57 protein-coding genes, 1 tRNA gene and 2 pseudogenes (1 of these 60 cut by a window edge) are annotated in these 55,924 nt (G+C 74.0%); 15 read left to right on the top strand and 45 right to left on the bottom strand.

Annotation, left to right across the window (positions count from 1 at the left end):
• Positions 1 to 266: 266 nt before the first annotated feature.
• Positions 267 to 611 carry a non-heme iron oxygenase ferredoxin subunit gene (locus RB146_02910; GenBank protein MDQ7827931.1) on the top strand — a complete coding sequence of 115 codons (345 nt, stop codon included), beginning with the start codon at positions 267 to 269 and terminating at the stop codon, positions 609 to 611.
• Positions 612 to 632: 21 nt separating this feature from the next.
• Here the strand turns inward: RB146_02910 and RB146_02915 are convergent, their stop codons facing one another.
• The 10 genes and pseudogenes from RB146_02915 to RB146_02960 all read right to left on the bottom strand — a co-directional run bounded on the left by RB146_02915 (position 633) and on the right by RB146_02960 (position 9,159).
• Positions 633 to 1,088 (bottom strand): arginine repressor, encoded by a 456-nt coding sequence (locus tag RB146_02915; GenBank protein MDQ7827932.1) that lies wholly within the window; start codon positions 1,086 to 1,088, stop codon positions 633 to 635.
• Between the two features lie 150 nt (positions 1,089 to 1,238).
• A pseudogene (locus tag RB146_02920) lies at positions 1,239 to 2,462 on the bottom strand (argininosuccinate synthase).
• Complete coding sequence (locus RB146_02925) at positions 2,462 to 3,688, bottom strand: acetylornithine transaminase (GenBank protein MDQ7827933.1); 1,227 nt, start codon at positions 3,686 to 3,688, stop codon at positions 2,462 to 2,464. Before RB146_02925 ends, RB146_02920 begins: the two are co-directional and overlap by 1 nt.
• Complete coding sequence (gene argB / locus RB146_02930) at positions 3,685 to 4,590, bottom strand: acetylglutamate kinase (GenBank protein ID MDQ7827934.1); 906 nt, start codon at positions 4,588 to 4,590, stop codon at positions 3,685 to 3,687. The genes RB146_02925 and argB overlap by 4 nt, the downstream gene beginning before the upstream one ends.
• The gene (argJ, locus tag RB146_02935; protein MDQ7827935.1) at positions 4,587 to 5,807 is read right to left on the bottom strand and encodes a bifunctional glutamate N-acetyltransferase/amino-acid acetyltransferase ArgJ; all 1,221 of its coding nucleotides are present in this window, start codon (positions 5,805 to 5,807) and stop codon (positions 4,587 to 4,589) included. The genes argB and argJ overlap by 4 nt, the downstream gene beginning before the upstream one ends.
• A 26-nt stretch (positions 5,808 to 5,833) precedes the next feature.
• A complete protein-coding gene (argC, locus tag RB146_02940) occupies positions 5,834 to 6,874 on the bottom strand; it encodes an N-acetyl-gamma-glutamyl-phosphate reductase (GenBank protein ID MDQ7827936.1) in 1,041 nt (346 codons plus the stop codon).
• Between the two features lie 144 nt (positions 6,875 to 7,018).
• The gene (locus RB146_02945; GenBank protein MDQ7827937.1) at positions 7,019 to 8,044 is read right to left on the bottom strand and encodes a hypothetical protein; all 1,026 of its coding nucleotides are present in this window, start codon (positions 8,042 to 8,044) and stop codon (positions 7,019 to 7,021) included.
• 2 nt (positions 8,045 to 8,046) lie between these two features.
• Positions 8,047 to 8,379 carry a PqqD family protein gene (locus RB146_02950; protein ID MDQ7827938.1) on the bottom strand — a complete coding sequence of 111 codons (333 nt, stop codon included), beginning with the start codon at positions 8,377 to 8,379 and terminating at the stop codon, positions 8,047 to 8,049.
• 10 nt (positions 8,380 to 8,389) lie between these two features.
• Entirely contained in the window at positions 8,390 to 9,019 is a 630-nt protein-coding gene (locus RB146_02955) for a class E sortase (protein MDQ7827939.1), read from the bottom strand.
• Positions 9,016 to 9,159, bottom strand: coding sequence for a hypothetical protein (locus RB146_02960; protein ID MDQ7827940.1), 144 nt, complete (start codon positions 9,157 to 9,159; stop codon positions 9,016 to 9,018). The genes RB146_02955 and RB146_02960 overlap by 4 nt, the downstream gene beginning before the upstream one ends.
• A 759-nt stretch (positions 9,160 to 9,918) precedes the next feature.
• Here RB146_02960 and RB146_02965 point away from each other — a divergent pair.
• Genes RB146_02965 through RB146_02975 form a run of 3 tightly spaced genes read left to right on the top strand, consistent with a single transcriptional unit; the run spans position 9,919 to position 12,612 of the window.
• Positions 9,919 to 10,704: an ABC transporter ATP-binding protein gene (locus RB146_02965; protein MDQ7827941.1), complete on the top strand. Its 786-nt coding sequence runs from the start codon at positions 9,919 to 9,921 to the stop codon at positions 10,702 to 10,704.
• Positions 10,664 to 11,470, top strand: a complete 807-nt coding sequence (locus RB146_02970) for an ABC transporter permease (protein ID MDQ7827942.1) — start codon at positions 10,664 to 10,666, stop codon at positions 11,468 to 11,470. The genes RB146_02965 and RB146_02970 overlap by 41 nt, the downstream gene beginning before the upstream one ends.
• Positions 11,467 to 12,612 (top strand): nucleotidyltransferase family protein, encoded by a 1,146-nt coding sequence (locus RB146_02975; protein ID MDQ7827943.1) that lies wholly within the window; start codon positions 11,467 to 11,469, stop codon positions 12,610 to 12,612. The genes RB146_02970 and RB146_02975 overlap by 4 nt, the downstream gene beginning before the upstream one ends.
• Here the strand turns inward: RB146_02975 and RB146_02980 are convergent.
• From RB146_02980 to murJ, 6 genes are all read right to left on the bottom strand, one after another.
• Entirely contained in the window at positions 12,584 to 13,039 is a 456-nt protein-coding gene (locus tag RB146_02980; protein ID MDQ7827944.1) for a hypothetical protein, read from the bottom strand. The two genes, RB146_02975 and RB146_02980, sit on opposite strands and share 29 nt — an antisense overlap.
• A gap of 79 nt (positions 13,040 to 13,118) precedes the next feature.
• Positions 13,119 to 13,892: an RsmE family RNA methyltransferase gene (locus RB146_02985; protein MDQ7827945.1), complete on the bottom strand. Its 774-nt coding sequence runs from the start codon at positions 13,890 to 13,892 to the stop codon at positions 13,119 to 13,121.
• Positions 13,862 to 14,776 (bottom strand): 50S ribosomal protein L11 methyltransferase, encoded by a 915-nt coding sequence (gene prmA, locus RB146_02990; GenBank protein MDQ7827946.1) that lies wholly within the window; start codon positions 14,774 to 14,776, stop codon positions 13,862 to 13,864. Before prmA ends, RB146_02985 begins: the two co-directional genes overlap by 31 nt.
• 59 nt (positions 14,777 to 14,835) lie before the next feature.
• Positions 14,836 to 15,960, bottom strand: coding sequence for a molecular chaperone DnaJ (gene dnaJ, locus RB146_02995; GenBank protein ID MDQ7827947.1), 1,125 nt, complete (start codon positions 15,958 to 15,960; stop codon positions 14,836 to 14,838).
• Positions 15,961 to 16,012: 52 nt separating this feature from the next.
• Complete coding sequence (hrcA, locus tag RB146_03000) at positions 16,013 to 17,047, bottom strand: heat-inducible transcriptional repressor HrcA (protein ID MDQ7827948.1); 1,035 nt, start codon at positions 17,045 to 17,047, stop codon at positions 16,013 to 16,015.
• A 41-nt stretch (positions 17,048 to 17,088) separates the two neighbouring features.
• Positions 17,089 to 18,735 carry a murein biosynthesis integral membrane protein MurJ gene (murJ, locus tag RB146_03005; GenBank protein ID MDQ7827949.1) on the bottom strand — a complete coding sequence of 549 codons (1,647 nt, stop codon included), beginning with the start codon at positions 18,733 to 18,735 and terminating at the stop codon, positions 17,089 to 17,091.
• A gap of 111 nt (positions 18,736 to 18,846) precedes the next feature.
• On the opposite strand from murJ, the gene rpsT reads away from it, so the two are divergent.
• Positions 18,847 to 19,116, top strand: coding sequence for a 30S ribosomal protein S20 (gene rpsT, locus RB146_03010; GenBank protein ID MDQ7827950.1), 270 nt, complete (start codon positions 18,847 to 18,849; stop codon positions 19,114 to 19,116).
• 48 nt (positions 19,117 to 19,164) lie between these two features.
• On the opposite strand, the gene holA is transcribed toward rpsT, so the two are convergent.
• The 19 genes from holA to RB146_03105 form a co-directional block, all read right to left on the bottom strand.
• Positions 19,165 to 20,178 carry a DNA polymerase III subunit delta gene (gene holA / locus RB146_03015; protein MDQ7827951.1) on the bottom strand — a complete coding sequence of 338 codons (1,014 nt, stop codon included), beginning with the start codon at positions 20,176 to 20,178 and terminating at the stop codon, positions 19,165 to 19,167.
• Complete coding sequence (locus tag RB146_03020) at positions 20,175 to 20,342, bottom strand: hypothetical protein (protein ID MDQ7827952.1); 168 nt, start codon at positions 20,340 to 20,342, stop codon at positions 20,175 to 20,177. Before RB146_03020 ends, holA begins: the two co-directional genes overlap by 4 nt.
• Positions 20,339 to 22,888, bottom strand: coding sequence for a DNA internalization-related competence protein ComEC/Rec2 (locus RB146_03025; GenBank protein MDQ7827953.1), 2,550 nt, complete (start codon positions 22,886 to 22,888; stop codon positions 20,339 to 20,341). Before RB146_03025 ends, RB146_03020 begins: the two co-directional genes overlap by 4 nt.
• 208 nt (positions 22,889 to 23,096) lie before the next feature.
• Positions 23,097 to 25,025: a threonine--tRNA ligase gene (gene thrS / locus RB146_03030; GenBank protein MDQ7827954.1), complete on the bottom strand. Its 1,929-nt coding sequence runs from the start codon at positions 25,023 to 25,025 to the stop codon at positions 23,097 to 23,099.
• Between the two features lie 396 nt (positions 25,026 to 25,421).
• Positions 25,422 to 26,360, bottom strand: a complete 939-nt coding sequence (locus RB146_03035) for a dienelactone hydrolase family protein (GenBank protein ID MDQ7827955.1) — start codon at positions 26,358 to 26,360, stop codon at positions 25,422 to 25,424.
• 152 nt (positions 26,361 to 26,512) lie between these two features.
• The gene (locus RB146_03040) at positions 26,513 to 26,950 is read right to left on the bottom strand and encodes a serine protease (protein ID MDQ7827956.1); all 438 of its coding nucleotides are present in this window, start codon (positions 26,948 to 26,950) and stop codon (positions 26,513 to 26,515) included.
• A gap of 22 nt (positions 26,951 to 26,972) precedes the next feature.
• Positions 26,973 to 27,638: a YceI family protein gene (locus tag RB146_03045; protein ID MDQ7827957.1), complete on the bottom strand. Its 666-nt coding sequence runs from the start codon at positions 27,636 to 27,638 to the stop codon at positions 26,973 to 26,975.
• 82 nt (positions 27,639 to 27,720) lie between these two features.
• Positions 27,721 to 28,590 carry an aldo/keto reductase gene (locus RB146_03050; GenBank protein ID MDQ7827958.1) on the bottom strand — a complete coding sequence of 290 codons (870 nt, stop codon included), beginning with the start codon at positions 28,588 to 28,590 and terminating at the stop codon, positions 27,721 to 27,723.
• A complete protein-coding gene (locus RB146_03055) occupies positions 28,587 to 28,892 on the bottom strand; it encodes a hypothetical protein (GenBank protein MDQ7827959.1) in 306 nt (101 codons plus the stop codon). The genes RB146_03050 and RB146_03055 overlap by 4 nt, the downstream gene beginning before the upstream one ends.
• Positions 28,889 to 29,866, bottom strand: coding sequence for a ring-cleaving dioxygenase (locus RB146_03060; GenBank protein MDQ7827960.1), 978 nt, complete (start codon positions 29,864 to 29,866; stop codon positions 28,889 to 28,891). Before RB146_03060 ends, RB146_03055 begins: the two co-directional genes overlap by 4 nt.
• 387 nt (positions 29,867 to 30,253) lie before the next feature.
• The gene (locus RB146_03065) at positions 30,254 to 31,381 is read right to left on the bottom strand and encodes an ABC transporter permease (protein MDQ7827961.1); all 1,128 of its coding nucleotides are present in this window, start codon (positions 31,379 to 31,381) and stop codon (positions 30,254 to 30,256) included.
• Positions 31,378 to 32,316 (bottom strand): ABC transporter ATP-binding protein, encoded by a 939-nt coding sequence (locus RB146_03070; protein MDQ7827962.1) that lies wholly within the window; start codon positions 32,314 to 32,316, stop codon positions 31,378 to 31,380. The genes RB146_03065 and RB146_03070 overlap by 4 nt, the downstream gene beginning before the upstream one ends.
• A 1-nt stretch (position 32,317) precedes the next feature.
• A complete protein-coding gene (locus RB146_03075) occupies positions 32,318 to 33,289 on the bottom strand; it encodes an ABC transporter ATP-binding protein (GenBank protein MDQ7827963.1) in 972 nt (323 codons plus the stop codon).
• A gap of 3 nt (positions 33,290 to 33,292) precedes the next feature.
• Positions 33,293 to 34,633 (bottom strand): efflux RND transporter periplasmic adaptor subunit, encoded by a 1,341-nt coding sequence (locus RB146_03080; GenBank protein MDQ7827964.1) that lies wholly within the window; start codon positions 34,631 to 34,633, stop codon positions 33,293 to 33,295.
• Positions 34,630 to 35,319, bottom strand: a complete 690-nt coding sequence (locus RB146_03085) for a TetR/AcrR family transcriptional regulator (GenBank protein MDQ7827965.1) — start codon at positions 35,317 to 35,319, stop codon at positions 34,630 to 34,632. Before RB146_03085 ends, RB146_03080 begins: the two co-directional genes overlap by 4 nt.
• A 44-nt stretch (positions 35,320 to 35,363) precedes the next feature.
• Entirely contained in the window at positions 35,364 to 36,644 is a 1,281-nt protein-coding gene (locus RB146_03090) for a TolC family protein (GenBank protein MDQ7827966.1), read from the bottom strand.
• Between the two features lie 392 nt (positions 36,645 to 37,036).
• Positions 37,037 to 37,690 (bottom strand): hypothetical protein, encoded by a 654-nt coding sequence (locus RB146_03095; protein MDQ7827967.1) that lies wholly within the window; start codon positions 37,688 to 37,690, stop codon positions 37,037 to 37,039.
• Positions 37,691 to 37,915: 225 nt separating this feature from the next.
• On the bottom strand, positions 37,916 to 38,335 hold the full coding sequence (locus tag RB146_03100) for a DoxX family protein (protein MDQ7827968.1): 420 nt from the start codon (positions 38,333 to 38,335) through the stop codon (positions 37,916 to 37,918).
• Between the two features lie 49 nt (positions 38,336 to 38,384).
• Entirely contained in the window at positions 38,385 to 39,557 is a 1,173-nt protein-coding gene (locus tag RB146_03105; GenBank protein MDQ7827969.1) for a PQQ-dependent sugar dehydrogenase, read from the bottom strand.
• 124 nt (positions 39,558 to 39,681) lie between these two features.
• Here RB146_03105 and RB146_03110 point away from each other — a divergent pair, with 124 nt between their 5' ends.
• The gene (locus tag RB146_03110) at positions 39,682 to 40,707 is read left to right on the top strand and encodes a CapA family protein (protein MDQ7827970.1); all 1,026 of its coding nucleotides are present in this window, start codon (positions 39,682 to 39,684) and stop codon (positions 40,705 to 40,707) included.
• Here the strand turns inward: RB146_03110 and RB146_03115 are convergent.
• Positions 40,688 to 41,314 carry a nitroreductase family protein gene (locus RB146_03115; GenBank protein ID MDQ7827971.1) on the bottom strand — a complete coding sequence of 209 codons (627 nt, stop codon included), beginning with the start codon at positions 41,312 to 41,314 and terminating at the stop codon, positions 40,688 to 40,690. The two genes, RB146_03110 and RB146_03115, sit on opposite strands and share 20 nt — an antisense overlap.
• Positions 41,315 to 41,596: 282 nt before the next feature.
• Here RB146_03115 and RB146_03120 point away from each other — a divergent pair, with 282 nt between their 5' ends.
• The 3 genes from RB146_03120 (at position 41,597) to RB146_03130 (ending at position 42,725) form a co-directional block, all read left to right on the top strand.
• Positions 41,597 to 41,959, top strand: coding sequence for an STAS domain-containing protein (locus RB146_03120; GenBank protein MDQ7827972.1), 363 nt, complete (start codon positions 41,597 to 41,599; stop codon positions 41,957 to 41,959).
• 24 nt (positions 41,960 to 41,983) lie between these two features.
• A complete protein-coding gene (locus RB146_03125) occupies positions 41,984 to 42,442 on the top strand; it encodes an ATP-binding protein (protein MDQ7827973.1) in 459 nt (152 codons plus the stop codon).
• A 130-nt stretch (positions 42,443 to 42,572) separates the two neighbouring features.
• Positions 42,573 to 42,725 (top strand): hypothetical protein, encoded by a 153-nt coding sequence (locus RB146_03130; protein ID MDQ7827974.1) that lies wholly within the window; start codon positions 42,573 to 42,575, stop codon positions 42,723 to 42,725.
• Positions 42,726 to 42,908: 183 nt separating this feature from the next.
• On the opposite strand, the gene RB146_03135 is transcribed toward RB146_03130, so the two are convergent.
• Together RB146_03135 and RB146_03140 are read right to left on the bottom strand one after the other, a co-directional pair.
• A tRNA-Val gene (locus tag RB146_03135) sits at positions 42,909 to 42,983 on the bottom strand.
• A gap of 78 nt (positions 42,984 to 43,061) precedes the next feature.
• A complete protein-coding gene (locus tag RB146_03140) occupies positions 43,062 to 43,577 on the bottom strand; it encodes an ECF transporter S component (protein ID MDQ7827975.1) in 516 nt (171 codons plus the stop codon).
• 161 nt (positions 43,578 to 43,738) lie between these two features.
• On the opposite strand from RB146_03140, the gene RB146_03145 reads away from it, so the two are divergent.
• The 5 genes from RB146_03145 to RB146_03165 all read left to right on the top strand — a co-directional run bounded on the left by RB146_03145 (position 43,739) and on the right by RB146_03165 (position 49,002).
• Positions 43,739 to 44,569 (top strand): basic amino acid ABC transporter substrate-binding protein, encoded by an 831-nt coding sequence (locus RB146_03145; protein MDQ7827976.1) that lies wholly within the window; start codon positions 43,739 to 43,741, stop codon positions 44,567 to 44,569.
• A 61-nt stretch (positions 44,570 to 44,630) separates the two neighbouring features.
• Entirely contained in the window at positions 44,631 to 45,449 is an 819-nt protein-coding gene (locus RB146_03150) for an amino acid ABC transporter permease (GenBank protein ID MDQ7827977.1), read from the top strand.
• A 3-nt stretch (positions 45,450 to 45,452) separates the two neighbouring features.
• On the top strand, positions 45,453 to 46,463 hold the full coding sequence (locus RB146_03155) for an ABC transporter permease (GenBank protein MDQ7827978.1): 1,011 nt from the start codon (positions 45,453 to 45,455) through the stop codon (positions 46,461 to 46,463).
• Complete coding sequence (locus tag RB146_03160; GenBank protein MDQ7827979.1) at positions 46,463 to 47,338, top strand: ABC transporter permease; 876 nt, start codon at positions 46,463 to 46,465, stop codon at positions 47,336 to 47,338. Before RB146_03155 ends, RB146_03160 begins: the two co-directional genes overlap by 1 nt.
• Positions 47,339 to 47,418: 80 nt before the next feature.
• Entirely contained in the window at positions 47,419 to 49,002 is a 1,584-nt protein-coding gene (locus RB146_03165) for an ABC transporter substrate-binding protein (GenBank protein ID MDQ7827980.1), read from the top strand.
• A 149-nt stretch (positions 49,003 to 49,151) separates the two neighbouring features.
• On the opposite strand, the gene RB146_03170 is transcribed toward RB146_03165, so the two are convergent.
• Both RB146_03170 and RB146_03175 read right to left on the bottom strand, forming a co-directional pair.
• Entirely contained in the window at positions 49,152 to 50,159 is a 1,008-nt protein-coding gene (locus tag RB146_03170; GenBank protein ID MDQ7827981.1) for a hypothetical protein, read from the bottom strand.
• Between the two features lie 4 nt (positions 50,160 to 50,163).
• Positions 50,164 to 51,150, bottom strand: coding sequence for a D-glycerate dehydrogenase (locus RB146_03175; GenBank protein ID MDQ7827982.1), 987 nt, complete (start codon positions 51,148 to 51,150; stop codon positions 50,164 to 50,166).
• Between the two features lie 197 nt (positions 51,151 to 51,347).
• On the opposite strand from RB146_03175, the pseudogene RB146_03180 reads away from it, so the two are divergent.
• Positions 51,348 to 51,497 (top strand): annotated as a pseudogene (locus RB146_03180) (helix-turn-helix domain-containing protein).
• Between the two features lie 30 nt (positions 51,498 to 51,527).
• Here the strand turns inward: RB146_03180 and RB146_03185 are convergent.
• The 5 genes from RB146_03185 to RB146_03205 form a co-directional block, all read right to left on the bottom strand.
• The gene (locus tag RB146_03185; protein ID MDQ7827983.1) at positions 51,528 to 52,133 is read right to left on the bottom strand and encodes an ABC transporter permease subunit; all 606 of its coding nucleotides are present in this window, start codon (positions 52,131 to 52,133) and stop codon (positions 51,528 to 51,530) included.
• 410 nt (positions 52,134 to 52,543) lie between these two features.
• Positions 52,544 to 53,392 carry an ABC transporter permease gene (locus RB146_03190; GenBank protein MDQ7827984.1) on the bottom strand — a complete coding sequence of 283 codons (849 nt, stop codon included), beginning with the start codon at positions 53,390 to 53,392 and terminating at the stop codon, positions 52,544 to 52,546.
• Between the two features lie 19 nt (positions 53,393 to 53,411).
• Positions 53,412 to 54,260 carry an ABC transporter permease gene (locus RB146_03195; protein ID MDQ7827985.1) on the bottom strand — a complete coding sequence of 283 codons (849 nt, stop codon included), beginning with the start codon at positions 54,258 to 54,260 and terminating at the stop codon, positions 53,412 to 53,414.
• 62 nt (positions 54,261 to 54,322) lie between these two features.
• Positions 54,323 to 55,309 carry a succinylglutamate desuccinylase/aspartoacylase family protein gene (locus RB146_03200; GenBank protein MDQ7827986.1) on the bottom strand — a complete coding sequence of 329 codons (987 nt, stop codon included), beginning with the start codon at positions 55,307 to 55,309 and terminating at the stop codon, positions 54,323 to 54,325.
• Positions 55,306 to 55,924 carry the 3' portion of an ABC transporter ATP-binding protein gene (locus RB146_03205; GenBank protein ID MDQ7827987.1) on the bottom strand. Its footprint extends 581 nt past the window's final position, so only the last 619 of its 1,200 coding nucleotides appear in the window; the start codon falls outside the window, past its right edge; its stop codon occupies positions 55,306 to 55,308. Before RB146_03205 ends, RB146_03200 begins: the two co-directional genes overlap by 4 nt.

Here is a 55,924-nt window from a genome sequence, read left to right on the forward strand (position 1 = left end):
GGGGACGAAGGAAAAGTCAGTGCTGATGCGGGTTTCAAAGGATGCGAGGTCTCAGGCAAAGGTACCTCGAGGTCGGTTTCTGTCAAACATGGGCTAGCAGAGCCATCACCACGGTAACCGCAATTTTGAGGCAGTACCCTTGCGCTCGGTAACACCTACTTTTGAGGCAACACGGCGCAGGTGCCCCCGGCTCCGGGCGACGCCGACGCGCACGGGAAGCCCCCGGGCCATGACGGCGCGGCGTCCGACAGGGAAGGCGTCCGGGTGTGACGAAGAGTGGCGACGTCGACCGCTCAGGAGCGATGGCGTCCGTCCCCGTTGCCCGCACGTCCGACTTGCAGCCCGGTGAGGGCCGGGTGGTGGAGGCCGCGGGTCAGGCCGTAGCGCTCTTCCGGACCGCGGAGGGGTGGTACGCCATCGACAACACCTGTCCCCACCGCGGCTGCCCGCTCGGCGACGGGGCGCTGGAGGGGTTCACCGTCACCTGCCCCTGCCACGGCAGCCAGTTCGACATCCGCACCGGCGCCGTGCTGATGCCTCCCGCCCTCACCGGGGTGCGCGCCTACCCCGTCCAGGTGCAGGGCGACGAGGTCCGCGTGGTGGTCGACTAGCTGGCGGGGTGGTCGACTCGCTCACTCCAGCAGGGCGCTCAGCCGTCGGCGGACGATGGCCCGGTGGGCGGGGCGCCGGGGCACCACGATGATGGTGTTGTCCCCCGCCACTGTCCCGGCCACCTCGGGCCACTGCACCTCGTCGATGGCCTCGGCCACCGCCCCGGCGCTGCCGGTCGTCGTCTTCACCAGCACCAACCCGGCGCCCTCGTCGATCCCCACGACGAACTCCTCGAAGGCCCGCCGCAGGCGCGCCTCCGCTCCGGGCGGCACCGGCGGGACGGCGTCCGGCGGCAGGTAGCGCGCCCGACCGTTGGGGCCCGGGGCCTTCACCAGGCCGAGGCGCTTGATGTCCCGCGAGACGGTGGCCTGGCTCACGCGCAGCCCCGCGCGCCGCAGGGCGCGGACCAGGTCGGCCTGGGTACGGATCGGTTCGGCGGCGACCACCTCCAGGATCTTCCGGTCGCGCGCCCGCATGGTGCGGTGTCAGCGGGGGTGGCGCGTCGCCTCGACCGGCCGGGCGGCCGGCTCCGGGCCCGCCCCCGGCCCGCCGGCCGCGCCCGCACCCCCACCAGCGGGTGAGACGTGCGGGAGCGGCCGCTCCTCCCGGATGAGGTGGGGGTAGGTGCGGGCGAAGACCGCCGCCGGCAGGCCGAAGAGGCGGATGAACCCCGCGGCGTCGGCCTGGTGGTAGACGCTGTCCCGCTCGAAGGTGGCGAGCTCGGGGCTGTACAGCGACGCCGGCGCCCGGCGGGCCACCGCCCGGCAGGTGCCCTTGTACAGGATGCAGCGCACGGTCCCGGTGACGGTGCGCTGGGTCGCCGCCACGAAGGCGTCGAGGGCCTGGCGCAGCGGCGTGTACCACTGCCCGTAGTAGACGAGCTCGGCGTAGCGCGGGGCGACCACGGCCTGCTTGAGGTGCAGGGTGTCGCGGTCCAGGGTGATGCTCTCCAGGTCCTGGTGGGCGACGGTGAGGATGGTGCCGCCGGGCGTCTCGTACACTCCGCGGCTCTTGATCCCCACCAGCCGGTTCTCCACCATGTCCACCCGGCCGACCCCATGGCGGCCGCCCAGGCGGTTGAGCGTCTCCACTAGGGCGACGGGGTCGAGCCGCTCCCCGTTCACCGCCACCGGGGTGCCGGCCTCGAACTCCACGGTCACCTCCTCCGGCTCGTCCGGGGCCTCGCGCGGGTCGACGGTGTACTGGTAGAGGTCGGCGGGCGGGACCTGCCAGGGGTCCTCCAGGATGCCGCCCTCACTGCTGCAGTGCCAGAGGTTGCGGTCGACGCTGTAGGGGCGCTCGCGCGTGGCGGGGACGGGGATGCCGTGGCGCTCGGCGTAGGCCATCTCTTCGGCGCGCGAGCGCAGCTCCCACTCCCGCCACGGGGCGACGACGCGCAGCCCGGGGGCGAGGGCGGCGTAGGCCAGCTCGAAGCGCACCTGGTCGTTGCCCTTCCCCGTGCACCCGTGGACGAGGGCGTCGGCCCCCACCTCCAGCGCCACCGCCACCTGGGCGGCGGCGATGGCCGGCCGGGCCAGCGCGGTGCCCAGCAGGTAGCGTCCCTCGTAGACCGCGCCCGCCCGCAGCGCCGGGAAGGCGAAGTCGCGCACGAAGCGCTCGCGCATGTCCACCACGCGCGCCTCCACCGCCCCGCTGCGCAGCGCCTTCTGGCGGATCGCGTCCAGGTCCTCGCCCTGGCCGACGTCCACCACCACCGCCACGACCTCGGCCCCGTACCGCTCCCGCATCCAGGGGATGATCACCGAGGTGTCGAGCCCCCCCGAGTAGGCCAGACAGGCGCGCCGGATGGGGCGCGTGGGGGTCGTGGCCACCGGTCCGTCTCCCTGCATCATGCCTCTCCCTCCCCGAGCACCTGCTCCAGGATGGCCAGCGCCTCGTCCACGTCGGCCGGGCTCACGATCAGCGGCGGGGCGCAGCGCAGCGTGCGGGGCTGGACGGCGTTCACCAGCAGCCCGCGGGCGCGGCAGGCGTCCACCACGGGAGCGGCCTCGCGGTCGAGGTCGGCGCCCACCAGCAACCCCCGCCAGCGCACGGCAGTGATGGCCCCGGTACGCTGGCCAATCGCCCGCAGCCCCGCGGCCAGGCGCTCACCCATCGCCGCCGCGTGCGCCGGCAGGCCGTCCGCCTCCACCGTCTCCAGCACGGCCAGCGCCGCCGCACAGGCGAGCGGGTTGCCGCCGAAGGTGGAGCCGTGGCTCCCCGGCTGGAAGGCCTGCGCCACGGCCTCGCGCGCCAGCACCGCCCCGATGGGCACCCCGCCCCCCAGCCCCTTCGCCAGGGTGAGCACATCGGGCACGACCCCGTACCCCTGGAAGGCGAAGAGGGTGCCGGTGCGGCCGATGCCGGTCTGCACCTCGTCGAAGACCAGCAGCGCCCCCACCCGGTCGGTGAGCTCGCGCGCCACGCGCAGGTATGCGGGGTCGGCGGGGTGGACCCCCCCTTCGCCCTGCACCGGCTCGAGGAGGACCGCGGCGGTGCGCGCGCTCACCGCCGCCGCCAGCGCGGCGGGGTCGTTGAAGGGGACGACGGTGAAGCCCGCCGGCAACGGCCCCACCCCCTCGCGGTAGCGAGCCACCGGCGTGGCCGCCAGCGCCCCGTAGGTGCGCCCGTGGAAGGCGCCCTGGGCCACCACGACCTCCACGCGATCCGAGCCCTGCGCGTGGAAGTAGCGGCGCACGAGCTTGATGGCCGCCTCGTTGGCCTCCGCCCCGCTGTTGCAGAAGAAGGCGCGGTCGAGCCCGCTGCGCTCCGCCAGCCACGCCGCCAGCCGGGTCTGCTCCGGGATGTGGTAGAGGTTGCTGACGTGGAGCAGCCGCGCGGCCTGCTCCTGGATCGCCTGGACCAGGCGCGGGTGGGCGTGTCCCAGCACGTCCACGGCGATGCCGGCGATGAAGTCGAGGTAGGTCCGTCCCTCCAAGTCGACCAGGCGCACGCCCCGGCCGGAGGCGAAGGCGGCCGGCTGGCGCCGGTAGGTAGGCATGAGGACGCGGTCGCTGGCGGCGACGACTTCCGCCGTGGTCGTGTAGGGCATCGGCACGACGGCGGGGCGGCTCACACCCGCTCCTCCCGCTGACGGACGATCATGGTCCCCACCCCCTCCTCGGTGAAGAGCTCGACGAGCAGCGCGTGCGGCACCTCGCCGCTGATGATGTGCGCCGACGGTACGCCCCCGGCCAGGGCGGCCAGGGCCGCCTCCACCTTGGGGATCATGCCGCGCGAGACCGTGCCGTCCTCCACCAGCATGCGGGCCTCCTCCACGGTGAGCACGGAGAGCAGCGTGCGCTCGCCGTCCCGCTCCTGGTAGATCCCCTCCACGTCGGTGAGGAGGATGAGCTTGCTCGCCCCCAGCGCCTGGGCCAGCGCGGCAGCGGCGTGGTCGGCGTTGAGGTTGAGGGCCTCTCCGCGCGCGTCCGTCCCCACGGAGGCGATCACCGGGATGTGTCCCTCGCGCGCCAGCGTCTGCACCACCGCGGGGTGCACGGCGGTGATCTGCCCCACGCGCCCCAGGTCCACCGTACCGCGCAGGGGCGCGGCCTCGAAGAGGCGGGCGTCGCGGCCGCTCAGGCCCACGGCGCTGCCGCCGGCGGCGGTGAGCCGCCCCACCAGCGCCTTGTTGGCCCGGCCGGCCAGCACCATCTCCACGACCTCCATCGTGGCCTCGTCCGTCACCCGCAGCCCCTGGACGAAGCGGCTCTCTATCCCCAGGCGCTCCAGCCAGCGGGTGATCTCGGGTCCGCCGCCGTGGACGAGCACCGGGTGGATGCCGGCCCCCTGGAGGAGGACCAGGTCCTCGACGACGGTGTCGCTGCCGCCGCCCTCTTCGCCGGCCCGGGCGAACACGCTCCCGCCGTACTTCACCACCACCGTCCGGCCGCGCCACGCCTGGACGTAGCGCAGCCCGCGGGCGATGAGCGCCCCTTCGGCGGCCACGGTCTCGCGCGCGCGCGCCGGGCTCACGTCAGGTACCCGCTGTTCAGGCGCACGTACCCCTCGGTGAGATCGCACGTCCACCCGTGCCAGGCGCCCTCGCCCAGGCCCAGGTCGATGGCCACGGTGAAGGTGGGCGCGCGCATGGCGGCGGCGGCCGCCGCCAGGCGGTCGGCCACGCCCACGCCGCCGCGCACCACCTCCACCCCGCCGATGGTCACGGTGACGCGGTCGGGGTCGACCTCCGCGCCCGACCGGCCCAGCGCCGCCAGGACGCGCCCCCAGTTGGGTTCCGTCCCGTAGAAGGCGGTCTTCACGAGGGGCGAGGTCATCACCGCCTCGGCGGCGCGCTGCGCCTCCGCCGCCGAGCGCGCTCCCGTCACCGCCACCTCGACCACCTTCGTCGCCCCCTCGCCGTCGCGCACCACCAGCAGCGCCAGGTGGCGCGCCAGCGCGGTGAGGGCGTCGCGCAGGACGGCGAAGCCCGGCTCTTCGACGGTGCGGACCGGCGGGTGGCCAGCGGCGCCGGTGGCCAGGGCGATCACAGTGTCGTTGGTGCTGGTGTCGCCGTCCACGCTGATGCGGTTGAAGGAGGCGTCCACCGCCTCGCGCAGCGCCTGGCGCAGCACCGCTGGGACCACCGCGGCGTCGGTGGTGAGCACGGCCAGGGTGGTGGCCAGGCGCGGGTGGATCATCCCGGCGCCCTTGGCGATGCCGCCGACGGCCACGGGGCGCCCGCCGAGCTCCACCCGCACGGCGCCGGTCTTGGGGAAGGCGTCGGTGGTGCGGATGGCCTCCGCCGCGCGGTCGCCGTGGGGTCCCAGCGCCCCGGCTGCCGCGGGGATGCCCTCGCGCAGCCGCGCCATCGGCAGCGGCACGCCGATGACCCCGGTGCTGGCCACGAGCACCAGGTCCCGCGCAATCCCCAGCGCGGCCGCGGTGAGGTCCACCATCTCCCAGGCGTCGCGCAGCCCCTGCGCCCCCGTGCAGGCGTTGGCATTGCCGCTGTTGATCACCACCGCCTGGGCCTGCCCGCGCGCCACCTGAGCCCGGCACACCTGCACGGGGGCGGCCTGCACGCGGTTGGTGGTGAAGAGCGCGGCGGCCGCCGCCGGGCCGTCGGTGACGATGAGGGCCAGGTCGGGCCGGTCGGCCTTGATGCCGCAGTGGATGCCCGCCGCGCGCACCCCGGCCGGCGTGGTGACCGTCCCCTCGCCCACCGGCGGCAGCGGCCCGGGCCCGGACATCCCTCCGGGCGAGGCGCCCACGGCGCTCACGGGAAGAGCCCCGGAGCGCGCAGGCCCAGCGCCTCGGGGAAGCCGCAGAGCAGGTTCAGGTTCTGCACCGCCTGCCCGGCGGCGCCCTTCACCAGGTTGTCGATGGCGGCAAAGGCCACCACCCACCCGGTGCGCCCGTCCACGCGCACGGCCACGTCGCAGAAGTTGCTCCCCAGCGTGGCCTTGGTCTGGGGGAGCGCCGGCGCCGGCAGCACGCGCACGAAGGGCTCGCCGCGGTAGGCCTCGTGCAGGACCTCGTCCGCTTCCGCCTGCGTCAGCGCGCGGGTGGGCTGCAGGTAGACCGTGGCCAGGATGCCGCGGGTCATGGGGACGAGGTGCGGGGTGAAGGTCACCGCCGCCGCCGCCCCCGCCAGCGCGCGCACCTGCTCCTCCAGTTCACCCGTATGGCGGTGGCCGGGCGTGCTGTAGGGCTGCACGTTCTCGTTCACCTCGGAGAAGTGCGTGCGCGGTCCCGCCGACCGCCCCGCCCCCGAGACGCCGGACTTGGCGTCGACGACGATCCCCTCGGCCCGCACCAGGCCCTGCTGGAGGAACGGCGCGGCGGCCAGCAGAGCCGCCGTGGGATAGCACCCCGGGGTGCCGACGATGCGGGCGCGGCGGATGCGGGCCCGGTGCAGTTCCGGCAGACCGTAGGCGGCCTCGGCCAGCAGCGCCTCCGCCGTGTGCGGCCGCCCGTACCACTGCTCGTAGGTGCGGGCGTCCGCGAAGCGAAAGTCCGCGCCCAGGTCCACGACCTTCACGGTGGGCGGCAGCTGCGGCACGAGCGTCATGGCCGCGCCGTTGGGCAGGGCCAGGACGACGACGTCCGCGTCGGCCAGGCGGACGGGGTCGAGGGTCTCGGTGTGGTGCGGGACCAGGCCGCGGATGTTGGGGAAGACCTCGCCGTAGGGCTCGCCGGCGCGAGTCTCCGCGGTGAGGTGGACGAGCCGCACCTCCGGATGGCCCACCAGCAGGCGGACGACCTCCCCGCCGCCGTACCCCGACGCCCCTGCCACGCTGACCCGCACCTGTGCCACGACCGTCTCCTCGTCCGGGCGAGATGAATAATACTCTACTCAATGTGAAAAATTTTTCAACCCTCGTCGCCCCCACGGGGTGCGGCGGGTGGCGGCCTCAGGACGGGTGGCCGCCTCAGGACGGGTGGCCGCCTCAGGAGCGGATCAGGGCAGGGTCTCGAGGAGGGCGGCGGCGCCGGCGGCCGGCGAGGGCGTCACCAGCCCCACGGCCGGCACGGTGCGTAGGAGGCCGGCGAGGCCGGCAAAGGCGCGGGCGCGGTGGCGCGCCAGCTGCAGGGAGGAGGGCTGGCGGCTCAGCGCCAGGAAGACCGCGCCGGGTGAGAGCGACCGCAGCCGCACCCGCCAGCCCCGTCCTTCCAGGAGGACCAACAGCGCCACAGGCACGCGCGTCTGCGCCCGGCGCGGCGGCAGGACGTAGGTGACGTCGTCGTCCCGGGCGACCACCTCACCGGAGGGCAGGGTCCCGAGAGCGCGCAACGTCCACGGTTTGATGGCGAGCGGCAGGGCGAAGGGGAAGGCGCACGGCGCTCCCTTGAACGGGCCACCGTCGTGCCGGCTCTGTACACGGTCCGGCGCCCGCACGCCGTCCGGCACCTGCACACTGGTCGGCACACTGTCCGGCAGGGGGAGCCAGGCCACCTCGTCGGAGAGGTAGGTCGCCCCCTGCGCCAGCAGCGCGGCCACCAGGCTGGTCTTCCCCGCCCCGCTCGGGCCGGCCAGCACCACCGCCCGTCCGCGCACCGCCACCACGCCGGCGTGCAGGAAGAGACGGTCGGCCAAGTGGAGGGCGGTGGCGGTGCACTGCCCGAGCAGCACCGAGAGCGCTCGCGTCTCCGGCAGGCGGATGCGCCACAGGGCCTCTCCCCCGACGCGGCCGACGGCCCACCCGTCAGCGCCCAGCTCCACCTCGAGGGCAGGCAGGCGGAGCCCGCAGAGGTCCAGCGCGGCGAGCAGTGTCTGCAGCCGGGCTCCCCTCAAGCCCTGCGGTGAGCCCGGCGCCGCGTGCACCCGTACGGTCCAGCCGGTTTTGCGCCACCCGCTGCGAGACCCGGCCTCCGCAGGCGCGCCCGCAAGACCGGGCGCGCCCGAAAGAGCGGCCACGCCCTCCCGCTCGCCCTCGGAGCCCCGGGCCTCGTGCTGCGCCACACGCAGGCCCGCATGCGCGCTCACGCTCAGACCTCCACGCACACCCGCCGGCGCCACCCTGCGCCCTCGCGGGCCACGGCACCTGCGCGCTCGAGGTCGCGCAGGATCCGGCGCACGCGGCCCACCCCCAGGCCCGCCGCCCGGGCCACCTCGTCGGTGGCCCGGCCGTCGCACGCGGTCCAGACGCTGGCGGCAGCGCCCGAGAGGACGACCAGCCGGCCGTCTTCCGGGTCGAAGAGGACGACTTCCGCGGCAAAGCGGGCGGCCTCCGTGGCAAAGCGGGCGGCCAGCCTGGGGCCCGAGTCGCCCGGCGCACTGGACGGAGCGGTTACGGGACCGCCGGTCACGGGGCCAGTCACGCGACCGCGGTCACGGGGCCGCCACCTGGACGCGCTGCAGGTCGGCCAGCACCACGAGGCGGTAGGCGGCGCTGTAGGCCGGGGTACAGGTGACCAGGGCGAGGCGACGGCGGCCGGCCTCACCGCGCAGGACCTCCACCGCGGTCGGGCGGACGGTGCGCTGCTCCGCCACGCGGTAGAGATAGCGCTGCCGCCCGTCCTCGAGCAGCACCTCGTCGCCGGGCCGCAGGGCGGGCAGGCGGAAGAAGGGCGCCCCATGCGTGGTGCGGTGACCGGCGATGCCGACCACACCGGCCTGGCCGGGCCGGGCCGTCCAGGAGATGCGTCCCAGGCCGAAGCGGCGCAGGTGTTCGGGCCGGGCCCCTTCTGGGACGAAGCGGCGCAACCCCAGACGCGGGATGGTGAGGACGAGCCCTTCGGCCGGGCGCAGGGTGCCGGCAGCCGCCCTGCGATCCACCTGGGTCGTCCGTTCCTCCGCTACCGTCTGGCCGTCGGTCAGGGCGCGCTCCCACTCGGCCAGGGCCGCGGTCTGCGCCGCTTCGGCCCCCCGCCCCGTGTAGACCGACCAGAAGGCGGGTGCCGCCAGTAGCAGCCCGCCCACCACCATCAGGACAAGACCCAGCGTCCGCAGGGCGCTCACCCCGCCCTGGCGTTCCGGCGGAGGAGGAGGTACCCCGTGCCCACCAGGCCCAGGCCCAGCGCCACCGGGATCCACAGGCGGGCGCCTCCGAAGGGAAGCACCGCCCCGGGCGGCGGGGCGGCGGGGGGTGGCGTGGCCACCGCCCGGACCGGTGGCGGCGCTGCAGCCGCAGGAGCAGGCGGTGCAGGCGCGGCAGGTGCGGGCGCCGGTGCGGGGGGGCCGAGGACGATCGGCGTGGGCCGGGGGCGCGCGGGCGGGCCGGGCGTCACAGCGGCAGCGGGCGGCGCCGGCGGCGCTGTGGGCGCCACGGTGGGCGGGAGGACACCTGGAGTCGGCGCCGGGGAAGGCGGAGGAGGCGACGGGGGCGCTTCGGCCGCGGGTGACGGTGTCGGGGCGGCCTCAGGGGGAGGCGTCGGGGTGACCTGGACCACCGGCGGAGGTGGCTGCTCCACCACCGGTGGAGCGCCGATGATCAGCAGGATCAGCGGGATGAGGGGGATCAGGATGGCGCCGGGAGGCCCGCCGCCGGGGGGCGGTGCTGGCGGTGGAGGTGGTGGCGGTGGAGGGACGCGAGGAGAGATCGACTCGACCCCTCCCGCGAGTGGGATGCTTGCCGAGCGAATCCCCCCTCGCCACCACATTGATGACCCCCTGGGTGTTCCTGGCGCCTTTCCAGTGTATGGACGGCAGCACGCACCGCCTATCCGTCGAATGCAGGAGTACCATCGTGCAAACGACACAGGAGCCGTGGCGGCCGAGGGTGGTGGCGGCCGAGGGCGCGCAAGACCGGCGCGGGAACGGTGGCGGCCCGAGGGCGCAAGACCGGCGGGGAACAGCGGCGGCCGACGGCACGCACCGTAGACAGGAAGTCTCCGGTCCTCCCCGGTACTGAATGGGTCGTGGCGGCGGTCGAGACCTCCTCCCTGACCAAGCGCTTCCGCGGGCGCTGGCCGCTCGGGGCCCATCGCCCGGTGGACGCCCTGTGGGACGTGACCCTGCAGGTCGAGGCGGGAGAGATCTTCGGCCTGCTGGGTCCGAACGGCGCCGGCAAGACCACTCTGCTCAAGATCCTGACCACCCTCCTCCTCCCGTCCGGCGGCACGGCCCGCATCCTGGGCGCGGACGTGGTGCGGGAGCCGACGCTGGTGCGGCGGCGCGTGGCGCTGGTCACGGGGGACGAGCGCGCCTGTTACTGGCGGCTCTCCGGGCGGGACAACCTGATCTTCTTCGCGGGCCTGCTCGGCTGCGCGCCGGGTGAAGCGCGCCGGCGGGCCGAAGCGGCGCTCGGGCAGGTGGGACTCACCGAGGCGGCCGACCAGGTCGTGGCCCGGTACTCGACGGGGATGCGCCAGCGGCTCCTGCTCGCCCGGGCGCTCGTGGGCGGCCAGCCCGTCCTCTGCCTCGACGAGCCGACGCGCAGCCTCGACCCCCAGGCGGCTGACGCCTTCCGGGCGCTGGTACGCCACCTGGCCAGCACAGAGGGCCGCACCGTTCTGCTGGCGACGCACGACTTCGAGGAGGCGGCCGGCGTGTGCGACCGTGTGGGCATCCTCGCAGGCGGGCGCCTGCGCGAGGTGGTGGCCGTCGGGGAGGGTGGAGCGGCGCGCGTGCGGGCGTGCTACGAGGCGGCCGTGGAGGAGACGCGTGGCCCTGCTCTTCCAGTTGTGGGCGTTTCTCCGGCGTGACAGCATCGCCGCGGGGACGGCGCGCCTGGCGCCGGCCTGGCAGGCCGCGGGCGTGGGGTTCACCGCCGCCACCCTCTACTACCTGGGACGCCTGGTCCCCGCACCGGATCCGGCATCGGGGCGCCCGGCGGGCTACTTCGCCTTCGCGCTCGTCGGCGTGGCCTTCTTCGGCTTCCTCACCGCGGTGATGCGCGCCTGCCCGGCCGCGCTGCGCCAGGAGCAGGTGGCCGGCACGCTGGAGAGCCTGGCCGCCACGCCCTGTGCAGTGGGGACGCTGGCGCTGGGCCTGTCGCTGTGGCCGGTCCTGCTGGGCCTCGGGCAGGCGGCCCTCTCCCTGTGGGTGGGGGAGGTCTTCTTCGGCCTGCCGATCGCTCGAGCCAACCTGGCCGCCGCCCTCGTGGTCCTGGGGCTCTCGGGGGCGACCTTCCTGGCCGTGGGCTGGCTCGCCGCAGCCTACGTCCTCCTCACCCGCCAGCCCGATCCGCTGACCGCGCCGATCGCCGCCGCCTCGGCGTTGGTGGGCGGCCTCTTCTATCCCACCACCGTCCTCCCGGCACCCCTGCAGCGGCTGGGGGAGTGGCTGCCGATGACCCACGCGCTGCGCGCCATGCGGCTCGTCCTGCTGGAGGGGACAGGGGCGGCCGGCCTGCGCGGCGAGGTGCTCGTCCTGGCCGCCTTTGCCGCCGCGCTCGTCCCGCTGGGCTTGCTCGCCCTGCACTGGAGCTTTGCGGAGGCCCGGCGGTCCGGCACGCTCAGCGCCTATTGAGCACGGCGCCGTGGCCGCGTCCGGCCCTGATGCCGCCGCGCCTCTACCCGTTCGAGCGGACCTTCCTCCGGCTGCTGCACCTCGAGCCCCTCCCGCCGGACCTCCCCACCGACTGGGACGCCGTGCATCGCCTGGCGAGGCGGGAACAGGTCATCCCGCTGCTCTGGGACGGCATCCGGCGGGCCGGGGTGACCGTGCCCGGGCCGGTGGCGCGCGAGCTGGCCTCCGCGTCCGAGCGGGCCGCGCAGCGGGCGGTCCGGGTGGAGATGGAGCTGGCCGCGGTGCTCTCGGCCCTGAACCGTGAAGGGGTCCGCCCGCTCCTGCTGAAGGGCGCGGCGCTGGCGCGGGCAACCTACCCCGATCCCGCGCTGCGCCCCATGCACGACCTGGACCTCCTCGTCGCCCCGGAGACGGTCAACGCCGCGCACCGGGCGCTCTGCGCGCTGGGCTACCGCATCGCCGGCGGAGCCCCCAGCGCGGCCGACCGCACTTGGCGTAGCGCCCGCGGGTACATGCCGCCGTCAGGCCTGACCCTGCCGGTGGACCTGCACTGGCGCTATGCCGGCTACCCGCACCTCCTGCCGCTCGACCACGACGCCGTGGCCTGCCGGGCGAGACCGGTAGACGTGGCCGGCGCCCAGGCCCTCCTCCCCGCGCCCGCCGACCTGATCGTGGGGCTGGCCGTCTTCTGGATGCGCGAGCTGTGGTACGGCCGCCCCCGCGCCCGCTACATCCGCGACATCGCCGAAGTGGCGGCGCGCGGCGGCGTGGACTGGACCTTCGCCGGTGCCGTCTGCGTGGAGGCGCGCCGCACCGTCCAGGTGGCGGTGGCGCTGGCGGCCGACCTGTTCGGCGCACCGGTGCCGGCAGAGGCCCTGGCGGTGCTGGAGGGGGGACGGTGGCCCTATCTGGCGCGCCGCCTGACCGCCCGCCTGCAGGCCCGCCTCCTGCGGGAGGAGGCTGCCCTCAGCGCTATCGTGCAGGTGGGGCTCCTGCGGTGGCTGGGAGGAGAGGCCCCTGCGGACTTCCTGCGGTGGGTGGACCGGCTGGTGTGGATCCCCCAGCCGCTCGCCGCAGGACGCCGCCGCTGGCTCCGTCGGCTGTGGGGGGCCGTTACTTCAGGTACTCCGCGGCCACCTTGAGCAGAGCGCTGACGCCCGCCGCTGCGGCCCGCGCCGTGGCCAGGTCGCGGGTCTTGACCCCGGTGACAGCCAGGCCGTCGGCGTGCTCCACCAGCGGGCGCACGGCCGCACCGCCGGAGACCCCCCGGAGGTCGTTGAGGATGCCGTTCCCCTGCCCCTCGCAGACGTGCCCCCAGGCCGCGTTGAAGTTCCGCCCGCCCTTGCCCTCGATGCAGTTGAGGGCATGGCCCAGGTGCTGCTGCACGTAGGCCAGCGACTGCCCGCCGGCGGCGAACCCGGAGTGGGTGGCCGCCGTCTGGATCTGCTGCTTCACCCCCGCGGCAGGCGCGGCGGGGGTCTGCTGCTGGTAGTTGTATTCCGGATAGCCCACGCCGGCCAGCCCCAGGAGCAGCAGGCCGACCACACCGAGCACGGTGACGAAGCGCATCGGGTCCTCACCTCCACCCCTCACCATACGACGGCCGCCGTCACACCGGTGTAACGGGAACCCGGCCGCCCCGCACGCATCAGCGCTCCTCGATCCGGCGCAGGCTCAACTCGTAGAGCACCATGGCCACCGTCACTACCCCCGCCGTCTCAGTCCGCAGGATCGTCGGCCCCAACGAGACCGTCACCGCCCCGTGCGCGCGCGCCTCCGCCACCTCCTCGGGGGCGAAGCCCCCCTCCGGCCCCACCGCCACCGTCACCGCGCGCACCGGTCCCAGGCGCGGCAGCACCTCGCCGATCCCGGCCCGTTCCTCCTCCCAGGGCATGAGCAGGGGACCCGCCCGCTCCCCGGCCCACAGGGCCGGCAGCGGCAGCGGGTCGGTCACCTCCGGGACGGTGAGCCGACGCGACTGCTTGGCCGCCTCGGCCGCGATGCGCCGCCACCGGGCCAGGCGCGCCGCCGAGGGCCGGGCCAGCGCGCGGCGCGTGAGGAGCGGGACGAAGCGGGCCACGCCCACCTCGGTCCCCATGCGGATCACGTCGTCCATCTTGCCGCCCTTGGGGATCCCCTGCGCCAGCGTTACCTGCACCGTCGGTCCGCGCGCCGACGCCGCCGACCGGGCGACCACCCGCGCGCGCACCTCGCGGGGCTCGACCCGGGTGAGCTCCACCAGCGCCTCTACCCCGCGCCCGTCGAAGAGGACGACGCGCTCCCCCCGCCGCAGCCGCAGCACCACGGCGGCGTGGTGCGACTCCTCGGGCGGCAGCCGCACCTCGTCGGCCTCGAGGGCTTCGGACGGCACGAGGAAGCGCCGGGTCACGGTCACCGCGCGACGGACGACGACTCTGCCCACGCTGATCCGTCCGACTGCGGCTGCGCCATCGACGCCCGCCCCTCGGGCAACAGCTGCGCCACCAGCGCGTGCCACCCTTCTCGCACGCGCTCGCGCACCACTGCCAGCCCCGCCGCGGCGAGCGCCTCCCGGACCCGCGCGGCCTGCGCGGCGGCGATCCCCGAGGCGATGAACCGGCCCTCCGGGGAGAGCGCCGCGGGCACGTGCAGCGCCAGGCGCTCGAGCAGGTCCGCGGTGAGGTTGGCCACGATCAGGTCCATGGGGCGACGTACCGGAGCGAGCAGGTCGGCCACCACGACGGCGACGACACCGCGCAGGTCGTTCGCCCGGACCGCCTGCGCCGCGGCCTGGGCCGCCACCGGGTCGAGGTCGGTGGCCACCACCCGCGCCGCTCCCAGCCTCGCCGCCGCCACCGCCAGGATGCCGGAGCCGGTGCCCACATCCACTACGGTGACGCCGGGCCGGACCAGGTCCTCGAGGAGCTCCAGGCACAGACGCGTCGAGGCGTGCAGGCCGCTGCCGAAGGCCAATCCGGCGTCGATGCGGACGGCCAGCCGTCCGTCGGGCGGGTCCCCGGGCGCCCACGAGGGCGCGATCCAGAGGCGCCGGCCGACCGGGAAGGGGTGGAAGTGGCGGCGCCAGGCCGTGGCCCACTCCTCCTCGGCCAGCGGCTCCACCGCCACGGTGGGCGCCTCCCCGAGCCCGTAGCGCGGGAGGGCCTCGAGGCGCGCGCGCAGGCCGGACACCAGGCGGGGCGCGAGCTCTGCGGGCAGATAGGCGACCAGGACCACGTCGTCCCCCTGGCGCCGCTCCTCCACGCCCGGAGGGGCCGCCTCGTGCAGGAGAGCCGCCGCCGCCTCGGCCGCCGCCGGCGCCGCCCGCACCCGTACCACCACGAAGCGGGGGAGGACAGACGCCGGCTCTGCCGGCGCTGCGCCCGCGGTCAGGCCGTGAAGAGGTCCTTCATTTTCTTCCATAGAGAGGGGCGCTGGGGCTGGACCCGCTCGCCGCGCAGGTCCGCCACCTGCTTCAGCAGCCGGCGCTGCTCCGGCGTGAGGTCCCGCGGGATCTCCACGCGCAGGCGCACGTACAGGTCCCCCCGGCCGCCCTGCAGGTCGGGCATCCCCTGCCCCCGCAGGCGCAGCGCGGCGCCGGGCTGCGTCCCCGGCGGGATGGCGATGCGTAGCGTCTCGCCCAGCGCCGGGATCTCGATCTCGTCCCCCAGGGCCGCCTGCAGCATGGAGACCGGGACCTCACAGATCAGGTCGCGCCCCTGCCGGGTGAAGCGCGGGTGCGGCAGCACGCGGACCACCACGTAGAGGTCCCCGCGCGGGCCCCCGCGCACGCCCGCCTCCCCCTCCTCCGGGACGCGCAGGCGGGTGCCCGTCTCCACTCCCGGCGGGATGCGGACGGTCACCTGGCGCTCCGCCTCGCGCCGCCCGGCGCCGCCGCAGGCGCGGCAGGGGTGCCGCACCACCCGGCCCCGCCCGCCGCACTGCCGGCAGGTGACGACCTGGGTCAGGTAGCCGAAGACCGTCTGGTGGTGGTAGCGCACCTGTCCCGTCCCCGCGCAGGTGGGACAGGTCTCCACGCTGGTGTTGGGCTCGCGGCCGGTGCCGAAGCAGACGGGGCAGGTCTCCAGGCGGGTGAGGGTGAGGGTTCTCTCCACCCCGCTGGCGGCCTCCTCGAGGGTGACCTCCACCTCCGCCCGCAGGTCCGCGCCGGCGACCGCCTCCTCCTCCTCGACCGGGCGCACGCGCGTCCGGGTCCGCCGCGGCCCGCCGCCGAAGAACATGTCGAAGAGGTCGTCGAAGGAGCCGAAGAGGTCGGTGGGGTCGACGGCCGGCACCTCGTCCACCCGGCCGAAGCGGTCGTACTGCGCCCGCCGCGCCGGGTCGCTGAGGACGGCGTAGGCTTCGTTGATCTCCTTGAAGCGCTCGTTGGCCTGGGGGTCGTCCCGGCGCACGTCGGGGTGGTACTCGCGCGCCAGGCGGCGGTAGGCCTGCTTGATCTCCTCCTGCGAGGCGTCGCGGCGGATGCCCAGGGTCGCGTAGTAGTCCTTCGCCATGGCCGTGGGCGGGGCGCGGGACGGGGCCCCGCGCTTCGGCCCTCTGAGTACGTCAGCCCCCCAGGTCCGTCAAGGCCTCGCTGAGGGAGTCCGCGAGGAAGCGCACCAGCGGCAGGGTCCGGTCGTAGTGCATGCGGCGCGGGCCGAGCAGGGCCAGCGTCCCCGCCACCCGGTCTCCCACCGAGTAGGTGGCGGCCACGATGCTGCACTCCCGCATCGCCGGGAAGGGGAGCTCGCTGCCGATGGCCACCCACACCCGGTGACCGGCCGCGGGACGCAGCAGCTCCAGCAGCACCTCCTCCCGCTCGAGGGCCGCCAGCACCGCCGAAGCCGCGTCGATCTGCCGGAACTCCGGCTGCTCCAGCAGGTGCGGGGCCCCCTCCACGATCACTCGTCCGACCCGGCGGCGCACCCCCCGGTCGAGCCACCGGCGCAGCTGCTCGAGCAGGCGCTGGAAGTGCGCCACCGCACCGATGGTCGCCCACAGCCGGTCGCGGGTGAGCTCTCCGAGCGTCAGCCCGGCCAGGCGGGCACTCAGCCAGCGGGAGAACTGCTCGACCTGGTCGGGGTCGACCGGCTCCCCCAGGTCCACCGGGTAGCCCTGGTAGGTGCCGGCGTCGGTGATCAGGACGGGCAGGACCCGCGCGCGCTCCAGCGGCACCAGGTGCAGGTGACGGAAGACCTGCTCACCCCGCCGCGGAGTGGCGGCCAGGGAGGCGTAGTGGGCTTCCTCGGCCAGCGCCCGCGCGGCGCGCTGGATCAACCGGTCAGCCTCCTCGGCCAGCGCCCGCAGCTGCCGGCGCAGCCGCTGCCGCTCCTCCGGCCGCAGCTCCGCCTCCTCCAGGAGGGCCTCGATGTAGAGGCGGTAGGCCCGGTCGGTGGGGATGCGGCCGGCGGAGGTGTGGGGCTGCTGCAGGTACCCCAGCTCTTCCAGCGCAGCCATCTCGTTGCGGACCGTGGCCGGGCTCACCGGCAGGTTGGTACGGCGCAACACTACCTCGGACGAGACCGGCTCGGCGGAGTGGATGTACTCGCGGACCACGGCCTGGAGGATGCGCCGCTTGCGGTCGTCGAGCGCCGGCATCATCGTTAGCACTCTCCCTTGTTGAGTGCTAACCCGCTCCCACCCTAGCAAACGTCCGAATTCCCTGTCAAACGCGCCTCCAGACGGCCCGGGCGCGCGCCCCGCAGCAGCGCGGGCACCTGGCGCAGCTCCTCTAGGCGCAGCAGCCAGGCCGCCCCGAGGTAGGCGACCACCCCCACCCCACCGGAGGCCGCCAGGACCAGCAGCGCTCCGGCCGGGCCCTCTCCCGCCGGGCCGTCCGCCGCGACCGCCACCGCCGCGGCCAGCAGGGCCGCCGCCGCCGCCGCCCCCGCGCCGCGCAGCAGGCTCGAGGCGGTGCGCCGCCCCTCCAGCGCCCCCAGGCGCGCGCGCAGCAGCCACAGCAGCAGCCCCACGTTGGTCAGGTTCACCAGGGACGCCGCTAGCGCGATCCCCGTGGCGCCCAGCACCCGCATGAGCCCCGCGTTCAGGACGGCGTTGAGGAGGACGGCCAGCGCGCCCACCCGCACCGGGGTGGCCATGTCGTGCAGGGCGTAGAAGGCGCGCGTGACGACGTAGTAGGCGCCGACGGCGCTCATGCCGACGGCGTAGCCGCGCAGGGCCGCCGCCACCGCCGCGGTAGCCGCCGGGGTGAACTCGCCGCGCTCGAAGAGCACCCGCACCACCTGGGGCGCCAGCGCCAGGAGGAGCGCGGCCACCGGGAGCATGAGGAGGAGCGTCATCCGCAGCCCCAGCGCCGTGGTGGCGGCCAGGGCCCCGCGGTCCCGGGCCGCCGCCTGGCGGGCCAGCGTGGGGAAGAGGGCGGTGGCGATGGAGATGGCGATGATACCCACCGGCGCCTGCATCACCTCGTAGGCGTAGTCGAGGACGGCCACGGCGTTCACGCCGGGTTGCACCGGCAGGAAGGAGGCGAAGAAGCGGGCCACGTAGGCGTTGATCTCCACGATGGCCAGCCCCAGCATCGCCGGGGCGGCCAGCCGCCCCAGCTGGCGCACCGCCGGGTGGCGCAGGTCCAGGAGCGGCAGCCAGCGAAAGCCGCTCCGCGCCATGGCCGGCAGCTGGACGAGGAACTGCGCCGCCGTCCCGAGCACCCAGGCCACGGCCAGGCCGTGGATGCCCACGCGCGGCCCCAGCCACAGCGTCCCCAGGATGATCACCACGTTGAAGAGGAGCGGCGCCAGCGCCGGCACGGTGAAGCGCTGGTGCGCCTGCAGGAAGCCGGTGGCGAAGACCGCCAGCGCCAGGAAGAGCATGGCCACGAAGATGATGCGCATCAGCGCCACCGCCAGCGGCACGAGCCCCGGCTGGGCGTGGAAGCCCGGGGCCGCCACCGGCACCAGGAGCGGAGCGAGGACCTGGCCCGCCAGCACCATCCCCACGCCCAGGAGGAGGACCAGGTTGAAGAGGATGGCGGTTACCCGCACCGTCTCCCGCCGGTCGCCGCGGGCCAGGTACTCGGTGATGGTCGGGATGAAGACGATGCTCAGCGTGCCGCCCAGGAGCAGCCGCTGGATGAAGAACGGGAGGTAGTAGCCGATGACGTAGGCGGCCTTGGCGTTGGAGGCCCCGAACAGGGCGGCGGTGACGATCTCGCGGACGAGCCCGAGCAGGCGGCTCAACACCGTGGCCACGGCCAGGAGGACGGCGGCCCGGGCCAGGCGGTGCCCGGTGGCCGACGGGGCCCTGGCCGGTGGGGCGGGGACGGGGGTCACCGCGGCGTCCGCCGCCCCCAGGTGGCTGCACGGGCGGGGGCGGTGGCTACTCGGGCGGGGGCGATGGTACAATGCGCTGAACGCAACCCCGACATGGCAGTGAGGTGTACGGTGGCCAAGCGCATCAAGTCAGGTCTCAAGCGGCTCCGGCAGTCGCTGCGGCGCGCCGAGCACAACCGCGCCGTCCGCTCGCGCATCAAGACGCTCTCCCGCAGGGCGCGCGCCGGGGATACGGAGGCGCTCTTGCTGGCGATCAAGGCCATCGACAAGGCGGCGGCGCGCGGGATCATCCACAAGAACACCGCCGCCCGCCGCAAGGCCCGACTGGTGCGGCGCCACCGCGAGGCCCTGGCCGCCGCCACCGCCGCCTCTGCGTCCTGACCCCGCGCTGCCGACCCGCGGAGGCCGGCCGCTCCGGATCCCGGCCGCTCAACCTGCGCCCGTGTCGCCCCGGCGCCCGGGGCCGGCGCACAGCTGCACGACCAGCGTCTCCAGGGCCAGCTCCGGCTGGCCCGTCGACTTGATAGCCCGGTCGGCCTCTTCCAGCAGGGCGAAGATCGCGGGGAAGTCTTCGGCTCGATAGCGGGTCACCTGCCGCAGCAACTTGCCGGCGACATACGGCGTGACGCCCGCCGCCCTGGCTACGGCCGCCTGGCTGCGCCCCGCCTCCCGGGCGCGCACCAGCAGGCGGAACTGGCGGGCGATCATCCCCAGGACCGGCAGCGGGTGCTCGCGCGCCAGGATGCTCTGCAGCAGCTGGGTGGCCCGCCCGACGTGCCGTTCCCCGATGGCGTCGGCGAGGGCGAACAGCCGCGGGTCGCTCTCCAGCGCCCCCACCGCCCGCACGTCCTCCTCGGTGATCTGGGCCCGGGCATCGACGTACGCCGCCAGCTTTTCCAGCTCCAGCCGCAGGGCCCGCAGCCCGGCGCCGGCGCCCGCCGCCAGCGCTTCCACGGCCCCGGGCGTGAGCCGCTTCCCCAACCGTGCGGCCTCGCTCCTGAGCCAGGCGGGGAGCTCCCGCCAGGTGAGCGGATCGCAGGCATGGATCCGCCCGACCGCCTGCAGCGCCCTGAAGAGCCGGCCGCCCCGGTCCAGGGCGCGGGCCGTGAAGATGGCGAGCACCGGCGGGGTGCCGCGCTCCAGGTAGTCGGCCAGCGTCCGCTGCGCGTCGAGCGGCATGGCGTCGAGGTCGCGGACCACGACCACGCGCAGGGCGCCGAAGAACGGCAGGGTGTCGAGCCGGGCCAGGAGGTCGGGCAGGGGGGTCTCCGCGGCCTCGAGGACGTCGAGGTTGAGCGCGCGCTCGTCGGGGGGGAGCGCCGCGTCCACCAGCGCCCGCACCCCCTCCTCGACGAGCAGGTCCTCCTCGCCCACGAAGAGGTGCACCCCCGGGGCGGGCGACGGTGCCGCCCGGCCGGTCGGGGGCGTGCCCGAGCCGGTCACCAGTGCTCCTCCCGGCGCAGCGCCTCGATGCGTGCCGCCACCTCCGCGGCGTCCGCGACCCCCTCGACCTCCCAGTGCAGCCGCAGGACCGTCCCGACACCCGCGCCGGCGGGGAGGTGCGTGGCGGGGACGTAGGCCCGTCCCCCGCCCTCCAGGAGGATCACGGCGACCCCATCCTCGATCCGGTCGACGAGCCCGCGCATACGCCCCGCCCAGTGTAGCGCACGCACCCCGCCCGACGCCGCACCGTCCCCACCCACACCCGGGCGCCGTCGCTGCGCAGCAGCACCGCCCCGTCCAGGTCGGTGCGATAGGTGGCCACGCCGGCGTCCTCCAGGCGGCGCACCACCGAGGGGTGCGGGTGGCCGAAGAGGTTGTCCGCGCCCACGGAGATCACGGCCACGCGGGGGCGCACGGCGGTGAGCAGCCCGGGGGTCGTGGAGGTGCGGCTGCCGTGGTGGGCCACCTTCAACACGAGGCTGGGGACCAGCCCCAGGCGCACCAGCGCCTCCTCGGTCTCCGCCTCGATATCCCCGGTGAGCAGGGCCGTGAAGGCGGCGAACCGCACCTGCAGCACCACCGACGCCGCATTGGTCAGGTCCTCGTCCGCGCCTGGCCCGGCGCCGGTGGCGCTGCGGTGCTGCTCCACGAACCCCGCGGGCGGCCACAGGACCTCGGCCTCCGCCCCCTCCCCGAGGAGGAGCCGGTGCCCGCGCCGCGCCGTCACATAGGCGACGCGCCGCTCGCGGACCAGGTCGAGGACGCGCACGTAGGAGGGGCTCGGGTGCGGCACTCCGGGGTCGAGGAAGACGCCGACGGGGAAGTGCGCCAGCACGGCCGGCAGACCGCCCACGTGGTCCTCGTGCGCATGGGTGAGGACGACGGCGTCGAGCCGGCGCACGCCCAGGTGCCGCAGCGCAGGGATGACGCGGCGCCGCCCGACGTCGAAGCGCGAGGCGGTCACCGGCACGGCGTTCGCTGCCACCCGGTCCATCAACCCCGGCGGGGCGTCGGCACCGCGCTGGGCGTCGCCGTACTCCACCTCTCCCCCGCCGTCCACCAGCACCGACCGCCCCCCGGGCCCGCGCAGCAGGATGGCGTCGCCCTGCCCCACGTCCAGCACCGCCAGGAGCATGGTCGGGGGGCCGGCCGCCGGGACCGGCACCGCCCCGAGCAGGAGCGCGGCCGCACCGGCGACCGCGACGATCGGGCGAAGGGGCCTTGCCCGGTGGAGCGCGGGCACGGCGAGCAGCACCGCATAGGCCAGCGCGGCCTGCCACCAGGCCACCGGCGGCAACCACACCTCACTGCCCGGGGCCCGAGCGAAGAACCGGGCCAGGTGGACGACCAGCCAGACCGGCGGCAGGAAGGCCGGCACGAGCAGGGCGGCAAGCGGCGGCAGGAGGCCGGCCAGCACCGTGAGCGCAAACCCCGCCGGGACGAGCACGGTGACCATTGGTAGGACCAGCAGGTTGGCGGGGAACGCCGCCAACGACACCCACTGGAAGGCCGCCGCCAGCAGCGGGAGCACCGCCACCTGGGCCCCCAGCGTGGCGGCCGCCAGGTGGGCCAGCCAGCGGGGCCGCAGGGGAAGGGTCAGGAGCGGCGCCAGCGCCAGCAACCCCCACGTGGCCGCGAACGAGAGCTGGAAGCTCAGGCTGAAGAGCGCCTGCGGCGAGGCCGCCAGCCAGATCAGGGCCGCAGCCGCCAGCGCGCTCGGCCAGTCGGTCTGCCGCCGCAGGGCCAGCGCGGCGAGGGCGAGCCACGCCATGACCGCCGCCCGCCCGACCGAAGCGCTCCAGCCGACCATGGTGGCGAAGACCAGGACCGCCAGCGCCGCCACCGCAACACGCGCCGTCACACCCAGACGCATCGCGCCCGCCACGGCCAGCGCCGCCGCGCCGACGAGGCCCACCTGCGTCCCCGAGACGACCAGCACGTGCAGCAGGCCGGCACGCTGAAAGGCCTCCTCGACCTCCGGGGGAATGCCGACCGAAGCCCCCAGCAGCAGCCCGGCGAGCACGCGCCCGTAGGGCTCGGGGAGCGCCAGGAGAGGGCGCACGATGCGGTCGCGCCAGGCCAGGATCCAGCGGACGGGCGCACGGCCCTCGCTTCGCCGGACGATGCGGAGCGCCGTCCCGCCCGAAGCACGGAGCACCGCCACGACCCCGCGGCGCCGGAGAGCCAGCCGCCGGTTGGGTTCTCCCGGATTCCCGCCGTCCGGCGGCAGCTCCAGCCGCCCATGGAGGGCCACCACGTCCCCGTAGGCGACCGCAGGTGCGCCGGCGGGCAGGGTTGCCACCACCGTGGCCGCCATCGGCCGACCAGCCAGCCGTCGCAGCCGCAGGTGAACGGACTGGCGGCGGCCGTGCCACTCCGGGGCGGCGGCGACGAGGGCCTCGACCTGGACGCGGCGACCGAGCCAGGGTGCGACCGCCTTGGCCTCAGTGCGGACGGGGTCGGTGAGCGCTGTCAGGTGGCCGAGGAGGGCGAAGACGACCGCAGCCAGGCCGAAGGGCCCTGCGGGCGGCGATCGCGAGGTGGAGTCACCCCGCTGCTGCCAGAGGAGCACCCCCCACGCCGTACCGGCAGCGAGCGCACTGAGGACGAGGAGGGGGCCCGGCAACGGGCGGTGCTCGGCCCAGAGGACGCCGGCAGCAAAGGTGACGGCGGCCCAGACGAGCGGACGGTTCCACAGGATCTCCCACACTCAAGGAATCGGCACGGTTCGTGGTTTTTCGGGGGGACGCCGGCGTGGTGGGAGAGAGGCAGCGTGGACGCCCGTCCGCTGGCCGCGGCCGTCATCCTCGGTCTGGCCGTCATCCCCTGTCTGGAAGACCTGGGGATCCTCGCCAGCGCGACGGAGGCCCGCCGCTTCGTCTGAGGGCCAGGGAACGGTCGGCGGGACGCGCGACCAGTTAGGAGGAGGTGCCGCGGAGGGGAGCCGAGGCCTCCTCCAGGGCGCGCCGGGCGAAGGCGTCCACGTCCATCGGGCCCAGGTCGCCCGTCTCGCGGTGGCGCACGGCCACCTGCCCCGTCTCCACCTCCCGGTCGCCCACCACGAGCATGTACGGGACCTTCATCACCTGCGCCTGGCGGATCTTGTAGGCGATGCGCTCGTTCGTGTCGTCCACCTGGACGCGCAGCCCCTGCGCCCGCAGGCGCTGGGCCACCTCGCGGGCGTAAGGGGCGTGGCGGTCGGCGATGGAGAGGACGCGCACCTGCTCCGGCGCCAGCCACAGCGGGAGCGCCCCGGCGAAGTGCTCGATGAGAATCCCCACGAACCGCTCCAGCGACCCGTAGATGACGCGGTGGATGACCACTGGCGTGCGCTCGCTGCCGTCCGGCGCGCTGTAGCGCAGGCCGAAGCGGCGCGGGAGCTGGAAGTCGAGCTGCAGCGTCCCCATCTGCCACTCGCGGTTCAGCGAGTCCCGCATGAGGATGTCGATCTTGGGGCCGTAGAAGACGCCCTCGGGGGCGACGGTGAACGGGCGGCCGCTCGCCTCCAGGATCTGCCGCAGCTCCGCCTCGGCCCGGTCCCACACCGCCGGGTCGCCGATGAAGTCCGGCGGTCGCGTGCTCAGCCGGAAGTGGTATGCCAGGCCGAAGATGGCGTAGAACCGCTCCGTCAGCGCGAACAGCTCCCGGAACTCGTCGGCGATCTGCTCCTCGGTGAGGAAGATGTGGGCGTCGTCCTGCACGAATCCGCGCACGCGCAAAAGCCCGGTGAGGGTGCCGGAGCGCTCGTAGCGGTGCAGGATGTCGGTGTCGGCCAGCCGCAGCGGCAGGTCGCGGTAGCTGCGGGTGCGGCTCTGGAAGACCACCATGGCGTTGGGGCAGTTCATCGGCTTGAGGGCGTAGACCTCGCCTTCGCCCATGTCGGCGATGAACATGTGCTCCCGGTAGTGCTCCCAGTGCCCCGAGATCTCGTAGAGCTCGCGGCGGTTGATCAGCGGGGCCCGGATCTCCTGGTAGCCGCGGGCCTCGTGCTCGGCGCGCCAGAAGTCGATCAGCGTGTGCAGCACCTTGAGGCCGCGGGGGAGCCAGTAGGGGATCCCGGGGGCCGTCTCGTGGAAGAGGAAGAGCTCGAGCTGCGGGCCCAGGCGCCGGTGGTCCCGCCGCTTGGCCTCTTCGAGCAGGCGCAGGTGCGCCTCGAGCTGCGCCTCATCCGGGAAGGTGACCCCGTAGATGCGGGCGAGCTGGGGCCGCCGTTCGTCGCCCCGCCAGTACGCCCCCGAGGTGGAGAGGAGCTTGATGGCCTTGATCCGCCCGGTGCTGGGCAGGTGGGGGCCGCGGCACATGTCCAGGAAGCCGTCCTGCCGGTAGAAGGAGACACGGGCGTCGGGGATGTCGTCCAGCAGCTCGAGCTTGTAGCGTTCCCCCGCCCGGGTGTAGAGGGCGATGGCCTCGTCGCGGGGCAGCTCGATCCGCTCGATGGGCTGGTCGCGCGCGGCCAGCTCGCGCATGCGCGCCTCGATGCGCTCCAGGTCCTCGGGCGTGAATGGCCGCCCGATGTCGATGTCGTAGTAGAACCCCTCGGCGATGGGGGGCCCGATGGCCAGCCTGGCGTGGGGGAAGAGCTCCTTCACCGCCTGGGCCAGCAGGTGCGCCGAGGAGTGCCAGTAGACCTCGCGCCCCTCCGCGTCGGCGAAGGTGAGGAACTCGACCGCGGCGTCCTCGGTGAGCGGCGCGCGCAGGTCGGTGAGCCGGCCGTTCACCCGGGCCACCAGGGCGTCGCTCCGCCCCAGCGCCTCCGCCAGGCTCAAGAGCGTCGTGCCCCGCGGGACCCGGCGCACCTCGCCCTCCGGGAGCCGCACCTCCACCTCGCCCGTCCGTGCCTCCCTCATGGCGTCCCTCCCGACATCGGCCGATGAAATCGCAAACCCTCCGCCCCCTTGCGGGACGGAGGGTTGCCTCCGTGGTTCCACCCGGCTTCCGGGCCTCCTCGGCCCGGCGCTCGTCCCCGCCGGTCTCGGCGGCGGGACCGGCCGCCTTCTCCCTGGCGGGACGGCTGCCCGGCAGGGTCTCGGCGGCGGGCTCCGAGGGGGTCTTCAGCCGTCCACACTGCAGGAGCGCTCGCAGCCCGAATCGGGCGCTCCCTCTCTGCGCAGCCGGACCGGCCTACTCGTCCTCGTCTTCGCCCGTGGGGCGATTATAGGCGCGGGGTGTGACGGGTGTCAAAAGCGTGGAGGTCGGCGATCTCCCGCGCGTCCTCGACGACGAGGACGTTCACCGCCGGGCGATCATCCGCCGGCCTTGAGGTACCGCTCGAACCACACCAGCACCCGGCTCCACGCATCCCGCGCGGCCTCGGCGTTGTAGCGCTGGCCGGTGTCGTTGAAGAAGGCGTGGTCAGCGTTGGGGTAGATGACGATCTCGTGGACGACGTTGGCCCGCTGGAGCCGCTCGCGCAGCGCCGGGATGCCGGCGTTGATGCGCTCGTCCCGCTCGCCGTAGATGGCCAGCACCGCCGCGCGGATGCGGGGCACGGCATCCAGGTCGGGTGATGGACCGTAGAAGGGCGCCGCGGCGCGCACGTCGGGGTTCTGGGTGATGAGCCGCCACACCATCCCGCCGCCGAAGCAGAAGCCGATCGCCCCGATGCGGTCGCGTCGCACCTCGGGCAGTCCCTGCAGGTGGCGCACCGCCGCGTTGAGCATGGCCACGAGCTGGTCCGGCGGGGTGCGCCCGAGGATCGCCGTCACCTGGGCCGGGTCGGTATAGCGCTCCGTGCCGCCCTCCGCCGAGGCCAGGTCCGGCGCCAGGGCGACGTACCCGGCCTTGGCCAGGCGGCGGGCGACGTCCTTGATGTGCTCGACGAGGCCGCGGTTCTCGTGGACGACGACCACGCCGGGCGCCGGCGTCCCGGTGCGCGGCAGGGCCAGGTAGCCCAGGACGGTGACCGTCCCCGACGGGAAGGAGACGTTGCGGACGGTGATGGCCGGGTCGGTGGGCGGCACCGTGCCCCCGGGCGCCGCCGGTTCGGCTGGCGAGGGCGCGGCGGCCGCCTCGGCCAGCTCGCCGGGGGTGAAGACGATGCCGAGCTGGGCCAGCACCGTGGCGGCGAGCGCCGTCCCGCCGCTGAAGACCGCCACGCGGCGCAGGAACTCCCGGCGCGGCAGGCGCCCCGCCTGGTAGTCTTCCCGCCACTCCTCGAGGATGTACCGTTCCAGGTCGGTCATGGCCTCCCTCCTTTCGTCACGTCTTCGCCTGCGGCGCGACGACAACGAGCAAGGTGATGACAAGGACATATCTTCGTGGTCCACGTCAGCAGGGACTGGTGGTCCCGGGGACACCGGGGCGGCCGCGCGGCGTGCCGATGACGAGCACCGGCTCACCCGGCCGCAGCCCCGCCGTCGAGGCCAGGGGGAGCGCCGGGAGCGGCCGCTCGGGTGTAGATGCGCAGGAGCGCCACGTCGCGCCGGGCGTCGTAGCCCACCAGCTCCGCCGGCAGCGCACGGTCCTCCGGGAACTCCACGAGCAGCCGTTCTGCGCCCCGCACCACGTGTGCGGCGGTCAGGACCAGCGCCTCCGTCCCGGCGGGAGCCCGGCCGGCGCGCTGCGCTCCGGGGTCGACGAGAAAACCGGTGCCGACCCCGCTGCGCCCGTCGGCGACGGCGCGCACTACGACCACGGCGGGCGCGGCCCGCTCGTAGACGGCGCGCTCGTCGAGGGTGGGGGCGGAGGCGGCCGGTGCCAGCGAGGGGGAGAGGCCGAGGGCGAGGGCGACGAGGAGCGTCGTCACCCACCGGAGGAAGCAGACCGCGCCCATGCCCCTCACCCCTCCCGGCACCTCAGTTACCATTTGCCGGTCGCGCCGTGAACCGGAACTCCAGCCGCACCTCGTTCTCGGCGCGGAGGATCCCCAGGATCACGGGGGGGTCGAAGCCGAAGTCGGTCATCCGCACCGTGGTGGTGGCGGTGCCGCGCAGGACACCCCGGGAGAGCGTCACGACCGTGGCGAAGGTGGTCCGCCGCGTGACGTCGCGCACGCGCAGGTCACCGGTGACTTGCACGGTCAGCTCCTGTCCCTCCTCGTAGGTCTGGGGGAGCCCCTCGATGGCGGTCGAGGTGAAAGTCGCGGTGGGGAAGCGTGCCGACTCCAGCCAGCGCTCGCGGATCGCCTGGTCGCGCCGCTCCCGGTCGGAGCGGAAGGTGCTGATGTCCACCGTAATGGGCCCGATGCGGCTGTTGCGCGGCCTCGCCCGGTCGATGAGCACCTCGCCGCGCACGGCGTTCGTCCGCCCCACAGCCACGTTGAAGCGGTTGCCCTCCCGGAAGAGCACTTCGCCGACCCGGTAGAGCACCTCGGACTCCTCCGGGACGATGACGTAGCGCTGGACGGTCGGCGCCGCAGCGGAGGCGGGGACCACGCTCCCCGGTCCGGTCGCCAGGAGGGCGCCGAGGAGGAGCAGGAGTGCCGCCCGTACGAGCCCGACCCTACTCCTCAGGTATGACACCCTGGTGAAGGCTCGCCTGGCTGGCTCCGTCCTGCTGCGGACCATCGCTGTCCACCCTCGAGACCGGTCACCGCGCTTCGCGTCACAGAACCGGCACGTCGCCGGGGCGGGGCGGACCCACCGGGAAGGTGGCGTCGATGCGCGCCACCTCCTCGTCGGTGAGGCGCAGCCCCAGCGCGCCGGCGTTCTCCTCCACGTGCGCCACCTGTGCCGCCTTCGGAATCGTGAAGGCGTGCGGGTGGCGCGTGAGGAAGGCCAGCGCCACCTGCCGGGGCGTGGCGCCCCGGGCGCGGGCCACCGCCTCCAGCACCGGGTGGGAGCGGAAGCGGCCCTGCCCGAAGGGGCTGTAGCCCACCAGCGCGATCCCGTGGCGCGCGCAGGCCGGCAGGACGAAGTGCTCCACCGCCCGTTCCTCCAGGGCGTAGTACACCTGGTTGCAGGCGACGCGCCCCGGCCCGGCCAGGTGCACCACCTCCTCCAGCAGCTCCTCGTCGAAGTTGGAGACCCCCCAGGCCCGGATCTTCCCCGCCCGCACCAGGTGCTCGAACCCGGCGACGGTCTCCTCCAGCGGGTGGTCGCTGGGCCAGTGCAGCAGGTAGACGTCCAGGTAGTCGGTCCCCAGCCGGCGCAGACTGCGCTCGCAGGCGGCCACGGTCCCCGCGCGCGAGGCGTGGCGGGGGTGGACCTTCGAGACCAGGAAGACCTCGGCGCGCCGCCCGGCGATGGCCCGGCCCACCAGCTCCTCCACCGCGCCGCGCCCGTAGGACTCCGCCGTGTCGATGTGGGTGAGCCCCAGGTCGAGGCCGCGCCGCAGCGCGGTGACGGAGGCGCGCGGCGTGCGCTCCATCATCCATGTCCCCTGGCCGATGACCGGAACGTCGCGGCCGGTCGGCCCGAAGGGCCGCAGCGCGGCTGGCGCGGGAGCTGGAGCAGGGGCCCGGCGCCCGCTCACGAAGGCACCGCCTCCGCCGGCCACGCACGCGCGGCGGCGATCTCTGCCGCGGTCAGCCCGTGGCCCACCTCGTTCCAGAGGAGCGTGAGGTGGGCGCCGGCGTGGCGCAGGAGGTCGGCCAGGCGCTCGGCCAGCTCGATAGGGACCAGGGGATCGTGCCGGCCGGCGCAGATGTTGGCGCCGTTCGGGTAGCTGGCCGCCACCACGCGGCGCGGGTCAAAGCCCAGGGGCAGGACGAATCCCAACGCCTCCGACGGGGCCGTCGTGGGACCGACGTCTTTGCCCTTTGTCGATTCCCTCATGCGCGCCCCGGCGCCGGCACCGGCAGCCGGATCGGGAGGAGAGCCTGCTCGATCTGCGCCCGCTCGGGTTCGAGCCAGGGGGGCAGGACCAGGTGCTCGCCGAGGCGCTCCACCGCCTCGTCCACCGCAAACCCCGGACCGTCGGTGGCGATTTCGAAGAGCACCCCACCGGGCTCGCGGAAGTAGATCGAGCGGAACCAGAAGCGGTCGATGATGGGGGTCACGCCCACCCCCAGTCCGTGCAGCTCCCGCTGCCAGGCCTGGTGCGCAGCGTCGTCGGGCGTGCGCCAGGCCACGTGGTGCACGGTGCCGACGGCGATGCGTCCCCATCCCGTGGCGCGCACCACCTCCACCTGCGCTCCTGAACCGCCGGGCCCGGTGGCGAAGCGCAGGCGGCCGTCCCCTTCTTCCAGGAGACGGAAGCGCAGCGGCGACTCCAGGAAGGCGCGCGTCGGCTCCAACCGCGCCACCGCCAGGGTGACGCGGTGGATGCCGCGGATGGCGTACTCCACCGGGACGGGACCGGCGGTCCAGGGCACCCAGGGATCGCGCTCGCCCGTGTCGGGCCCGGCCACTAGCTCGAGCGCCAGGCCGTGCGGGTCGGCAAAGGCGAGGGCTTCTTCTGCCCCGCGCGGCGTCGGCCCTTCCACGGTGATCCCGGCCTCGGTCAACCGGCGCAGCCAGAAGGCCACCGCCCCCTGTGGGATCGCCAGCGCCACGCTGATGGCCTGCCCCGCGCCGCGGCGCCCCACCGGCCCGCCGGGCCAGGCGAAGAAGGTCAGGTCGGTGCCCGGGCTGCCCACCCCATCGGCGTAGAAGAGGTGGTAGGTCTGCGGGTCGTCCTGGTTCACCGAGCGCTTCACGAGGCGCATCCCCAGGAGCCCCATGTAGAAGTCCACGTTCTCCTGCGGGTGCCCCGCGATGGCGGTGACGTGGTGGATCCCGCCGAGGTGCCGTGCCGGGCCCGTCTCCATGTCTCTCCCCTCCTCCCTCACTTCCCCTGTCTCAACGCCGGATGGCCTGCCCCTCTTCCATGGTCCTTCTCCCCGGGGAGAGGGAACCGATCGTCAACCCTTCCCCCCTCCAGGTCCGCGCTCCGCCAGCACCTGACCATTCTGGAGCGCCGGAGCCGTCCGGGAGCGCCTACTGCGGGGTCGGGTGGGACGCCCGCCCATTGTCTCCGTGTCCTCCCGGGCCGGCCCCCAGCGCGCCGTGGAGAGCCATGCCGCCCTCCGGTGGCCGGAGGAGCGTCCGGGGATGACGAGGGAGGGGATTCCCCGGCCCGTCCGCTGCGCCCCCCGGATCAGGCCGACGTCCAGCTGGGCTCAACCTGCGGTGCACAGCTCGATGAAGGTGAATCGTCAGTCGACCCGCTTCTGGAAGCGTACGATGGCCAGGGTGAAGACGAGGCTCCCGAGCCCCACCAGGGCCAGGATCTGCGGCCAGAGGTCGGCGAGCCCCGCTCCCTTCACGATGATCCCCCGCAGCACGGTGATGAAGTAGGTGAGCGGGACGCCGTAGCCGATCCACTGCAGCAGCAGAGGGAGCGACTCGCGCGGGAAGAGGAAGCCCGAGAGGAGGATGCTGGGCAGCAGGACGAGCTGGGCCAGCTGGGTCGCCTGGTTGAACGTCCGGGAGACGGTGGAGATGAGGACGCCCACCCCCAGCGACGAGAAGAAGAACGCCAGGGTGACCGCGTAGAGCAGGACGAGGCTGCCCCGCACGGCCACGCCGAACCAGAGCCAGGCCAGCACCAGGATGAAGGTCAGGTTCAGGTAGCCGAGAGCGACCAGCGGGAGGATCTTGCCCAGCATCAGCTCGGCGGGGCGCAGCGGCGTGACGACGATCTGCTCCAGCGTCCCCAGCTCGCGCTCCCGCACGATGGTCCCCATCGTCATGAAGGTGGTCGTGAACATCATGATCAACCCCAGCACCCCGGGGACGATGAAGACCCGGCTCTCCAGGTTCGGGTTGTACCAGGCGCGCGTGCGCACCTCCACGGGCGGTGCCGGCGGGCGCTGGCCGCGGCGGGCCAGGGCCCGCGCGGTGAGATCCTGGGCAAGACGCGCCCCGACGCCCGCGGCCACGGACATCAGGACCTGGGCGCTGGTGGCGTCGGAGGCGTCCACCACCACCATCACCTGCGCCGGCTCCCCCGCCCGCACGCGCCGGGCGTAGTCGGGCGGGATCACCACCCCCACCCGGGCCTGGCCGGCGTCCAGGCGCCGCTCGACCTCGGGGAGGGTGCGGGCAGCGTAGCGCACCGTGAAGTAGCGCGTGTTCTCGAAGGCCTGGATGAGCGCGCGGCTCTCCGCCGAGGTCGACTGGTCCCACACCACCGTCGGCTGGTGCAGCACCTGGCTGCTCAGGTAGCCGAAGAGCACCAGCTGGATGACGGGGAGGCTGATCATGCTCCCCAGGGTGCGGCGGTCGCGGAGGAGCTGGGCCACCTCCTTGCGGACGATGCTCACCAGCCGCTGCCAGCTCACGCGGCCGCCTCCCGCTCCCGCGCCTCCACCAGCGCGACGAAGACGTCCTCCAGCGACGGCAGGATCGGCTCCACGCCCTCCACCGCGAAGCCGCGGGCCGCCAGCGCCGCGGCCAGCGCCGGCCCGGCCTCGCGCTGGTCCACCGTGGCGTGGATCGCCGCCCCGTAGAGCGCGGCCTCCCGCACGGCAGGGTGCCCCTCCACCACCCCCAGGGCCTCGATGAGGGGCTCCACCCGCACCTCCAGCACCTGCCCCACCATCTGGCGCGCCTTGATCTCCACCGGGGGGCCCTGAGCGATGATCCGCCCTTGGTGGATGAAGGCCAGGCGGTCGCAGTGCTCGGCCTCGTCCATGTAGTGCGTGGTGACCATGACGGTCGTCCCGTCCTCGGCGAACCCGCCGATCAGCTCCCAGAACTGCCGGCGCGAGAGCGGGTCCATGCCCGCGGTGGGCTCGTCCAGGAAGACCACCGGCGGCCGGTGGAGCGCGGCGGCCGCCAGCGCCAGGCGCTGGCGGGACCCGCCGGACAACGTCCCCGCCAGCGCATGCTGCCGGTCGAGCAGCCCGACCCGCGCCAGCCAGAGGGCGATGCGCTCGTGCGCCTCCCGCCCGCGCAGCCCGTAGACCCCGGCGTAGAACGCCAGGTTCTCACGCACGGTCAGGTCGGACCAGAGGGCGAAGCGCTGCGACATGTAGCCGATGCGCGCCTTGACCGCCTCGGGGTGGCGTCGGACGTCGTAGCCGAGGACCTCCGCCCGGCCCCCTGAGGGCGCCAGGACGCCGCACAGCATGCGGATGGTCGTCGACTTCCCCGCGCCGTTGGGCCCGAGGAATCCCCAGATCTCCCCCGGCGCGATCTCGAACGAGACGTGGTCGACGGCGACGAACGCGCCGAAGCGTCTCGTCAGGCCCTCGGCGCGGACCGAAACCGCCACGTTACGCCTCCCAGCGGCATGGGGCGCCCCGGGCGCCGCCTGCGCCCGGGGCCGTGAGGCGGGCCACGAAGACGTCCTCCAGCGTCGGCCGCACGGGGTGGAGGCCCCGCACCGCGACACCCTCCGCCTCCAGCGCGGCCCGCAAGACGGGGGCCGCCGCCCGGGCCGAGTCGACGAGCACGTGCAGGCGATCCCCGAACACCTCCAGGCTGCGCACGAGCGGGTGGTGGCGGAGGTGGCGCCTGGCCTGCGCGCGGGGCTCGGCCACCACCTCGAGGATCTCGCCGCCCATGGCCGCCCGCAGCGCCCCCGGCGCGTCGCAGGCGATGAGCCGCCCCCGGTCCATCAGGCCCACGCGGGAGCACCGCTCCGCCTCGTCCATGTAGGGCGTGCTCACGCACACAGTGAGGCCGGCGCGGTTGAGGTCGTAGAGGATGCGCCAGAACAGCCGCCGGGAGACCGGGTCCACGCCCGTCGTCGGCTCGTCGAGGAGCAGGACCTCGGGGGCGTGGACCAGCGTGCAGGCCAGGGCCAGCTTCTGCCGCATGCCGCCGGAGAGGTGCTGGGCGAGCCGGTCGGCAACGGGGAGGAGGCGGAACTCCCCGAGCAGGCGCTCGGCGCGCTCCCGGAAGACCGCCGCAGGGACCTGGTAGAGGCCGGCGTAGAGGCGCAGGTTCTCCACCGCGGTGAGGTCGCCGTAGAGGCTGAAGCGCTGCGGCATGTACCCGAGGCGCCGTCTTGCGGCTTCGGGGTCGGCGAGGACGTCGATCCCGGCCACCGCGGCCGTGCCGCCGTCGGGGCGGAGGAGGCCGCACAGCAGTCGCATGAGCGTCGTCTTCCCTGCCCCGTCGGGGCCCACCAGCGCGAAGATCTCGCCCCGGGGGACCTGCAGGTCTACGCCGTCCACGGCCACGACCGGCCCGAAGCGTCGGGTGAGGGCCGCGCAGGTGACGGCGAGCTCGGGGGACTGCACGGCTCAGGGCTCGACGGCGGTCAGGATCACGGCGTCGGCCGGCAGGCCCGGCTTGAGCAGGCCGTGGGAGTTGGGGACCTCGACGCGGACGGCGAAGACCAGCTTCGTGCGTTCCTCCCGGGTCTGCACGTTGCCGGGGGTGAACTCGGCCCGGCTGGCCACCTCCTGGACCCGTCCCCGGAAGACGCGGTCGGGGAAGGCGTCGACCCGCACCTCCACGGGCTGCCCCAGCCGCACCCGCGCGATGGCCGTCTCGGGGACGAAGACGCGCAGGTAGGCCCGGGTCAGATCCGCGATTGTCAGGACGGGGGTGCCGGGTGCGGCGAAGTCGCCGACCTCGAGCTGGCGCGAGATGATCGTGCCGGGGAGCGGCGCGCGCAGCACGGTCTGGTCACGGACAGCCAGGGCCAGGGCCAGGGCGGCCTCGGTTTGCGCCACGGCGGCCCGAGCCGCCGCCACCTCCTGCTCCCGCTGCCGGAGGGCCACCAGGCCGGCGCGGGCGCCCATGGTGGCGGCCTCAGCCTGCCGGACCTGCGCCTGCGCCGCCGCCACGTCGAGGCGGCGCACGCTCACCGTGCGCTGGTTGGCCTCCGCGGCCGCCAACGCTGCCCGGGCCTGGCGCAGGGCCGCATCCGCCGCCACGCGCTGCTGGCGGAGGGCGTCCCGCTCGGCCCGTGCGGCGTCGAGCTGCGCCGCGGCGGCGAGGGCCGCCGTCTGCGCCGCCTCCGCCTGCTGGGCCGCCATGGCCCCCTCCCGGAACAGGAGCTCTGCCCGGCGGGCCTCGTCCCTGGCCCCATCGAGCGCGGCCTGCGCGGCCCGCACGCGGGCCTCGGCCCCGCGCAGGGCGGCCTCGGCCGCCCGCAACACCGCCCCGGCAGCGGTCACCTGCGCCCGGGCCTGGCCCACCTGCGCCGCCACGGCCTCGCCTTGCAACGCCGCCGCCTCCGCGGCCTGGGGCACGCGGGTGCGCGCGCCCTGCTCGGCGGCCCGGGCCTGTGCCACCGACGCTTCGGTCTGCGCTCGGGCGAGCGCCACCCCGGCCTCGGCCAGGCGCAACCGCGCGCGGGCCGCCGCCAGGCTGGCCTCGGCCTGACGGACCTGCGCCTCCAGCTCCTCGCGCTCCAACTCGGCCACCACCTGACCTGCCGCCACCTGGTCCCCTTCGCGGACGTGGAGCGCTGCCACACGGCCGGCCACCTTGGGGGCCACGTCCACGTGCGCGACCTCGATCGTCCCCGAGGCCTCCAGCCGGGTGGGGTCGGGGCGCGCCCGCGGCCAGACCACGTAGGCGACGGCCGCGCCGACCAGCCCGACCAGCACGACGGCGATCCGCACGCGCCTCATGAGCTCCCCCGCCCTCCTCCCGCTCCAGGCCTTTCCGGCATCCGCAGCACGCCGCGCAGGTAGGTCTCCACCAGCTCGTCCACCAGCACCCGCGTCGGCCCGGGTGGGGGGAACTCGAGCAGGCGGCCCAGCAGCACCTGGGACATCACCATCCCCAGGAAGAGCCGTCCGGCCATCTGGGGATCCACGGGACGCAGCGTCCCGCGTTCGACCTGGTGGGCGATGTACCGGGCCAGGGCCTCCAGCCCACGCCGGAGGGCGTGCTCCCGGAACAGCCGTCGCACGGCCGGCGTGCGGAGGGCCTCGGCCAGGAGGAACCGCAGCGTCGCGATCATCCGCGGCTGCTCGTAGATGTGCTCGAAGATCATCGACGCCACCCGGGAGAAGAACGCCCGCGGCGGGGCCTCCAGCAGCTCGTCCGTCAGGCGCACGACGGCCAGGACCGGGGACTTCGCGTACACGGTCTCCAGGAAGAGGGCCTCCTTGGTGGGGAAGTACCAGTAGATCAGGCCCGGTGTGATCCCGGCGGCTTCGGCGATCTCCCGGTTGGTGGCGCCGGTGAAGCCCTTGCGGCTGAAGACGCGGAAGGCGGCTTCCAGGATCTGCTCGCGCCGGTCTCCCGACGCCTTCCTTCCCCGTCCCGTCCCTCCGGCCCGTCGCTCCTGCGTCCGCCCTCCCCGGCTCACCGCTCACCCCCGTGGCGCACCGCCGCCACCTCCGCATCCCGCCCTCAGAACGCGCCGCCCATGGCCAGGAGGAGCGCCAGCCGCGCCTGGTTCTGCTCGAAGAGCGCCGCCGCGTGCTGTGCCTCCGCCTGCGCCAGCGCCGTCTGAGCCGCCAGGACCTCCAGCACCGTCCCCACGCCGGCCTCGTAGCGCACCCGGGCCAGCCGGAGCGCTTCGCGCGCCTGCTCCACCCCCTGCTGTGCGGCCTCGATCTGCACCGCCGCCTGCCGCAGCGCCAGGAAGGCCTGCCGCACCTCCAGCTCGATCCGCTGGCGCACCTGCGCCTCCTGGACGCCGAGTTGCTCCAGCCGCAGTTCGGCTTCCCGGACGCGCTCGCGAGTAACGCCCCCGTCGGAGAGGAGCAGCGTCACCGCGAACGTCACCGACCAGGCGCCGCTCAGGTTCGTCAGCCCGCCCCCGCCCACGTCGTAGTTCACGGCGGCGGTGACGTTGGGTCGCGCCCCGCTCCGCGCCAGCTCGATGGCCGCCCGGGCGGCGTCCTGGCGGGCGCGCAGTTCGCGCAGCTCGGGCCGGGCCTCCAGGGCCCGCGGCACGGCGGCCTCCAATGTGATAGAGACCGGGCGGGGGACGAGGGCCTCCGTCAGGCGAAGCGGGGTGCTCAGGGGGAGGTTGAGGGCAGCGTTCAGTTCGGCCTCCACGCTGCGCACCGTGGCGTCTGCGCGCGCCACGCCCTGGCGCGCGCCCGCCACCGCCACCTCCGCCTGCACGACGTCGACGCGCGCCGCGACCCCCGCCCGCTCGCGCGCACGCGCCACGCGCAGGCCCTCCTCCGCCTGCGCCAGCGCGTTCGCCGCCGCCCGCAGGTTGGCCTGGGCGGCCAGGCCGCGCAGGTAGAGCTGCTGGGCCGCGGAGACGACCTGCTGCTGGACGCGGGCGAAGACGGCTTCCGCCCCGCGCAGGTTGGCCTCCGCCAGGGCCACCTGCGCCTCCAGCCGTCCTCCCGTGTAGAGCGGGTACTGCAGGGCCACCCGCACCGCCAGGACGTTGGGGTCGGGCGGCGGCAGGGTGATGGTCACGGTGGGCGGATCGCCAAACGGGTTGGGGATGGTCATCTGCTGGCCGGGGCGCTCCTGGATGCGGGTGTAGCTGCCCGTCACGGTGAGCTGAGGCCCGCGCCCGGCGCGGGCCTGGGCGAGCTGCGCCTGCGCCACGGCCACCTCGAAGGCAGCCGCGCGCAGCTGCAGGCTGTCCCGCAGCGCCACCGTCGCCACCTCGGCGAAGGTCAGCGACCGCTCCGCCGGTGCCGGCTGGGCCGCCGCCGGCATGGGCTGGCTCACGAGCACGAGGCCCAGGACCAGGGAGACCGCCAGGGAGCCCGGTCGCCCTTGCGGACGACGTCCGTGCCGCCGGCCGCCGTCCCACCCCCTGCCCGACGTCGACCCCCTGCCCCCCACGCGCATCCTGCCACCCCGCAGTCCCACACGCCGAACGACCATCGACGGGGAAGAAATTGATTGATCGATCAATCAATAGTCGGGGTCGGGGTCCACTGTCAAGTAGCGACGGTATGCGCGTGCGAGTCGAGGGCGCGTGCGGGTCGAGGGCGCCCGCGGTCTGGTGCTGCGCCTCCCGGCCCGCTGGCCGTAACCGTGCTCCTGGTCGTCCTGGGTGGCCGCCTGTCCCCGAGTGTAGCCACCCGAGCGAAGGTGGGTCGGTGCTACGAGGCCGCCCTGCGGTGCCGGTCGATCCAGTAGGCCCAGGCCACGAGCGCCCAGCCGCCCACCAGCGCGGTCACCGCCACCCCCTGGACGGAAGCCGGGGGCGGGCCCAGGACGCCCGCGAGGTACGCCGCCGCGAGCACCAGGACGACCCCCCACAGCGCCAGAGCCCCCACGCGGTCACGGGGGACGGTGGCGCGCAGGTAGAGCACCAGCCCCACGAGCAGGGTGCCGGCCTCGAGCAGGTACGTGGCGAGTGGGGAGTTCCATAGGCCCAGGCCTGCTGGCGGACTGCCGGGCCAGACCGGCAGGTCGGGCCGGTGGACGAACAGGTCGAGAACCCAGTGGCTGACTACCAGGGCGGCAATCACGACCCCGTCCGCCAGGGCCCGCCGGCGCCACCAGGTGAGCCCGCCCAGCGCGACTCCCCAACCGACCAGGGCCAGGAGGCTGTGACTCACGGGGTAGTGGATGAACTCGAGGGGGTTCAGGACGGTCGTGCCCGGGGTGATGCGCACCCGCTCGACCCCCGCCAGCAGCAGCGCGGGCCACAGCAGGTCGGCCCACTGCGCCGCCAGCACGCAGGTCCCCAACGGGAGACGCGGCGCGGCAGGCCTGACGGCGAAGGCCGCCCCGTAGTGACCCAGGAACACGAGGGGGTGTTCTACTCCCGAACCTGAAAGGCCTGCCGCGCCGACGGAGCATCGGCGTGACGCCTGGTCAGGTACGCTCCCCGGTCCCGGATCTCGATGCCGCGCACGGACACTCCCCCCTCAGTGACGATGGCGGGTGGATCCATGGAGCTGGCAATCTGGCGGTCGGGGGATTCCCCTTCACTGGAAGAAAGGACTGGAAGAGGGAGTGCCGTACCCTTCATGCTACAGCCCGACCATCGGGTCGAGGGCGATCCGCCCAGCCCCCGCCAGCACCAGCGCCAGCGCCGCCACCAGCAGGGCGAACTCCAACTCCCATCCGGTCCCGTCCGCCTCTATGAAGCGCTTCTTGGCCATCCCCCGCTTGACCAGCGTGATGGCCACGAGCATGTTGATGGCCAGGCCCAGCGCGATCAGGCGCGTGAGCAGCCCCAGGATGAGCAGCACCGCCCCCACCGACTCCATCAGCGCCACGACCCAGGCGAAGAAGAGCGGCGCCGGCACCCCCAGCTGCCGCAGCCAGCCAGCAAACCCCGCCGGCCCCCTCATCGGGCCCCGGGGGGTGATCTTGTTCCAGCCGTGAGGCAGGAACGTCACCCCCAGCCCGACGCGCAGGACCAGCAACCCCCAATCCACTGGAGTCATGAGACCACCCCCTTCCCCGTCGTCTGGTGTGCGATGGCGGCGCCCGGCGCTAGCGCGCCGGGGCCACCCGCAGGATGCGCCCCTCGGGGCTGTCCGTGAGCAGGTAGAGCAGGCCGTCCGGCCCTTGCCGGACGTCGCGGATGCGCTCCCGTAGGTGCGCCAGGTAGCGCTCCTCCCGGGTCACGCGGCCGTCGGCCAGCGTCAACCGCACCAGCAGCCCCGGACGCAGCGAGCCGATGAAGAGGCTCCCCCGCCAGTCGGGGAAGACCTGGCCGGTGTAGAAGGTCATCCCTGACGGCGCGATGACCGGATCCCAGTAGTAGACCGGCTGCTCCATGCCCGGCTTCGCCGTCCCCTCGCCGATGCGGGCGCCGGAGTAGTCGACCCCGTAGGTGATCACCGGCCAGCCGTAGTTCTTGCCGGCCTCCGGGTGGTTCAGCTCGTCGCCCCCGCGCGGGCCGTGCTCTGCGGTCCACAGCTGTCCCGTCTGCGGGTGGAGGGCGGCGGCCTGGACGTTCCGGTGCCCGTAGGACCAGATCTCGGGACGCGCGCCCGGGCGGCCCACGAAGGGGTTGTCGCGCGGCACCGATCCGTCGGCGTTGAGGCGCACGATCTTGCCGATGGTGGTGGAGAGGTCCTGGGCCCGCTCCCGGTAGGCGAAGCGGTCGCCCAGCGTGACGAAGAGCGTCCCGTCGCGCCGGAAGACCAGGCGGGACCCCCAGTGGTTGGGGCCTTCGACCTTGGGCTGCTGCCGCCAGATCACCTGGGTCCCGTCCAGGCCCCGTTCCCCGAGCCGGCCGCGGGCGACGGCGGTTCCGGCACCCCCGGCCCCCGGCTCCGCGAACGAGAGGTAGACGAGGCGGTCCTGCGCGAAGGTCGGGCTGAGGGCCACGTCCAGCAGCCCGCCCTGGCCCCGGGCGTACACCGGGGGGACGCCGGACAGCGGCTCCGAGAGCCGTCCGTCCCGCTCCACCAGGCGTAGCCGGCCCGGCCGCTCCGTGACCAGCATTCGCCCGTCCGGCAGGAAGGCCAGCCCCCACGGGTGCTCCAGGCCGCGCGCGACGGTCTCGACGCGGACGGGAGCGTCGGTGGGCTCGGGCGTGGGTGAGCGCGGCGCCTGCCCGGCCACCGGCACCGTGGCGACGAGGACGCCCAGCGCCCAGGTCACCACGGTCAGGACGATGATGTGCGCCAGGTGGGCGGTAGGACGGTTGTGAAGCATCTCGGCCTCCTCTCGCCGCTGCGGCCGGACGGCCTCCGTGCACCCTCGGTCCGGCCAGACCGGTTCCCGGGGCTCATAAGGAACAACGTCGGCGGCGACCGCCGGGATTCCTCCGGGATCCCTCATGGCCCGCGGGCGGCTCAGGGTGGTCGACAATAGAAGCGTGGGTGGGATCCAGCTCCTCTTCGTCGGCGACGTCATGCTGGGCCGCCTGGTGAACGACCTGTTGCGGCGGGTCCCCCCGGACTACCCGTGGGGCGACACCCTCGACCTCGTGCGCACCGCCGACGTCCGCTGCTGCAACCTGGAGTGCGTCATCGCCGACCGCGGCCGGCCGTGGAGCGCCACGCCCAAGGTCTTCCACTTCCGGTCCGACGGGAAGAACGTACAGGTGCTCCAGGTCGCCGGGATCGACGTCGTCGCCCTGGCCAACAACCACACCTTCGACTTCGAGGCGGACGCCCTCCTGGAGATGCTCGACCGGCTCGACCGCGCGGGGATCGCCCACGCCGGGGCGGGGCGCACCCTCGCCGAGGCGACGCGCCCGGCGGTGGTCGTCCGCGGCGGGCTGCGCGTCGGGGTGCTCGCCTTCACGGACAACGAGCCCGACTGGGAGGCCGGGGACGACCGTCCGGGGGTGTGGTACGTCCCCGTCACCCTCGAGGACCCGCGGGCGGTGCACCTCCTGGAGGTGGTCGCCCGGACGAAGGCCGAGGTGGACGTGCTCGTCGTCTCCGCCCACTGGGGACCGAACTGGGGCTACCGCCCGCCGCCCGAGCACCCGCCCTTCGCCCGGGCGCTGGTCGACGCGGGCGCGGACATCATCTTCGGCCACTCCGGCCACGTGGTCCGCGGCGTCGAGTTCTACCGCGGTCGCCCGATCCTCTACTGCCTGGGGGACTTCGTCGACGACTACGCGGTCGACGAGGTCGAGCGGAACGACCAGTCGGTGATCTGCATCGTCGAGTGGGCGGCGGGGGCGGTGCGGCGGGTGCGGCTCTACCCGACGGTGATCCGGGCCATGCAGGCCTCCCGGGCCGACCCGGCGGAGGCGGAGGCGATCGCCGGGCTGCTGGCCAGGCTGTGCCACCCCTTCGGCACGCGCACCCGCTGGGACCCGGAGCAGCAGGTCATGGAACTGACGCCGTGACCGCACCGCCCTCGCCCGTGCGTCGCTGAACCCGGTCAGGCCGAGGAGCGCCAGCCCGGCCTCCCACCGCGGCCCCCCGGCGGCCGTAGCGATCGTAGTGGAGGATCTCGTCCGGCCGGCGCCGAGGGAGCCGCCGCCGCCCGCCCTCCCGGCAGTAACCGAGCGCGATGAGGCCGATCGGCCGCACGGGGGCCGGCACCCCGAGGACCCGCTGGACCTCCCGGTCGTCGAACGCCCCGACGAAGGCGGCCCCCAGCCCCTGGTCGACCGCGGCGAGCAAGACGAGCATGGCGGCAAACGCCCCGTCGATGAGGCTGTAGAAGTGGACGCCCCGTTGACCGTAGCGGGCGGCCGAGCGGCGGGTGTCGGCGACGACGGCGATCACCACGGGCGCCTCGGCGAGGAAGGTCTGTGCCAGCGCCGCCTGGGCCAGGGCGTCCTTCACCGCCTGGTCCCGCACGACGATGAACTCCTGGGGCTGGGTGTGTCCGGCCGAGGGGAAGCGGCGGGCCAGGTCGAGGATGCGCGCCAGCTTCTCCGGTTCCACGTCACGGTCGTGGTAGCGCCGGCACATCGAGCGGTTCTTGATGACGGTGGCCAGCTCCATGCCCGTTCCCGAACAGCGCAGGGGGCGCCCCGCTCCGGGACAGGGACGAGGCATCCCTCCCCGGGGGGCTGCTGCCGGTAGCCGAGCAGCGACCCACCCGGCGACGTCTACCACAGAATGTACGGTCTCGAGGGGAAATGTCCCGCCTGGCGGATGCGCATGCGCGCCCTGCCGGTGACGGCGGCCTGCAGGGCAGGGGACAGGGCAGCCACGGTGAAGCCTTCCCACCACTGGCCGAGGGCACCTGGTGGTCGGAGTGTCGGCCTGGCAAGGGGGAGGGCCATGCCGGACACGTTGGAGGTCATCGTGGAAGGGAATGCAGTCACGATCGTCCGCGTGCGGGGTGAGGTGGACATCCTGACCGCGCCGGCGCTCCGCACCAGGCTGGCCGAGGCCGCGCGGCGGGGGCGGGATCTCGTGGTGTATCTGTCGGAGGCGGAGTTCTTCGATGCCAGCGGTTTGCGCGTGCTGGACCAGATCGCCGTGCTGGCCAGCGAGCACGGCACCCGCCTGGCGCTGGTGGCGCCGGAGCGGTCGTCCATTCGGCGACTGCTGAACATCGTCCGGCTCGACGAGCGCATTCAGGTCTGTGACAGCGTGGCCGCGGCGACGGCCTTCCTGATGGAGGACCCGCGCGGGAACTGACCCCCGGGCCAGGAGGAGGCGCTGGTGGAAGGTCCCGCCAACGGCACGCCGACGCACTCCCACCCCTCCGTTGGCTCCGACAACGAATGGACGACCATCTTCGAGGACGTGGCCGGGCAGGTCCCCTTTCAGGCCATCCGGGCCGAGATCTACCGACGGGCGCGGGAGGCCGGCTTCGCCGAGCAGGCCGCCTGGGACCTGGCGATGGCCGTCCACGAGGCGGTCGCGAATGCCGCCACCCACGGCTCCCCCAGCCGCCAGGAGGACCTGGTGCGGGTGCAGCACCGCGTGCGCCGCGGCGTCTTCGAGTGCCGCACCACGAGCCGCCACCTGGCCTGGGAGCTGCCCCCGCCGGGCCGGCCGAGCAGCCTCAGCCGCCCGGGACTGGGCTTCTTCCTCATCCGCACCTTCGTCGACGAGGTCGTCCTCGACAAGGACAGTGGGCGCAGCGAGCTGACGCTGCGCCGGAAGATCCCGCGCTAGGCGTTTTCGCTGTATGGCTGCTGGTCGCGATCTTCACAGGACTGGGGATCGCTGTCCTTCTCGGAGCGGGTACCTCAGCTCCCTGGGGCCCGCTCTCAGAACCTGCGACGTACCCCGGGGAGGGGGATTTATGCACAAGCGTACGTGGCGGAGCCGTGTCGTGTTCTTCATCGACAACATCGCGGCGAGCGGCCAGCGGATCCGACAGACCATCGGGGAAGGGGACGAGGGCCGGCGCCTGGCCCGGAAGGTGCTCGCGCAGCGCGAGGCCAAACGCGCCTAGGGATCTCGAACCTGCCGCCTCGCGGACGGCGCGGTTCGGGGAGTTCGCAGAAGACTGGCTGCGCCGCGTGCACTCGGTGATTCCCTTAGAATGGCTGTAATTAAGCTGTAGTCAGGGCCTCCGGCGGGAAGGAAGCGTAACGGGACGCGGTGCGAAACCCCGCGTCCCGTCTACATTTTCGAGTGGTGGGCGCTGGAGGACTTGAACCTCCGACCTCCTCTGCGTCAGAGAGGCGCTCTACCTCTGAGCTAAGCGCCCGCGGCAGACACCCTCAGTATACCGGAGCTACACCGGGGAGGGAACCGAGCGCGGCCGGCGGGTCGGCCGCCCGGCGTCCTAGGACGCCTGCCCCGCCAGCGCCCGCAGGCGCAGCGTCACCGGCAGGGCCACGACGATCCCCACCACCGCCTGCACCACGTTGAAGGGCAGCTCGGTGAGGGCCGCCGTCAGGGCCGCGCTGCGCGTGTCCGCGAAGCCCAGGAACCGGAAGAAGACAGTCTGGGCCAGGAAGTAGCCCAGCACCATCCACGCCCCGCCCACGACGAGCCCCCGCAGGCGGCTCCCCAGCGTGGCGCCAGCCAGGCGGCCCACCAGGTACCCTTCCACCCCCTTGATGATCAGCGTGAAGAGGGCGTAGTGCTGGTACCCGGCGTGCAGGTCCGCCAGCGCCGACCCCAGGCCTCCGGCGAGCAGCCCCACCAGCGGGCCGAAGGCGATGGCCGCGATGTAGATGGCCACCTCGCCCAGGTTGAAGTAGCCCTTCGTCGCCGGGATGGGCATCACCGTGTACCGGGTGATGACGAAGACCAGGGCGATGAAGATCCCGGCGGCAGCCAGGTCACGCGTCCTCACAGGTCCCTCCCTCCTGCCAGGAGCGGGTGTCACGGCGGCCGGCCTCGCCGGCGGACGACCGCGCCGCCCCCACGCCAGGAAAACCGGCGGTGACGTGCAAACTAGATTATAGTCCCTGGTAGACGGCGCAGGATGAACGCCCCGGAGGGGGGAGGGTGCCCATGAGGAGAACTCCGCGAGGCATCGTGCTGGTGGCCCTGCTGGTGGCCGTGCTGGTCGCGGCCGGCTGCCAGCGGCAAGCGCAGCAGGCTCCGCCCGGCCAGGCCTCGCCGGCGGCAGGGCAGGTCCCCGACCTGGGCGGCCGGACGCTTCGCGTCGCCACCGACGCTACCTACCCGCCCTTCGAGATGCTCGACCCGAACAAGAACATCATCGGCTTCGACGTCGACCTGATCACCGAGATCTGCAAGCTGGCCAACTGCAAGCCCCAGATCCAGAGCGTGGCCTGGGAGGGCGTGCTGGCCGGCGTCCAGAAGGGCGACTTCGACGTGGCCATCTCCGGCATCACCATCACCGCGGAGCGGGACAAGACCGTCGACTTCACCCAGCCCTACATCGAGGTGGGGCAGCAGGTCCTGGTGCGCCAGGACGAGACGCGCATCCGCGGGGCCGAGGACCTGGCCGACAAGACGGTGGCCGTCCAGATCGGCACCACCAACGACGAGCTGGCCACCCAGATGCAGAAGGAGGGGAAGGTCAAGGAGGTCAAGCGCTACCGCACCTTCGACCTGGCGGTGCAGGCCCTGCTCAACCGGGACGTGGACGCGGTGATCATCGACAGCGTGGCCGCGCTCGGGTACATGGGGACCAACCCCGGGAAGCTGAAGACCGTCGGGGAGAAGCTGACGCGGGACCAGCTGGGGATCGTGGTGCGCGAGGGCAACACGGAGCTGCGCAACGCCTTCAACGCCGCGCTGGACCAGCTCAAGGCCAACGGCACCCTGGCCCAGCTCCAGAAGAAGTGGTTCGAGGAGTGGAAGCCCACGCAGTAGGGGAGGACGGCGGCGCCAGGGGACCGGGGGCAGCGCCCTCCCGGTCCCCTCGCCGCTCCTGGTGAGCCTGGGCCCGGTCGGGACCAGCGAGGCCCGCCGGGCGGGGACCGGGCGGCTCCTCCCCCTCCCGCTCGAGCGCCTCCCCTGGTGGGCCCTGGTGCTGGCCATCGGGGGGATCCTGGTGGCACTGCGCGTCGCCGGCTCCCCGGTCTACCGCGAGACCCTCGCCTTCCTGGCCGAGGGCGTCCTCCTGACGCTCTACCTCTCCCTGGCTTCCTACGCGCTGGCGCTGGTGGTCGGGCTCGTAGCCGGGCTGGCGCGGGTCTCGCGCAACCCCTGGCTGCACACGCCGGCGATCCTCTACATCGAGGTGGTGCGCGGGGTCCCGCTGCTGGTCTTCCTCCTCTACGTCGCCTTCGTGGCCACCCCGGCCATCGCCGACGCCACGGGGATGCGCTGGTGGCGCGACCCGGTGGTGCGGGCGGTGCTGGCGCTGGGGATCGGCTACGGGGCCTACCTGGCGGAGATCTACCGGGCGGGCATCGAGGCCATCCCGCGGGGCCAGGTGGAGGCGGCCCGCTCGCTGGGGCTCAGCTACGGGCAGACGATGCGCTACGTCGTCCTGCCGCAGGCGCTGCGCATCATCCTGCCGCCACTGGGCAACGACTTCGTGGCCATGCTGAAGGACTCGTCGCTGGCCTCGGTGATCTCCGTGCAGGAGCTCACCTACTCGGGCAACCTGCTCAACGCGCGGACCTTCCGGGCCTTCGAGACCTACAACATGGTGGCGCTGCTCTACCTGCTCATGACGCTCGTGGGCTCGGCCGGCGTGCGGGCGCTGGAGCGCTGGGCCGGCCGGGGCGTGCGCCCCCACCCCTGAGCGGTGCTGCGCTACATCCTCACCCGCCTGGCCCTCACCCTGCCTATGCTGCTGGTGCTGCTCACGGTCGTCTTCGTCATCCTGCGGGTGTTGCCGGGCGACCCGTGCCTGGCGCTGCTGGGCGGGCGCAACGTCACCCTGGAGACCCTGGCACGGTGCCGCGCCCAGCTCGGGCTCGACCGCCCCCTGCCGGTGCAGTACCTGGACTACCTCGGCGACGTGGCCCGACTGGACTTCGGCACCTCCGTCCGCACCGGGCTCCCGGTGACCCAGGAGCTGCTGCTGCGCCTTCCGGCCACGCTGGAGCTGGCGGTCTTCGGCATGCTCGCCGCCACCGCCATCGGGGTGGGGACGGGCCTCGTGGCCGCGGTCCGCCGCGACCGCCCCGCCGACCACCTGGTCCGCCTGTTCAACATCGCCTCCTTCGCCATGCCCGTCTTCTGGATCGGGCTCATGCTGCTGATGCTCTTCGCGGTGCGCTGGCGGGTGCTGCCGGCGGGGGGCCGCCTGGACCCGGTGGCCGCCGCCTTCTTCGAGCCGATCACCCACCTCTACACGGTGGACACGCTGCTGCGCGGGGACCTGCGCCTGTTTCTCGGCGCCCTGCGCCACCTGGTGCTCCCGACGCTCACGCTCGGGCTGGTCGTGTCGGGGTTCATCGGGCGGATGACCCGCACGAGCATGCTGGAGGTGCTGGAGCGCGAGTACGTCACCGTGGCCCGGGCCAAGGGGTTGCCCGAGCCGGTGGTGGTCCGCCGCCACGCCCTGCGCAACGCCCTCATCCCCATCGTCACGGTGGTGGGGCTCCAGTTCGCCCTGCTGATGGCCGGGGCCATCCTCACCGAGACGGTCTACTCCTGGCCCGGGGTGGCCCGCTACCTGCTGGAGGCGATCTCCTCGCGAGACTTCGCCGCCATCCAGGGCGCCGTGGTCTTCATCGCGCTGTTCATCTCGGCGGTCAACCTGGCGGTGGACGTCCTCTACGCCCGGGTGGACCCGCGCATCCGCTTCTGATGCGCCGGGTCCGCCGCGCGCCGGTGCCCCCGGGCCGCCGCGTGCGCCACCCGGTCCGCCGCGGGTACCTGCTCGTGGGCGGCGCGGCCATCGTCGCCCTGGTGGTGCTGGTGACGCTGGCCGCCCCCGTCCTGGCCCCCTACGACCCCACGGCCCCGACGGGCGCGGACCGCCTCCAGCCCCCGTCGCCGGCCCACCCCATGGGGACGGACCAGCTGCAGCGCGACGTGCTGAGCCGGGTGCTGTACGGGGGGCGCGTCCCGCTCCTGGTGGCGGCGCTCTCGGTGGCCATCTCGCTGAGCGCGGGGACGGCGCTCGGGTGGGTGGCCGGGGCCGCCGGCGGCGGGCTGGATCGGGTCCTCTCCCTGGTGATGGACGCGATCTACTCCTTCCCCGCCCTCATCCTGGCCATCGCCATCGTGGCCATGCTGGGCCCGGGGCTGACCAACATGACGGCGGCCATCGCCTTCGTCTACGTCCCGGCCTACTTCCGGGTGGCGCGGGCGCAGGTGCTGGTGGTGCGGGAGCAGGAGTTCGTCGAGGCGGCGCGGGCGGTGGGGGCCTCCGGCAGCCGCGTGCTCCTGCGGCACATCGCCCCCAACACCCTGAGCGCGGTGATGACCGTCCCTTCCTTCAACATCGCCGACGCCATCCTCACCGAAGCGGCGCTGGCCTTCCTGGGCTTCGGGCTGCCGCCTCCCACGCCGGACTGGGGCTTCGACATCCAGAACGGCCAGAAGTTCCTGCAGGCGGGCTACTGGTGGCTCATTACCTTCCCCGGCCTGATGATCATCCTCCTCTCCCTGGGGTTCGGGATGCTGGGGGAAGGGCTGGCCGACCGGCTCAGCCCCCGCCGGCGCCGCGCCGTCGAGTAGGTCGCTGCGCGGCAGGATGCCCCCTGCGCTACACTGAAATCGCTACCGGGAGAAGCGATCCCAACCACGGGGGGTGAGGCATGACCGCATCACGCCTGTGTGCCGTCCTGCTGGTGGCGGGGCTCGTGGTCGTCCTGGGGGCGCCGGCGTCCCGGGCGCCCGCAGCCACGCCGCGCGACACGCTGGTCCTGGGAACCACCGACAAGATCACCGAGCTCTCTCCGGAGAACTCCTACGACTACTGGACCTGGCACGTCTTCGCGCAGGTCTCGGAGGCGCTCGTGCAGTTCAAACCCGGGACCACGGACATCGTGGGGCAGCTGGCGGAGTCCTGGCAGGTCTCCGATGACGGGCTCACCTACACCTTCAAGCTGCGCCGCGGGGTGACGTTCACCGACGGGACACCCTTCGACGCCGCGGCCGTGAAGTTCTCGCTGGAGCGCGCCCTCAAGCTGGACGGCCCCGAGGGCGGCGTCGGGCTGATCAAGAACATCCGCTTGCCCGTCGAGGTCGTCGACGCCACGACGGTGCGCATCCGGCTGCGCGAGCGGGACGCCACCTTCCTGGCGCGCATGACCCACGGGGTGGCGCCCGCCCACGTCTTCAGCCCCCGCTCCACCCCGGCCAACGAGTTCGCCAAGGGGCGCTTCGCCGGCACCGGACCGTACCGGCTGGCCCAGTACGTGCCGGACCAGCGGACGGTCTACGAGGCCTACCGCGGCTACTGGGGCCCCGCCCCCAAGAGCCGTCGGGTCATCACCGTCTTCCTGGCCGACGCCTCGGCCCTGGCCGCCGCCGTCGAGTCGGGGCAGGTGGACGTCGGGTTCCGCACCTTCAACCCGGAGGACCTGCGGCGGCTGCAGCAGAGCCCCCGGGTGACCGTCATCCGCGGCCCCAGCCTCTCGGTGCGCTACATCGTCTTCAACGTCACGGTGAAACCCTTCGACGACGTCCGCGTCCGCCGCGCCGTGGCGCTGGCGCTGGACCGCGACCGCATCGTGCGCAACGTCTTCGGCGGCCTCAACACTGCGCTCTACAGCATGGTGCCGCCAGGGCTGTGGAGCCACGTGGAGGCCTTCCCGCGCCGCAACCTGGAGCAGGCCCGGGCGCTGCTGCGCGAGGCCGGCTACAGCTCCGGCCGCAAGCTCGCCCTCACCCTGTGGCTCACCCCGGTCCGCTACGGTAACACCGAGCCGGACGCGGGCGCGGTGGTGAAGCGGGCCATCGAGGAGACGGGCCTGGCCACGGTGGAGATCAAGACGCAGGAGTGGGCCACCTACACGAAGTCGATGGCCGCCGGGCAGTTCGGCATGTTCTTCCTGGGGTGGTTCCCGGACTTCGTCGACCCCGACAACTTCCTGGCCCCCTGGCTCATCGAGTCGCCGGAGAGCCTGGGCACCTTCCTCAACAAGGCCACCAGCGCGCGGGACAAGCAGTACGCGCAGCAGTTCCGCCAGCTCCTCACCGAGGCCAAGCAGACCACCGACCGGGCTCGGCGCACCCAGCTCTACCAGCAGACCCAGCGGCTGCTGGCCGAGTCGGCCATCCTGGTGCCGATGTGGACGAACAACCTGCAGGCCTTCGCGGTCGCGCAGAAGAACGTCACCGGCATCCAGCTGAGCCCGGACATGCAGTTCCGCACCTGGACGATCGGCAAGCAGTAGGGGACGTCGCCCGTCGACTCGCGCAGGGCGCCGGGAGCTTCCGGCGCCCTGCGCTCTCTCTGGCCGTCGCGAGCCGCGCCCGGCGGGCCCGCGGCCCCGGCCCCCGGCGGGAGGTCCGCGACGCGCCGCGGCGAGACGGAGCACCCGCACTAGGGCTCGATCACCACCACCCCCTGGACGGCGTGGTCCTGGAAGCGCGCCGGCCAGGGGAGCTCGAGCGCCGTCCACCGCGCTCCCCCGTCGCGCGAGCGGAAGATCCCCCGGTTGTTGGCGGCGTAGACCACCCCGGGTGCCTGCGGGTGGGTGGCCAGCACCGTGATCGTGGTGCGGCGCGCCTCCGGCAGCCCCTCCCGGAGGAGCGCCCACGGGCCCTGGCCCTGCCACCGGTAGAGGTAGGTGGTCGCCCGCCCGGCCACGTACGCACTCCCCGGTCCCGCCGCCGCCGAGACCACCACGGTCTCGGGATCGCCCGGATCCGCGGCGACGCCGAAGAGGTAGCCGTGGCGCAGGCCCTCCTCGGGTGAACGCCACGACGCGCCGCCGTCCAGGCTCTCGAAGTAGCCGTCCCCCGCCGCGGAGTAGAGGCGGTCGGGCGCGTGGGGGTGGACGGCCAGCGTGTGGGTGTCGTAGGGCCCGCCGGGGACGCGGTCGTGCCAGGTCTCCCCGCCGTCGGCGGAGTGCACCAGGGCCCCGGCCTCGATGGCCACGTAGAGGCGCCCCGGCCGCGCCGGGTCGGGGGCGATCCAGCGGACGTGGTGGGTCTTCGGACGAGGCGGGAAGCTCCAGGTCCGGGCCGAGGGCAGGGCCACAAGCCCGCGCAGCTCCCGCCAGGTGACCCCGCCGTCGTCGGAGCGGAAGAGGCGGCTCGGCTCGGTGCCGGCGTACACGGGGCCGGGACCGCCGTCGTGGGCCGGAGCCACCGCCACCGCGGTGACGTCGTCCAGTCCCGGGGCCGCCGCGCGTTCCCAGGTGCGGCCGCCGTCGGCGCTGCGCCACAGCCCCTCGGCGGTGGCTGCGTAGACCCGCACAGGATCCTGCGGGTCCGCCGCCACGCCCTGGACCGGCTGGCCGGTGAGGCGCTCCTCGACGGCCCACCCAGACCTCCCCTCCCGGACGACCACCACGGCGTCCTCCATCCCCAGGTAGAGGAGGGCCATCCCCCTACCGTCCTTCCAGGACCTCAGGGTTGACGGGATTGGGGGGCCGCCGCCCCTCCAGCACCGCCAGCAGGTTCTCCGCGGCCATGAGCGCCATCTGCGTGCGCGTCCGCACCGAGGCGCTGGCGATGTGCGGGGCGACGGTGACGTTGTCGAGCGTGAGCAGCGGGTGGTCCGGGGGGACCGGCTCCACCTCGAAGACGTCCAGGGCCGCCGCCCAGATGACGCCGTCGCGCAGGGCCTCGTACAGCGCCATGGTGTCGACGATGGGCCCGCGGGCCGTGTTCACCAGCACCGCCGTCGGCTTCATCATCCGCAGCTGCTGGCGGCCGATGAGGTGGCGGGTCTCGGGAGTCAGCGGCGTGTGGATGCTGATGAAGTCGCTCTCGCGCAGCACCTCCTCCAGGGGGCGGAAGACGATGCCCATCTCCCGCTCCAGGTCCTCCCGGCGCACCACGTCGTAGTAGAGGACGCGCATGTCGAAGCCGCGGGCACGCCGGGCCACGGCGCTGCCGATCCGCCCCAGCCCGACGAGCCCCAGGGTGGCGCCGTGCACGTCCTGCCCCAGGAAGAGCATCGGCTGCCAGGAGCGCCACAGGTTGCTGCGGGTGTAGCGGTCGGCCTCGACCAGGCGCCGCGCCGCCGCCAGGATCATGGCCATGGCGAAGTCCGCCACGGTCTCGGTGAGGACCCCCGGGGTGTTCGTGACGACGACGCCGCGCCGCGTGGCCGCCGCCACGTCCACGTTGTCGAAGCCGACGGCATAGTTGGCCACCACACGCAGGCGGGGGGCGCGCGCGAGCAGCTCCTCGTCGATGCGGTCGGTGAGCAGGGCGAGCAGCCCGTCGACGTCGGCGACCTCGCGCAGCAGGACGTCGCGGGGCGGGGGGATCTCGTCCTGCTCCCACAGGCGCATCTCCGTCCGCTCCCGGATGAGGGCCAGGGCGGGCTCGGGGAGCGGCCGCGTGACGTAGACCTTGGGTCGGGCCATGGGACCTCCTCCGTGATGCCGGACGCGGTCTGGGGGCAGACCGCCCTCGAAGGGGGTTTTCACCCTCCACGCCGCCACCTCCCCCTCGCCGCCAAACACGCTCCCGGCGGCGGCCGCGGAAGGCTGTGACCGCAGTCACCGGCCGGGGATGCGCCGCATCACTCCATCCTCGCCGCGGGCTCTGCCACCATGGCGGCATGCGTCGCGAGCTGCCCGAGCTCCTCACGGTCCGGCAGGCGGCCGCCTACCTGCAGCTCCACCGCCTCACGGTGTACGCCTACGTCCGGCAGGGACGGCTTCCGGCCATCCGGCTGGGCCGGCCGGTGCGGATCCACCGGGACGATCTGGACCGGCTGCTGGTCCCGGTGTGGGTCGGCTCACCGCCCGCGGGCGCCCAGCAGGCGGGAGAGGTCGCGGGGGTCGGTGGCGGCCACCGCCGCCGCGCCGGCCACGGCCGCCGCGGCGATCAGCACGGTGGAGAGGGCGGCGATCACCGGGTCCTGGTGGCGCTGGATGTAGTAGAACATGGCCACCGGCAGCGTGACGTTGTCGGTCTTCACGAGGAAGAGCGAGGTCTCCACCTGGTCCCAGGAGATGATGAAGGCGAAGAAGGCGCTGACGGCCAGCCCCGTGCGGATCTGCGGCAGCGTCACCCGCAGGAAGGTCTGCAGCGGCGTCACTCCCAGGTCCATGGCCGCTTCCTCCAGGACCCGCTCCGCGCTCACCAGGCTGGCCGAGAGGATCGAGATGGCGAACGGCAGCGTCACCATCAGGTGGGCCAGGACGAGGCTGTCCAGCCCGCCGAAGCGGCGCAGGAGGATCATGTAGACCATGATGGCTACGCCGAAGGCGATCCGCGGCACGATGAGCGGCGCCAGGAAGACCGCGCGCAGCACCTCCCGGCCGGCGAAGCGGTAGCGCACCAGTCCCAGGGCGGCCAGGGTCCCCAGCCCCAGACTCCCGGCCGTGGCCGCCGCCGCCACGAGCAGGGAGTTCAGCGCCGCCCGCAGCAGGTCGTGCTGGGTCAGGAGGCGCTCGAACCAGCGCAGGGAGAACCCCGGCGGCGGGAAGACGGCGTAGGAGACGCTGCTGAAGGCATAGGCAAAGACGAAGAGGATGGGGGCCAGCGGGTTGCCACCGGCACCGCCCGGACCATCCCCCGGAAGGGCGTCCGCTCCAGGCGGTCGAGCAGGCGGCGGACCACCTCGATGCCGACGATCTCATCGCCATGGATGGCCGCCGTTACGCCCAGGGCGGGCCCGGCGCCCGTGCCCCGGACCGTCCAGACCGGGACGCGCAGGAGCATCCCACTGGCGAGCCGGCTCACCTCCAACCACTCCACCGTGCGCCCGGGCATCGTCCCCTCGTTCGCGCCCACCGCCCGCGTGCCCCGTCAGCGCCCCAGCAGCCGGCGCAGGTCGGCGCCTCGCGCCAGGACCAGGCCCGCCGCCACCAGGGCCGCAGCGAACCCGATCAGCACCGTGGAGAGCGCAGCGATGGTCGGGTCCTGCCACTTCTCCATGTAGAGGAACATCTCGACCGGCAGCGTGTTGTTGGCGCCGCGGGTCAAGAAGATCGAGCTCTCCACCTGATCGAAGGAGACGATGAAGGCGAGCACGGCGCTCACCGCCACCCCCGGGCGGATCTGCGGGAGGACGATGCGCCACAGCACCGTCGCCACCCCCGCCCCCAGGTCCTGGGCCGCCTCCTCCACCGAGGGGTCCAACCCCACCAGGTTCGCCGCTAGGATCGTCACCACGAAGGGCAGCACGACGACGGTGTGGGCGAGGACGAGGGGGCCCACGCCCCCCTCCAGCCCCAGACGGGCGAAGAAGATGAACCACCCCACCCCGAGCACGATCTTCGGCATGACGATGGGCGAGAGGAGGAAGGCACGCAGCAGGTCGCGGCCGGGGAAGCGCGCCCGCACCAGCACGACGGCGGCGGGCAGCCCCACGGCCAGGGCGAGCGCGGTGGCGCACACCCCGATCCCCACGCTGCGCAGGAAAGCGCCCCGGAACGCCTCCTGGGCGAGGAGGTGGCCGTACCAGCGGAGCGACAGCCCCGGCGGCGGGAAGACCCCGTAGGCGACGCTGCTGAAGGAGTAGACGACCACGATCGCCAGCGGCAGGAGGACGAACCCGACGCCCAGGGCCAGGCCCGCCCGGAGCACCAGCGTGCGCACCGCCTCGGCGCGCTCCTCCCGGGACGCCGCCCGCAGGTCCTGCGCCAGCACGCTCATCCCCGGTACCTCCCGGCCCTCACACGCTCGGCAGCCGTCGCAGCAGGCCGTTGAGGGTCCAGACGGCGGCGAGGGACAGGACGAGCAGGGTGAGGCCGGCCACGGCTCCCAGCGGCCAGTTGATCTCCACCGTGCTCTGGTAGACCACGAGCGGCAGGACCTGGACGCGCCCCCCGCCCAGCAGCTGCGGCGTCACGAAGCTGCTGAGGGCCAGCGTGAAGCAGATCAACGCCGCGGCGACGACCCCCGGCATGGTCAGGGGCAGCGTGATGTGCGTGAAGGTCGCCCAGGGGCCGGCGCCCAGGTCGCGGGCGGCGTCCTTCAGCGTGGTGTCCAGCCGGACCAGCACGCTGTAGATGGGGAAGACGGCAAACGGCAGCAGGATGTGGGTCAGGCTGACCACCACGCCGCGCAGGTTGAACAGCAGCGGCAGGGGCGTGTCGACCAGGCCCGACGCCCGCAGCGCCGTGTTCACCAGCCCCCGGGTGGCCAGGAGGATGAACCACCCGTAGGTCCGGACCACGACGCTGACCACCAGCGGCGAGAAGAGGAGGAGCGCCACCGCCGCGCGGCTGCCCGGGCGGCGCACCCGGGTGTGCAGCGCGTAGGCGAGCGGGTAGCCCAGCAGCAGAGCCAGCCCCGTGACCAGGACGGCCAGGCGGAGGGACTGGCCGATGACCCGATAGGCGAACGGGTCGGTGAAGAACGCCGCGTAGGTCTCCCACGTCCAGCCCGGGAGGATCCGCCCGGCCTCGAAGCGATGGAAGCTGTTCACCAGGTAGACGCCCAGCGGCACGGCGTAGAGCCCGGCCATGACGAGCAGCGCCGGGGCGAGGAACGCCATCGCCAGGGGCCCCCGGAGCCTCATCGCGCGCCTGCCACCCCGGACACCGCCTCAGCCCCTCACGGCCGGGAGACCGCCTCAGCCCCTCACGGCCGGAAGGCGATGAAGGTGAGGATGTCGCCGGTGGCCACCGCCTGGGTCCCCAGCAGTGGCCAGGCGAGAATCCAGCCGTCCCGCGGGCTGCAAACCTCCTCCACCACGTCCCCCCAGGGATTCCGGATCAGCCCGATGACCTCGCCCTCGCGCACCGCCGTCCCCGGGTCCCGCAGGGGGTGGACCAGCCCGCCCCGGTTGGCGGTGAGCTCGATCCGGGAGAGGGGGCCGGGGATCACCGGAACGTCCACCTGCGGCTCCGGCGCGCCGTCGAGCATCCCCAGGTGGCGCATGACGTTGAGCGTGCCGCGCACGCCGGTCTGGAGCGAGCGCGGGTCCACGCGCCGCCAGGCCAGCAGCTCCAGCACCAGGCAGGGCTTCCCCCACCCCTGCACCATGTCGGTGAAGGTCCCGGTGCGGTGGCGCTCGTGCACGGGGGCCATCTCGATGGTGGTGATCCCGAACGCCTCCGCCAGGGCGCGGCTGCGCCGCCAGAGCGCCTCGTCGCCGGGATGGCGGATGATGCTGAACTCCATCGCCGGGGTGGGGTTGGCGTGGAAGTCCAGGTAGGCGTCGCACCCCGCCGCCAGCCGGGCGATGAGGGCGGCGAGCCGGTGGCTGAGGAGCATCTCGGGGTCGCCGGGGAAGACGCGGTTGAGGTTGTAGCCGTCCTGGGGGGTGAGCATCTGGTGCTGGTGGAAGCTGAAGGGGTTGAGCAGCGGGGCGGCCACGACCGCGCCCCGCAGCCGGGCGGGGTCGACCGCCTCCCGCACGACCCGCCGGATCACCTCCATGCCCGGGACCTCCGTGCCGTGGAGGCCCGCGCCCAGCCAGAGGATCGGCCCGTCGTCGGCGCCGTTGAGCACCAGGAGCGGCAACCGCACCGGGGTGCCGTCCGGCAGCTCGCCGGCCACGACATCCCCCAGGGCGCGCGTGCCCGGCAGGGCGGCGACGCCGCCCACGTCCAGCGTGCGCCTCATCCCCTTCCCTCCCTCAGGGCGGCGGGCACCGCGACCTCGGACCGGGTCAGGGCGGCCGCGCGCCCGGGCACCCGGCCTGCTGCCTCCACCGTCGCCCCCGCCTCATCGTCGGGCGGCACCGTCACCGCCTGCGCCGGGTCCCACGTGGCCCACACCTCGTCGCCGGGGGCGTGGAGCGGCATCCCGGCCACGTAGGGCAGGGTCGCCTGCAGCCGCAGCGGCCCGACGTGCAGCCGGTACCGCACGACGTGCCCGCTGAACGCCCGGTCCTCCACGCGGCCGCGCAGCGCGCCACCGCCGACCGGCGGCCGCGACTCCACCCGCACGCGCTCGGGGCGCAGGCACAGCGTCGCCCGTCGCCCCACCGCCTCCCACCCGCCGCGGCGTCCCTGGACGCGCACCCCGTCGACGCGCAGCGTCACCCACGTCGGCCCCAGCGCCTCCACGACACCGTCCAGGAGGTTGGCATCCCCGATGAAGCCGGCGACGAAGCGCGTGCGGGGGCGCTCGTAGATCTCCAGGGGGTCGCCCACCTGGTAGAGGCGACCGCCGGCCATGACCCCGACGCGGTCGCTCATCGCCAGCGCCTCGCCCTGGTCGTGGGTGACGTAGATG

The organism is Armatimonadota bacterium, from assembly GCA_031081585.1.
Lineage (GTDB): Bacteria > Sysuimicrobiota > Sysuimicrobiia > Sysuimicrobiales > Humicultoraceae > Geohabitans > Geohabitans tengchongensis.

What these genes read in the sequence shown, in the direction of transcription:
- RB146_02915 (MDQ7827932.1), bottom strand. Translation starts at nt 1,088, where the DNA reads ATGCGGGCGCGCGACCGGAAGATCCTGGAGGTGGTCGCCGCCGAACCG.
- argJ (MDQ7827935.1), bottom strand. Translation starts at nt 5,807, where the DNA reads ATGTCCGGGCCCGGGCCGCTGCCGCCGGTGGGCGAGGGGACGGTCACC.
- RB146_02980 (MDQ7827944.1), bottom strand. Translation starts at nt 13,039, where the DNA reads ATGCGCTTCGTCACCGTGCTCGGTGTGGTCGGCCTGCTGCTCCTGGGG.
- dnaJ (MDQ7827947.1), bottom strand. Translation starts at nt 15,960, where the DNA reads ATGGCGAAGGACTACTACGCGACCCTGGGCATCCGCCGCGACGCCTCG.
- hrcA (MDQ7827948.1), bottom strand. Translation starts at nt 17,047, where the DNA reads ATGATGCCGGCGCTCGACGACCGCAAGCGGCGCATCCTCCAGGCCGTG.
- thrS (MDQ7827954.1), bottom strand. Translation starts at nt 25,025, where the DNA reads ATGAGGGAGGCACGGACGGGCGAGGTGGAGGTGCGGCTCCCGGAGGGC.
- RB146_03035 (MDQ7827955.1), bottom strand. Translation starts at nt 26,360, where the DNA reads ATGACCGACCTGGAACGGTACATCCTCGAGGAGTGGCGGGAAGACTAC.
- RB146_03040 (MDQ7827956.1), bottom strand. Translation starts at nt 26,950, where the DNA reads ATGGGCGCGGTCTGCTTCCTCCGGTGGGTGACGACGCTCCTCGTCGCC.
- RB146_03055 (MDQ7827959.1), bottom strand. Translation starts at nt 28,892, where the DNA reads ATGAGGGAATCGACAAAGGGCAAAGACGTCGGTCCCACGACGGCCCCG.
- RB146_03060 (MDQ7827960.1), bottom strand. Translation starts at nt 29,866, where the DNA reads ATGGAGACGGGCCCGGCACGGCACCTCGGCGGGATCCACCACGTCACC.
- RB146_03080 (MDQ7827964.1), bottom strand. Translation starts at nt 34,633, where the DNA reads ATGAGGCGCGTGCGGATCGCCGTCGTGCTGGTCGGGCTGGTCGGCGCG.
- RB146_03090 (MDQ7827966.1), bottom strand. Translation starts at nt 36,644, where the DNA reads ATGCCGGCGGCGGCCCAGCCGGCACCGGCGGAGCGGTCGCTGACCTTC.
- RB146_03100 (MDQ7827968.1), bottom strand. Translation starts at nt 38,335, where the DNA reads ATGACTCCAGTGGATTGGGGGTTGCTGGTCCTGCGCGTCGGGCTGGGG.
- RB146_03105 (MDQ7827969.1), bottom strand. Translation starts at nt 39,557, where the DNA reads ATGCTTCACAACCGTCCTACCGCCCACCTGGCGCACATCATCGTCCTG.
- RB146_03110 (MDQ7827970.1), top strand. Translation starts at nt 39,682, where the DNA reads ATGGCCCGCGGGCGGCTCAGGGTGGTCGACAATAGAAGCGTGGGTGGG.
- RB146_03115 (MDQ7827971.1), bottom strand. Translation starts at nt 41,314, where the DNA reads ATGGAGCTGGCCACCGTCATCAAGAACCGCTCGATGTGCCGGCGCTAC.
- RB146_03120 (MDQ7827972.1), top strand. Translation starts at nt 41,597, where the DNA reads ATGCCGGACACGTTGGAGGTCATCGTGGAAGGGAATGCAGTCACGATC.
- RB146_03130 (MDQ7827974.1), top strand. Translation starts at nt 42,573, where the DNA reads ATGCACAAGCGTACGTGGCGGAGCCGTGTCGTGTTCTTCATCGACAAC.
- RB146_03145 (MDQ7827976.1), top strand. Translation starts at nt 43,739, where the DNA reads ATGAGGAGAACTCCGCGAGGCATCGTGCTGGTGGCCCTGCTGGTGGCC.
- RB146_03160 (MDQ7827979.1), top strand. Translation starts at nt 46,463, where the DNA reads ATGCGCCGGGTCCGCCGCGCGCCGGTGCCCCCGGGCCGCCGCGTGCGC.
- RB146_03165 (MDQ7827980.1), top strand. Translation starts at nt 47,419, where the DNA reads ATGACCGCATCACGCCTGTGTGCCGTCCTGCTGGTGGCGGGGCTCGTG.
- RB146_03170 (MDQ7827981.1), bottom strand. Translation starts at nt 50,159, where the DNA reads ATGGCCCTCCTCTACCTGGGGATGGAGGACGCCGTGGTGGTCGTCCGG.
- RB146_03175 (MDQ7827982.1), bottom strand. Translation starts at nt 51,150, where the DNA reads ATGGCCCGACCCAAGGTCTACGTCACGCGGCCGCTCCCCGAGCCCGCC.
- RB146_03190 (MDQ7827984.1), bottom strand. Translation starts at nt 53,392, where the DNA reads ATGAGCGTGCTGGCGCAGGACCTGCGGGCGGCGTCCCGGGAGGAGCGC.
- RB146_03195 (MDQ7827985.1), bottom strand. Translation starts at nt 54,260, where the DNA reads ATGAGGCTCCGGGGGCCCCTGGCGATGGCGTTCCTCGCCCCGGCGCTG.
- RB146_03200 (MDQ7827986.1), bottom strand. Translation starts at nt 55,309, where the DNA reads ATGAGGCGCACGCTGGACGTGGGCGGCGTCGCCGCCCTGCCGGGCACG.